Genomic DNA, 57,671 nt, shown 5'->3' on the forward strand with positions numbered 1-57,671 from the left:
TCCCGGCACCGGCTCTCCCGAGGCGGCCGCTCCCGCTGCCGACGCCCCCGCGGCGGCCGCCGAGCCCCCCGCCTCGTCCGGGGTCCGCATCAACTACCGCCGCCCTGTGGACGGTGACAGCGGGGATGCCGGTTCCGGCTCAGGTTCCGGCTCCGCTCCCGCCGCCGACACGGCGGCTGCCGGCACCTCCGGCTCGCAGGGCCGCATCGACTACCGGCGGCCCGGTGACAGCGGCGACTCCCACCCGGGTACGGCCGACCGCCCCGAGGACCGGCCGGCCGCGGCTGCCGGGTTCCCGGCCGAGGCTCCGGCGGGCGGAGCCGACGCTCCCGCCGCCCCGGGCTCCGGCTCCGGCTCCGGCTCCGGCTCCGGCTCCGGCTCCGGCTCCGGCGGCATCGACTTCAAGCGGCACGACGCGGTGCCCGCGCAGTCCTCGGGCGGCGGCAGTTGGGCCGGGAAGACGGTCAGCGACTCCGGTGAGGGTCAGTCGGTCCCGGTGCCCGAGACCGTGTTCGCCCCGCCGATCACCGACGCGGACCTGCCCGAGGAGAAGCCGGCGGGCGCGGAGGCCAGGACCGAGCTGCTGCCCGGCGGGAGTTCGCTGCCGCGCACCATGCTCGCCCCGCAGCAGGAACCGCCCGCGCCGGTCCGGCCGGGGGTTCCGCACACGATCGGCGGTTCCGCGTACCCACCGCCGGCCGGCCCGTCGGCGCCGCTGCCGCCTCCGTCCGGCGCGTCCGGCCCGGCCGCCCGCCCGGCGAGCCCCGGTGCCGCCGACATCGCGGACCTGGAGACGTCCCGGGCCACCCCGCCCGGAGCGCGCGCCGGCGGTCGACAGCCGGGCGCCGACCAGGCGCCCGGCCAGATCCCGGGCCAGGGCACACCGCCCCCGCCGCCCTACTCCGGCCCCCCGGCCCCCGGCGCAGGCACCCCGCCGCCCTACTCGGGTCCCCCGGCCCCCGGCACGGGAACCCCACCGCCGGCGGCCAACGACCCGCACTACGCGGCCACGATGCTCGCCGGCCCGGGGACGCCCCCGCCCGGCGTGGGCACCCCTCCGCCGCCTCCGCCCGGTGCGGGGACGCCTCCGCCCTACTCGGGTCCCCCGGCCCCCGGCGCGGGCACGCCGCCGCCGGCGGCCAACGACCCGCACTACGCGGCCACCATGCTCGCCGGCCCCACCCTGCCGCCGCCCGGCGCGGGCGCACCGCCTCCCCCGCCGCCCGGCGTGGGCGGACCGCCGCCCGGCATGGGCGCGGGCACCCCGCCCCCCGCGGGCAACGACCCGCACTACGCGGCCACGATGCTCGCCGGCCCCGGCGTGCCGCCGCCCGGCATGGGCACCCCGCCCCCGCCGCCGCCCGGCATGGGCGGACCGGCGATGGGCCCGCCCGCCCCGCCCGGATACGGCTATCCGCAGGGCGGCGCGGTGCCCACGGTCGGCCCCGGCTACATGGCGGTGCTGCGCTACCGCGGCCAGGACGGCAGCGAGCAGCAGCTCATCCGGCGCTCGGCGCCCGGCACCCCGCACCCGGAGTGGCAGATCCTGCACGAGCTGCGCTCGCTGGGCGTCCGCCCCGAGCAGGTGCTCGAACTCCACACCGAGCTGGAGTCCTGCGACCTGCCGGGCGGCTACTGCACCCGGATGATCCGGGAGACCTGGCCACAGGTGCGGATCAGCCACACCGCGCCGTACGGGCGGGACCACGCCGGCCGCCGCCAGGGGGTCCAGCACCTGCTCACCCACCAGGGCGAGCTGCACCAGGTGGCCGGCGCCCCGGCCCGCCCGCAGCCGCAGCGGGTGCCGATGCCCGACCCGCACAGCGTGCTGCGGGTGCCGCCGGTGGGCCTGGACGTGATCGGCCAGGAGGTGGCGGGCGCGTTCGGGCCGCAGGGCGTGTTCCGGTTCGACCAGCGCGCGGTCTCCCGGCAGGGCGTGCCGGACATCGTCGCGCAGACGCTGGTGTGGGCCGGGCTGCCGGTGGACTTCTCGCCGTTCTTCTGGGCGCAGGCCCAGCCGGGCCAGCCGGTGCCCACGCTCGCCGAACTCGCGGCGCAGCGCGGGGTGCAGCCGGCCGCGGACGCGGGGTCGTACCTGGTGATGGGCAACGACTTCGGGCGCCAGCTATGCGTGCAGTACGGCACGGCGCACATCGTCGCGGTGCCGCTGGAGGCGGGGCCGGGCGGGCAGCCGGCGCAGCCGCAGTTCGTCAACTCCAGCCTGCCGGAGTTCGCCCGCTGCCTCGCGCTGCTCGGGCGGATGTGGCGGCTGCGGATCGGGCTGACGCCGGAGCAGGCCGGGCGCTGGACGGTGGACTTCCAGGCCGAGTTGGCCGCGCAGGACCCGGCGGCGATCGCGTCGCCGGACAACTGGTGGTCGGTGCTGGTCGAGCAGATGTGGGACGGGCTGCTGTAAGGGGCCTTGGGCGAAGGGGTCCTTCGAGGACCTGTTCGCGGCTGTTTCGTGCGGGTCGGGTGGAAGCTGCGTCTTCCACCCGGCCCGTCCGTGTTTCCGGGGTAGAAGACCGCACGGGGTGGGAGACCGTCGGAGTGTCGAAGCCCGTACAATTCGGGCATAAGCGATAAATGGGAACACGGGAACGGCCCGACGTCGCGAGGGGCAGTGGCCATGAGCAGTGATACGTCCGCATCGACGCAGACTCCGGCGCGACCGCAGGCGCGGGAGGGGTTCACCCCCGCGCGCGGCCGCGGCTACCGGCCGGACCAGGTGGACCGGTTCCTCGACGAGCTGTCCGAGGACCGCGACGCGGCGTGGGAGCGGGCGGCCCGGCTGACCGTGCTCGCCAACGAGATGGAGGCCGAGTGCACCGCCCTGCGCCGGCAGCTCGAGGCGCTCGGCCCGACCGACTTCGCCCGGCTCGGCGCCGGGGCGCAGGAACTGCTCCAGATGGTCGAGGAGGAGGCCGCGGCGGTGCGCGAACGCGCCGAGGTCGAGGCGCAGTACGCCAGGGACGCCGCCGACACCGCCCGCCGCACCCTCCAGGACGAGGCCCGGGCGGCCGCGTCCGCGCGGCTGGCCGCGGCCGAGGACCAGGCCCAGCAGGTGCTGGACGAGGCGTGCGGGCGCGCCGCGGAGATCCTCGGCACCGCCCGCGCCGAGGCCGACGCCGTCCGGGGAGAGGCCGGCGCCGCGCTCGACGCGGTGCGGCAGCAGGCGGACCGGGACCGCGCCGCCGTCGACGCGGAACAGCGCGAGCGGACGGAGAGCCTGGAGCAGGAACTCGCCGAGCAGCAGGCCGTGGCCGACGGCCGGCTGTCCGGACTGCTCGCCGAGGCGGAGCGCCGGCTGGCACAGGCGCAGAAGGAGCGGGCCGACGCGGAGGTGGCGCTGCGCGAGCAGCAGGCCGAGGCGGACGCGCGGGCCGAGACGCTGATCGCGGAGGCACGCGGCCACGAGGAGCGGGTCCGCCTGGACGCGGAGCGGGTGCTGCGCGAGCACGAGACGCACCGGGACGAGGTGCGGGCGCACCTCGCGCACATCAAGGCCACCCTCGCGGATCTGACCGGGCGCTCCTGACCCTGCGGCCCGCCCCCGACCGCCGGAGCGCCGCGGCTCCACGCGGGTCCTCGGCCACACCGTCGTGGGCACCCCGCTCCCGCCCTCCGGGGCGGCCTGTCCCGGCGGCCCGGGGAGCAACCCGAGGACCAGCCGGGGACCGCCCGCAGGTGGCGGCCCGACCGCGACCGCCCCGCCCCGCGGCACCCCGCCGGCCCAGCGCGCACCGCGTCCCCCCGACCACGGACCGGCGGCCGCGGCCGGCTGAGGGCTGAGGGCTGAGGGCTGAGGGCTGAGCCTGTCATCCCCGGCGGATCAGCGTGCGGCGTCGGATGCGGTGGATCGCAAGGCGGAGGGCCGTCCTCATACCGGGCTGTATACGGACGAGTCCGGCAACGAAGCGAGGCGCCGTAGCTGTCGTCGCACGCCCGTCGGGTGATGCGGGACAGCCCTCAGGGGCCCAGCGCGCCGTTCCCCGCCCCCCTTCGGGGTCGCCCGGGGTCAGGTGGCCGTCGGCACCATCGCGGAGACGCGGAACCCGCCGTCGGGGGTGGGGCCGGCGGCGAAGCCCCCTCCGTGGGCCGTCACCCGCTCCCGCATGCCGGTGAGCCCGTGCCCGCCGCTCGGCAGCGCCGCGGCGACCGCCTCGGCCGGACCGTTGACGATGAGGACGGCCACCTCCGCCTCGCGGTAGGCCAGCCGCACCTGGGCCCTGGCCCCGACCGCGTGCTTGCGCACGTTCGTGAGCGCCTCCTGCACCACGCGGTACACGGTCGCCTCGATCCGCCGCCCGCACGGCCGCTGCTCGCCCTCGACGGCCAGCTCGACCCCCATCCCGGCCGCCCGCGACTCCTGCACGAGCTGCGCGAGTTCCGCCAGGCTCGGGCCCGTGTCGGCCTCGTGCCCGGGCGCGGGCCCGCCGCCCGAAGCGCCCACCGCGCCCGAGGCGCCCGTAGCGCCCGAGGCGGCCGGCCCCGGCAGGTCCACCGCGCCTCCGAGCACCGGCGCGGCCCGTGGCGGCGCCGTCCCCGGCCCGGACGCCGACCGCAGCACCCCGAGCATCTCCCGCAGCTCGGTGAGCGCCTGCCGCCCCATGTCCCCGAGCAGTTCCGCGCTCGCCGACGCCTTCTGCGGGTCCTTCAGCGCCACCGACTTCAGCGCGGCCGCGTGCACCACCATCAGGCTCACCCGGTGCGCGACCACGTCGTGCATCTCCCGGGCGATCCGGGCCCGCTCGGCGGCCCTGGCCCGCTCGGCCCGCTCGGCCGCCTTCTCCGCCAGCAGCTCCAGCTCACGCTCCAGGCCGTCGGCCCGGTCCCGCAGGGTCTCCACCAGCCGGCGGCGGGCGCGGACGTACAGCCCGAACAGCACCGGCGGCACCGTGAGGCCGACGGCGACCAGGATGGAGACGGCCAGCACCAGCGGCAGCCCGAGCCGGCTGCTGGAGTGGCGGACGCTGGACTCGATGCTCACGAAGGCGACGGCCATGGTGCCCACACCGCTCATCGCGGCGAACAGCACCGTCAGCCGGCGCGGCACCTCGGAGGCGGCCAGGGTGTAGAACCCGACCATCGACAGGATCAGGCCGGTCTGCGCGGGGGTGACCGCGATCGCCACCAGCACCACCGCGATCGGCCAGCGCCGGCGCAGCACCAGCATCGCGCCCACCAGCAGCCCGAGCAGCGCGCCCAGCCCGCTGGGGATGCCCACCTTCGTGGTGAACTCGGCGCCCTCGAAGGCCGACTCCAGCGCCGACGCCGCCGCCAGCGACACGTCCAGCGCCACACTGCGCCGTCTCGTCCACCACCACAGGCCGGACCAGGACCGTGCTCCCGCCTCGGCCTCCTCGCCCGGTACGCGCGCCCCCGTCGTACTCATGGCGTCCAGCGTAGGCGGTGCGCGGGCCGCGGGAGCCGGGCCTCCCGGTGTCCGCCTGCTGGGCCGGACGTCTCGCCGCGCGGGCCGCGACCTATCCTGGAGCGGTCGGACAGCGCGGTCCGCGAGTCCCCGTACCCGAATCCGTAGCCACTCGTCTCCCAAGCCGTCGCCCACCCCACTGCACAAGGAGCCGCACCTGTGAGCAGCGCCGACACCCCACCGGACAGCAGCACCGCCCTGCGCGCCGACATCCGACGCCTGGGCGAGCTGCTGGGCGGGACCCTGGTCAGGCAAGAGGGCCAGGAACTCCTCGACCTGGTCGAGAAGGTACGCGCACTGACCCGCAGCGACGGCGAGGCCGCCGCCGCCCTGCTGGGCGAGACCGACCTGGAGACCGCGGCGAAGCTGGTCCGCGCCTTCTCCACCTACTTCCACCTGGCCAACGTCACCGAGCAGGTGCACCGCGGCCGCGACCTGCGCTCCCGCCGGGCCAACGAGGGCAGCCTGCTCGCCCAGACCGCCGACCTGCTCAAGGACGGCGACCCGGAGCACGTGCGCGAGAGCGTGCGCAACCTCAACGTGCGGCCGGTCTTCACCGCGCACCCCACCGAGGCCGCCCGCCGGTCGGTGCTCAACAAGCTGCGCCGGATCGCCGAGCTGCTGGACGCGGCGCCCGTCTCCTCCGGCGACCGGCGGCGCGCGGACCTGCGGCTGGCCGAGAACATCGACCTGCTGTGGCAGACCGACGAGCTGCGGGTGGTCCGGCCGGAGCCGGCCGACGAGGCCCGCAACGCGATCTACTACCTCGACGAGCTGCACGCCGTCGCGGTCGGCGACGTCCTGGAGGACCTGGCGGCGGAGCTGGAGCGGGTCGGGGTGCCGCTGCCGCCGCAGACCCGCCCGCTGACCTTCGGCACCTGGATCGGCGGCGACCGGGACGGCAACCCGAACGTGACGCCCGAGGTGACGTGGGACGTGCTGATCCTCCAGCACGAGCACGGCATCACCGACGCGCTGGAACTGGTCGACTTCCTGCGCGGGGCGCTGTCCAACTCCATCCGCAACTCCGGCGCGAGCCAGGAGCTGCTGGACTCCCTGTCCAACGACCTGGTGGCGCTCCCGGAGATCAGCCCCCGCTACAAGCGGCTGAACGCCGAGGAGCCCTACCGGCTCAAGGCCACCTGCGTCCGGCAGAAGCTCGTCAACACCCGTGAGCGCCTGGCCGCCGGCACCCCGCACGTGCCCGGCCGGGACTACCTGGGCACCACCGAGCTGCTGACGGACCTGCAACTGATCCAGGACTCGCTGCGCGCCCACCGCGGCGGTCTGATCGCCGACGGCCGCACCGACCGTACGATCCGCACCCTCGCCGCGTTCGGCCTCCAGTTGGCCACCATGGACGTGCGCGAGCACGCCGAGGCGCACCACCACGCCCTCGGCCAGCTCTTCGACCGGCTCGGCGAGGAGTCCTGGCGGTACGCCGACATGCCGCGCGACTACCGCCGCAAGCTGCTCGCGAAGGAGCTGCGCTCGCGCCGCCCGCTGGCCCCGAGCCCGGCGCCGCTGGACGCGGCGGGCGCGAAGACCCTGGGCGTCTTCCACACCATCCGCCAGGCGTTCGAGCGGTTCGGGCCGGAGGTCGTGGAGTCGTACATCATCTCCATGTGCCTGGGCTCCGACGACGTCTTCGCCGCCGCGGTGCTGGCCCGCGAGGCCGGGCTGATCGACCTGCACGCCGGGGTCGCCAAGATCGGCATCGTGCCGCTGCTGGAGACCACCGACGAGCTGAAGATCGCCGACAAGCTGCTCGACGAGATGCTCTCCGACCCCTCCTACCGGCGGCTGGTGTCGCTGCGCGGCGACGTGCAGGAGGTCATGCTCGGGTACTCCGACTCCTCGAAGTTCGGCGGCATCACCACCTCGCAGTGGGAGATCCACCGCGCGCAGCGCCGCCTGCGCGACGTCGCGCACCGGCACGGGGTGCGGCTGCGGCTCTTCCACGGCCGCGGCGGCACCGTGGGCCGCGGCGGCGGCCCCTCGCACACCGCGATCCTCGCCCAGCCGTGGGGCACCCTGGAGGGCGAGATCAAGGTGACCGAGCAGGGCGAGGTGATCTCGGACAAGTACCTGATCCCCTCGCTCGCCCGGGAGAACCTCGAACTGACGGTCGCGGCCACCCTCCAGGCGTCGGCGCTGCACACCGCGCCGCGGCAGTCCGACGAGGCGCTGGCCCGCTGGGACTCGGCGATGGAGATCATCTCCGAGGCCGCGCACACCGCCTACCGCGAACTGGTCGAGGACCCGGACCTGCCGCCGTACTTCTTCGCCTCCACCCCGGTCGACCAGCTCGGCGAGCTGCACCTGGGCTCGCGCCCGTCCCGCCGGCCGGACTCCGGGGCGGGCCTGGACGGCCTGCGGGCGATCCCGTGGGTCTTCGGCTGGACCCAGTCCCGGCAGATCGTGCCCGGCTGGTTCGGCGTCGGCTCCGGCCTGAAGGCGGCGCGGGAGGCCGGCCTGGACTCGGTGATCGAGGAGGCCCACGGCCAGTGGCACTTCTTCCGCAACTTCCTGTCCAACGTCGAGATGACGCTGGCCAAGACGGACCTGCGGATCGCCCGCCACTACGTGGACACCCTCGTGCCCGACGAGCTGAAGCACGTCTTCGCCACGATCGAGGCGGAGCACGAGCTGACGGTGCGCGAGGTGCTGCGGATCACCGGCGAGTCCGAGCTGCTCGCCGCGAGCCCGGTGCTGGCGCAGACGTTCCACATCCGCGACCAGTACCTGGACCCGATCTCCTACCTCCAGGTCACCCTGCTCGCCCGCCAGCGCGAGGCGGCCGCCCGTGGTGAGGAGCCGGACCCGCTGCTGGCCCGCGCCCTGCTGCTGACGGTCAACGGCGTGGCCGCGGGGCTGCGCAACACCGGCTGACACGGCGGTGAGGCGGCCCCTGCCCGCGCCGGCCCGGACCGGCGGCGCGGGCATGGGCCGCACGCGTCCGCGGGGAGGGAGCCGCGGACTTCACGTACGGGAACGTCCGTGCGAACGCGCGCGGGACCCGCGGCCGCGGCCGCCGCCGATCGGGGGCGCGCGGGCCGCCGCGGCTCCGCCACCAGCGGCGGCGCCCCTTCCGCGGCGGGCGCCCGTCGGTAGAATCCACCGTGGGAACTTCGGCCAAGGCGGCTCCATTACCCGGCTGAGCCCCTACTCTTTTTCCACGACGCCGGTGGGGGCCGGCGTTCATCAGGGGGCGAGACGCACGGGGTCCGGCGCCCGGGCAGGACGGCGGTCCGAGCCCGGGTGCCGGGCTCCAAGCGAGTCGGACGCCCCGCCGCCACTGGGGGAGCGCCGTGAATCGGGAGTGGTGTCCGTGGGTCGTATCCGGGTCCTCGTCGTCGACGACCATCGCATCTTCGCCGAGTCGCTCGCGGCCGCGCTCGCGGCCGAGCCCGACGTCGACGTGTCCGCCGCCGGCAGCGGCGCCGCGGCGCAGCGCTGCCTGGACCGCGCGGCCGCCGACGGGCGCCGTTACGACGTGCTGCTGGTCGACGCGGACCTCGGCGCGGGGTCGCAGCCGACGGTGACGCTGGCGGCGGTGCCGCCGGCCGTGCCGTCGCAGCCGCGCCCGCTGGAACCGCGCGACCCGGTGCTCGACGGGCTCGCGCTGGTGGAGCGCGTCCGGTCCGCCTATCCGGGCACCCGCACCGTGGTGCTCGCCGAGCGGGACGACCCGGTGCGCGCCGCGCGGGCGCTCCAGGCCGGCGCGTCCGGCTGGGTGGCGAAGGACTGCTCGCTGTCGCGGCTGCTCGCCGTGGTGCGCGGGGTGCTGCGCGACGAGACGCACCTGCCGCCGGCGCTGCTGACCGGGGTGCTGCGGGAACTGACCGCGGCGCGCCGGCACCGTACCGAGAGCGAGCAGTTGGTGGAGTCGCTGACACCGCGCGAGCAGGAGGTGCTGCGCTGCATGGTGGCGGGGCTGGGCCGCAAGGCGGTCGCCGAGCGGCTGTTCCTGTCCCCGCACACCGTCCGCACCCACATGCAGAACGTGCTGGGCAAGCTCGGGGTGCACTCCACGCTCGCGGCGGTGGCGCTGGCCCGGCGGGCCGGGGTGGGGCCGGTGGAACTGCTGCCGTCAGCCGGGGACGTTGTCGAACGGCGCGGTTAGCTGCCGCAGCAGCGCGGCGAGTTCGGTCCGCTGCCGGTCGCTCAGGTCGCCCAGGATGGCGCGTTCCTGCGCGAGCAGCCCGGCCAGCGACTGGTCCGCGCGGTCCCGGCCCTGCGGGGTGAGCCGGACCAGCACGCCGCGCCGGTCGTTGGGGTCGGGCTGCCGCTCCACCAGCCGCTTCTTGGCGAGCCGGTCGATGCGGTTGGTCATGGTGCCGGAGGTGACGAGGGTCTGCGTCAGCAGTTGGCCGGGCGAGAGCTGGTACGGTTCCCCGGCGCGGCGCAGCGCGGTGAGCACGTCGAACTCCCACGGCTCCAGCCCGTGCTCGGCGAAGGCGATCCGCCGGGCCCGGTCCAGGTGCCGCGCGAGGCGGCTGACCCGGCTGAGCACCTCCAGCGGTTCCACGTCGAGGTCGGGGCGCTCTCGGCGCCATGCAGCGACCAGCCGGTCGACCTCGTCCTCCATGGGATCAGTGTAGTAGGTCTGTCGACATGAAGTCTCTTGACATCAAGATATCTCTGGTAGCAGGCTGAAGGTGGAGGGCAGAACCTCGCCCTCCGTCTTCGCCGACTCCGTACCACCCAGGGAGTACGAACGATGCCAGCAGCTCCGACGTGGGACCCGCACCAGTATCTCCGGCACTCCACCCACCGCACCCGCCCCTTCCTCGACCTCCTCCATCGGATCACCGATCTGCCCGGCGGCGACACGCCCCGGATCGCCGACATCGGCTGCGGGCCGGGCAACGTCACGGCGCTGCTCGCCGACCGGTGGCCCGGCGCGCACATCACCGGCTTCGACAGCTCGGCCGACATGCTCGCCACCGCGCGCGAGCACGCCGGACCGACCCGCGGTGGCGGCGAGCTGGACTTCCGGCGCGCCGACGCGGCGGTGTGGACCCCCGAGGAGACGTTCGACCTGATCGTCTCCAACGCCGCGCTCCAGTGGGTGCCCGGGCACGCCGACCGCTTCCCGGCCTGGCTGGAGCACATCGCCCCCGGCGGCGTCCTGGCCTTCCAGGTGCCCGGTAACTTCACCGCCCCCAGCCACGCGCTGCTCGCCGAGCTGTGCGACACGCCGCGCTGGCGCGCCCGGCTGGAGGGCCACGGCCGCCGCTACGTGCACATCCTGTCCCCCGCCGAGTACCTGGAGCGCCTGACCGAGCTGGGCTGCACCGACGTGGACGCCTGGGAGTCCACCTACGTCCAGTTGCTGCACGGCGAGGACCCGGTGCTGGACTGGACCAAGGGCACCGCGCTGCGCCCGGTGCTCACCGCGCTGGAGGGCGACCCGGCCGCCGCCCGGGAGTTCGTCGGGCAGTACCGCGACCTGCTGCGCAAGGCGTACCCGGTCGGGCCGCACGGCACGGTCTTCCCGTTCCGCCGGATCTTCGCGATCGCCCGCACCGCGGCCCTCCCGACGGGCGGCCCCGCATGATCACCGGCCTGGACCATGTGCAGCTCGCCGCGCCGCCGGGCAGTGAGCCGGAGCTGCGCGCCTTCTACACCGGCGTCCTCGGCATGACCGAACTGGCCAAGCCGCCGGTGCTCGCCGGGCGCGGCGGCTGCTGGTTCTCCGCCGGCGGGGCGGTGCTGCACCTGGGCATTGAGGAGGACTTCCGGCCGGCCCGCAAGGCGCACCCCGGCATCCGCGTGGACCGCATCCACGACGTCGCCAAGAGGCTCACGGCCCAGGGCGCGAAGGTCGTGTGGGACTACGACCTGCCCGGCCACCTGCGGTTCCACTCCGAGGACCCGGTCGGCAACCGGCTGGAGTTCCTGGAGCCGACCACCGTCTGACCCCGGTGCGGCCCGCGGCCGGCCGCCCTCAGCACCGACCGCGGCCCCGGCCCGGCCCCGCCGACGCGCGGCTGGGCCGGGCCGCGACCGGGCGCCCCTGGGGCTAGCCGTTGTAGCGGCTCTGCGCCCGTTCGAGCCCTTCGGTGACCAGTTCCTCGACCGCGTCGGCCGCCCGGTCCACGAACCACTCCAGTTCCTTGCGCTCGGTCGCGGAGAAGTCCTTCAGCACGAAGGCCGCCACGTCCATCCGCCCGGGCGGCCGGCCGATCCCGGCCCGCACCCGCAGGTAGTCCGCGCCGAGCGACTTCGTGATCGACTTCAGCCCGTTGTGGCCGTTGTCACCGCCGCCGAGCTTGAGCCGCAGGGTGGGGTAGTCGATGTCCAGTTCGTCGTGCACCGCGATGATGCGGTCGGTCGGCACCTTGTAGAACTCCTTGAGCGCCGTGACCGGCCCGCCGGACAGGTTCATGTACGACATGGGCTTGGCCAGCACCACCCGCGCGCTCGCCGGGCCGGGCGGCCCGATCCGGCCCTCGACGACCTGCGCCTGCGCCTTGTGGGCGCGCTTGAACTTCCCGCCCATCCGCTCGGCGAGCAGGTCGGCCACCATGAAGCCGATGTTGTGCCGGTTGCCGGCGTACTCCGGCCCGGGGTTGCCCAGGCCCACCACCATCCAGGGCCCTGTGCTGTCGCTCATCCGCGTCTCCGAAAACAGTCGCCGTACACCGTAGGAACCGTAAGGGGCGCGCACTCTGGCCGGCGGTCCTTACACACCCCGCGCACCCACCGCACACGCACCGCCGGGTACGACCGCCGCGCCGCGCAAACGGCCGCCGCCGTACCCGGAGGTACGACGGCGGCCGGCGCGATCTGGTTCAGCTCTCGTCCGCGGCGGGCGCCTCGGCGGCGGCCTCGCCCTCACCCTCGCCCTCGGCGGGCTCCTCGGCCTCGGCCTGCGCGGAGACGACCTGGATCACCACGGCGTCCTCCTCGGTGACCAGCGAGGTGCCCTTGGGCAGCGTGACGTCCTTCGCCAGGATGGACGCGCCCGCCTCCAGGCCCTCGACGGAGACCGTGAACGCCTCGGGGATGTGGGTCGCCTCGGCCTCGACCGACAGCGTGTTGAGCACGTGCTCCAGCAGGTTGCCGCCCGGGGCCAGCTCGCCCTCGGTGGCGACCGGCACCTCGACGGTGACCTTCTCGCCGCGCTTCACGGCCAGCAGGTCGACGTGCTCGATGAAGCCCTTCAGCGGGTCGCGCTGCACCGCCTTGGGGATGACCAGCTCGGACCCGCCGTCGATCTGCAGCGAGATCAGCACGTTCGGGGTGCGCAGCGCGAGCAGCAGCTCGTGGCCGGGAACCGTGACGTGCCGCGGGTCGGCGCCGTGGCCGTAGACGACCGCGGGGACCAGGTTGGCGCGGCGCACCCGGCGGGCGGCGCCCTTGCCGAACTCGGTACGCGCCTCGGCGGGGATCTTCACTTCAGCCATGGGAATCGGCTCCTCGTTAAGGGGGGCAGTACGGTCGCCCGGCCGCGACGGGCCGATCCTTCACGAGGAGCGCGCCGATAACGGCGAACGCCGCGGAAACCGGTCCGCCGCGCTCGCCCTCGCCGAGCAACCCCACCAGGGTAACCCGGCCCGGGGGCTGCTCCTCCCGGCGGGCGGCGCAGCCGCCCCGTCCCCGCCCCGCCCCCCCGCGGCCCCCGGCGGACACCGGCGCGGGCGGGACCCCCCGACCCCGGGGAATCCCGCCCGCGCCCGCGACGCCCGGCCGGCCGGCTGCCTAGTGGGAGTCCTCGAAGAGGCTGGTGACCGAGCCGTCCTCGAAGACCTCGCGCACCGCGTTCGCGATGGTCGGCGCCATCGACAGCACCGTGATCTTGTCGAGGTCGGTCTCGGCCGGCGTCGGCAGCGTGTCGGTGAAGACGAACTCGCTGACCTTGGAGTTCTTCAGCCGGTCCGCGGCGGGTCCGGACAGCACCCCGTGGGTGGCGGTGACGATGACGTCCTCCGCACCGTTGGCGAACAGCGCGTCCGCGGCGGCGCAGATGGTGCCGCCGGTGTCGATCATGTCGTCGACCAGCACGCACACCCGGCCCTTGACGTCGCCGACCACCTCGTGGACCTTGACCTGGTTGGCGACGTCGGGGTCCCGGCGCTTGTGCACGATCGCCAGCGGCGCGCCCAGCCGGTCGCACCAGCGGTCGGCGACCCGCACCCGGCCGGCGTCCGGGGAGACCACGGTGAGCTTGGCGCGGTCCACCTTCGCGCCGACGTAGTCCGCCAGCACCGGCAGCGCGACCATGTGGTCCACCGGGCCGTCGAAGAAGCCCTGGATCTGGTCGGTGTGCAGGTCGACGGTGAGGATGCGCTCGGCGCCCGCGGTCTTGAACAGGTCCGCCATCAGCCGGGCCGAGATCGGCTCGCGGCCGCGGTGCTTCTTGTCCTGGCGGGCGTACCCGTAGAACGGCACGATCACGGTGATGCTCCGCGCGGAGGCCCGCTTGAGAGCGTCGACCATGATGAGCTGTTCCATGATCCACTGGTTGATCGGGCTGGTGTGGCTCTGTATCAGGAAGCAGTCGGCGCCGCGGGCCGACTCCTCGAACCGCACGTAGATCTCGCCGTTGGCGAAGTCGAAAGCCCGGGTGGGCACGAGCTCGACACCCAGCTCGACTGCCACCGCCTCCGCCAGATCGGGGTGGGCGCGGCCGGAGAAGAGCATCAGCTTCTTCTCACCGGTCGTCTTGATCCCGGTCACTGCACCGTCTCCTTGGAGTTCGACTGGTGTTCGGCACAGCGCCGCCCGGAGTCGGGCGGGCTGGCGGAATTGTGTGCACCACACACGGTACGCCCCATCCGGCGCACCTGTGCACCTCACGTCCGGCCGATGAGACGACCCTCACTCACTCCTGCGCGCCGGGCCCGTCACCCTGCTGCTCTGCGCGTTCGGCCGCCTGCGCAGCGGCACTGCCAGGGCGCTTGCGGGCCACCCAGCCCTCGATGTTGCGCTGCTGCCCGCGGGCGACGGCCAGCGAACCGGAAGGCACGTCCTTGGTGATCACCGAGCCGGCGGCGGTGTAGACGCCGTCGCCGATCACCCGGGGGGCGACGAACATGTTGTCCGCGCCGGTCTTGCAGTAGCTGCCGATGACGGTGTGGTGCTTGTGCTCGCCGTCGTAGTTCACGAAGACGGTCGCGGCGCCGATGTTGGTGTGGTCGCCGATGGTCGCGTCGCCGACGTAGCTCAGGTGCGGCACCTTGGTGCCCTCGCCGATCGAGGCGTTCTTCATCTCGACGTACGTACCCGCCTTGGCCCGCGCGCCCAGCCGCGCGCCCGGCCGCAGGTAGGCGTACGGGCCCACCGACGCCTGCGCGCCGATCTCGGCCTGGTCGGCGACGGCGTGCGTGACCCTGGCGCCGGGCCCGACGGTGGTGTCGGTGAGGGTGCACTCCGGGCCGACCTCGGCGCCGGCGGCGACGCTCGTGGCGCCGAGCAGCTGCGTGTTGGGGTGCACCAGTGCGTCCGGCTCCAGGGTGACGGTGACGTCCACCCAGGTGGTGGCCGGGTCCACGATGGTGGCGCCGGCGAGCATGGCCCGCTCCAGCAGCCGGTCGTTGAGCGCGCGGCGGGCGCGGGCGAGCTGCACCCGGTCGTTGACCCCGGCGATCTCGTGGTGGTCGGCGGCGACGTACGCGCCGACCCGGTGGCCGGCGTCGCGCAGGATCGCCAGGGTGTCGGTGAGGTACTCTTCGCCCTGGGCGTTGTCGGTGGTGAGCTTGCCCAGCGCCTCCGCGAGCAGCCGCCCGTCGTAGGCGTACACGCCGGAGTTGATCTCCTTGACCGACCGCAGCGCGTCGCTGGCGTCCTTCTGCTCGACGATCGCGGTGACCTGGCCGTCCGAGCCGCGCACGATCCGCCCGTAGCCGGTCGGGTCGGGCACCTGGGCGGTCAGCACGGTGACCGCGTTGCCCTCGGCGCGGTGCGCGGCGGTGAAGGCGGCCAGCGTCTCGGCGGTCAGCAGCGGCACGTCGCCGTAGGTCACCACCACGGTGCCGTCCACGCCCGAGCCGCGCCGGGTCAGCTCGGCCAGGCCCACGCGCACCGCGTGGCCGGTGCCGAGCTGTTCCTCCTGCACGGCGGTGAGCGCCTGCGGGTCCTGTTCGGCCAGGTGCGCGGTGACCTGCTCGCGCCCGTGTCCGACGACGACCACGAGGTGCTCGGGGTCCAGCGCGCGGGCCGCGGCGACGGCGTGGCCGATCAGCGAGCGGCCGCAGATCGAGTGCAGGATCTTGGGGGTGGCCGACTTCATGCGGGTGCCCTCACCCGCGGCGAGGATGACGACGGCAGCCGGGCGGTTGGGGCTCACGCGGGAGACTCCTCGGCTTCGGGGCTTCGGGTGGCGGACAACCGCAGCTTACCGAGGGGGCGGGCGCTTCTCCCGATCCGCTCCGCCGCCAGGACTCGAACCCGGACTTAAGGCACCAAAAGCCCCAGTGCTGCCAATTACACCACGGCGGATCAACTCGACGTGACGGGCCCGCAGTCGGGGTCCGTCGGGTCGGACGCCACCATCATGCCGTACGACGCGGGGTGGACGCGACGCCGTTCCGGGGTGAGGATCCATTCGGACGACCGAAGGAAGGTAACCCTTACCCGACTGGTCCTGTCGTCCGCCGGACGGCGCTGCAATACTTACGGAGGCGTAGGTTGGGCGGCATACGGCCCCAGTGCCGTGCAAGCGACTTTCCGACGACCTTCCCCCCAACCCCCTTCCAGTCCCCCTCCTCTGCACAAGGGACGCACATGACCACACAGACGGACGTGATCACCGAGTCCCGGGAACCCGGGTCCTCAGGACAGGGATCGCCGCTGCCCAGTGCCACCCGCGGCGGCGAGAGCAAGCGCTCCATCGAGCAGATCACCCTGCTGCTCTTCATCTGCATCCCCTTCGTGGCGCTCGCCGCGGCGGTGCCCCTGGCCTGGGGACGGGGGATGAGCTGGCTGGACGTCGGGCTGATGGTCGGCATGTACTTCCTCGGCTGCCACGGCATCACCATCGGCTTCCACCGGCACTTCACCCACGGCTCGTTCAAGGCCAAGCGCCCGCTGAAGATCGCGCTCGCCATCGCCGGCTCGATGGCCGTCGAGGGCCCGGTCGTGCGCTGGGTCGCCGACCACCGCCGGCACCACAGGTTCAGCGACGCCGAGGGCGACCCGCACAGCCCGTGGCGCTACGGCGAGACCGTCCCCGCCCTGCTCAAGGGCCTGTGGTGGGCCCACATGGGCTGGCTGTTCGACGAGGAGCAGACCCCGCAGCAGAAGTACGCGCCCGACCTGATCAAGGACCCGGCGATCCGCCGCGTCTCCCGCGACTTCTGGCTGTGGACGGCGATCTCCCTGCTGCTGCCGCCGCTGGTCGGCGGTCTGGCCACCATGTCGTGGTACGGCGCGTTCACCGCGTTCTTCTGGGGATCACTCGTCCGGGTGGCTCTGCTGCACCACGTCACGTGGTCGATCAACTCCATCTGCCACGCCGTCGGCAAGCGCCCGTTCAAGTCCCGCGACCGCTCGGGCAACGTGTGGTGGCTGGCCGTGCTGTCCTGCGGCGAGTCGTGGCACAACCTGCACCACGCCGACCCCACCTCCGCCCGGCACGGCGTGCTGCGCGGCCAGATCGACTCCAGTGCCCGACTGATCCGCTGGTTCGAGCTCGCCGGCTGGGCCACCGACGTCCGCTGGCCGGACGCGGCCCGGATCGCCTCCCGCCGCCAGGAGCAGAACCGCCAGGACGTCGACGAAGCGGCGTGATCGGCGACCCGGCATGATGATCGGGTGAGCGACGGCGAGGACGGAAGAACGGCCCGGCACTCCCCCGCCCCCGCGGGGCCCGGTGCGCGGCGCGCCCGGCGGGTCCGGATGACCGGCGAGGAACGGCGCGAGCAACTCCTCGCCGTGGGCCGGGTGCTCTTCGCCGAGCGCGGCTACGAGGGCACGTCGGTGGAGGAGATCGCGCACCAGGCGGGGGTCTCCAAACCCGTCGTCTACGAGCACTTCGGCGGCAAGGAAGGGCTCTACGCGGTCGTCGTCGACCGCGAGATGCGGCGCCTGCTGGACATGGTGACCAGCGCGCTCACCGGCGGTCATCCCCGTGAACTGCTCGAACAGGCCGCGTTCGCCCTGCTCGACTACATCGAGCAGTACACCGACGGGTTCCGGGTCCTGGTGCGGGACTCCCCCGTCGCCCAGTCCACCGGCACCTTCGCGTCGCTGATCAGCGACATCGCCACGCAGGTCGAGGACATCCTCGGCCACGAGTTCGAGCAGCGCGGCTTCGACCCCAGCCTCGCCCCGCTGTACGCGCAGGCACTGGTCGGCATGGTCGCGCTGACCGGCCAGTGGTGGCTGGAGGCGCGCCGCCCTCCGAAGGCCGAGGTCGCCGCCCACCTGGTCAACCTCAGTTGGAACGGCCTGTCCGGCCTCGAACAACGCCCGCGCCTGATCGGCCACCGCAAGTACTGACCGCTTCTCCCGCGACGGGCCGCTGGCGCCGGGTCGCCGGCGCGGGGATGCGTACGGACATGGGGGCGGGCGGCGCCGGTCGGGGCCGGGGCCGCCCGCCCGCTCGCGCGGGTCCACGTGTCAGGGCGTGGCCCGCGTGCTGCGGACCCGCCGCTACCAGAGGCGGCGGGCCCCCGCCGAGGGGGAGATCGTGAAGTGCCGGGACTGCGGGAGCGCCGCGGCCACCGCGTCGGTGACCCGGTCCAGGTCGCCCGCTTCGAGCAGCACGATCGCCGAGCCGCCGAAGCCGCCGCCGGTCATCCGGGCGCCGAGCGCGCCCGCGGCCAGCGCGGTGTCCACCACGACATCCAGCTCGGGGCAGGACACCTGGAAGTCGTCCCGCAGCGAGACGTGCCCCGCGGTCAGCACGGGGCCGATCTCGCGGACCCGCCCGGCGTCGCACAGCGCGAGCACGTCCTCGACGCGCCGGTTCTCCGTGACCACGTGCCGGGTCAGCCGGCGCAGCCGGTCGTCGGGGAGCGCGGCGAGCGCGTCGGCCAGGCCGTCGAACGGCACGTCCCGCAGGGCGGGCAGGCCCAGCGCCGCGGCGGCGGCCTCGCACCCGGCCCGGCGCTCGCCGTAGGCACCGTCGGCGTGGGCGTGCTTGACCCGGGTGTCCACCGCCACCATCGCCAGCCCCGCCGCGTCGAGATCGAGCGGCACCTGCCGCTGGCCGAGGCCGCGCACGTCGAGGTACAGGGCGTGGCCGTCGGTGCAGCAGGCGGAGGCGGTCTGGTCCATCACGCCGACGGGCGCGCCGACGTAGGTGTTCTCCGAGGACTGGCACAGCAGCGCGAGGTCCTGGCGGGAGACGTCCCGCACGCCGTGCAGCTCGGTCAGCGCCAGGGCGGTGACGACCTGGAGCGCCGCGGAGGAGGACAGCCCGCCGCCGACCGGGACGGTGCTGTCGTAGAGCAGGTCGGCGCCGCCGATGTCGTGGCCCGCCTGCCGCAGGGACCACAGCACGGCCGCCGGGTAGCGGACCCAGCCGGGGGTGGTGCCGGGGGCGAGGTCGGCGACCGCGAGTTCGACGGTGCCGTCGTCCATGTCCGCCGAGTGCAGCCGCAGCAGGCCGTCGTCGCGGCGGGCGACGGCGGCACGGGTGACGTGCGGCAGCGCGAAGGGCATCGCGAGGCCGTCGTTGTAGTCGGTGTGCTCGCCGATCAGGTTGACCCGGCCGGGCGCCGCCCAGGCGCCCTCCGGCGCGCGCCCGAAGACGCCCTTGAACGCAGCTTCGAAGGCGGCGGCGTCGGTGGTTGCGGAGTCGGTCATCGTGTGTCGCCCTCCCCGAGCGATTGGGCGAAGTTCCATGCGTCGCGGACGATGCCGGCCAGGTCGGTGCGGCTGGGCCGCCAGCCCAACTGCTGCCGGGCCCGCTCGGCCGAGGCGACCAGCACCGCCGGGTCGCCCGGGCGGCGCGGCTGCGAGACGGCCGGGATCGGGTGGCCGGTGACCTGGCGGACGGTCTCGATGACCTCGCGGACGGAGAAGCCGTTGCCGTTGCCGAGGTTGCAGATCAGGTGCTCGCCGGCCGGGGCCTTGTCCAGGGCCAGCAGGTGGGCCTCGGCGAGGTCGGCGACGTGGATGTAGTCCCGCAGGCAGGTGCCGTCGGGCGTCGGGTAGTCCTCGCCGTAGACGGCGACCGACTCGCGGCGGCCCTGGGCGACCTGGAGCACCAGCGGGATGAGGTGCGACTCGGGGTCGTGGCGCTCGCCCTGCCGGCCGTAGGCGCCGGCCACGTTGAAGTACCGCAGCGAGACCGCGGACAGGCCGTGGGCCGCGCACTCCCCGGTGATCATGTGGTCGACGGCGAGCTTGGTCGCGCCGTAGGGGTTGGTCGGGGCCGTCGGCGCGTCCTCGGTGATCGGCACCGACACCGGCTCGCCGTAGGTGGCGGCGGTGGAGGAGAAGACCAGCCGGCCCACGCCCGCGGTGCGCATGGCGGCGAGCAGTTCGAGGGTGCCGGCCACGTTGTTGCGCCAGTACTTCTCCGGGTTCGCGACGGACTCGGCGACCTGGGAGGACGCGGCGAAGTGCAGCACCGCGTCGTAGGAGCCGTCGAGCACCTTGCCGGCGTCCTGGACGCGCCCCTCGACGAACTCCGCGCCCTGCGGCACGCCCTCGCGCACGCCGGTGGACAGGTCGTCCAGCACCGTCACCCGGTGCCCGGCGTCGAGCAGGTACGCCGCCACGACCCCGCCGACGTAGCCCGCGCCACCGGTGACCAGCAGCTTCTTGGAACCCGGGGTCCCGGTCGGTTCGGTCACTTCGTGGCCACCTCTCGCAGTCGCAGCGCCGCGGACTCCGGCGGCACGTCGTTGACGAACGCGCCCATGCCGGATTCGGAACCCGCGAGGAACTTCAGCTTGCCCGAAGTGCGGCGAATGGTGAAAAGCTCCAGGTGGAGGGCGAACTCACGGCGGTCGGCCGCGTTGAAGGGCGCCTGGTGCCAGCCGGAGATGTACGGGGTGGGCGGCTGGTCCGGGCCGAAGATCCGGTCGAAGCGGCGCAGCAGCTCCAGGTACACGTGCGGGAACTCCGCGCGCGCGTCCTCGTCGAGGCCGAGCAGGTCCGGCACCCGGCGGTTGGGGTACAGGTGCACTTCGTACGGCCAGTGCGCGGCGTACGGGACGAACGCCGTCCAGTGCTCGCCGGCCAGCACGACGCGGCGGCCGTCGGCCCGCTCGTCGGCGAGCACGTCGTCGAAGAGGTTGCGGCCGGTGCCGGCGCGGTGCTCGGCCAGCGAGCGCAGCATCAGCGAGGTGCGCGGGGTGACGAACGGGTAACCGTAGATCTGCCCGTGCGGGTGGCCGAGGGTGACGCCGATCTCCTCGCCGCGGTTCTCGAACGGGAAGACCTGTTCGACGCCGGGGAGCTGGGACAGGTCGCGGGTGCGGTCGGTCCACACGTCGAGCACCAGGCGGGCGCCCTCGGGGGTGAGGTCCGCGAAGGACGCGTCGTGGTCGGAGGTGAAGCACACCACCTCGCAGCGGCCCTTGTCGCCGGCGAGCGACGGGAAGCGGTTCTCGAAGACGGCGACCTCGTAGTCCGGCGCCGGGATCTCGGTGTGCCGCCCCTCACGCGAGGGGCACAGCGGGCACTGGTCGGCCGGCGGGTGGTACGTACGGCCCTGCCGGTGCGACGCGATGGCCACGGTGTCGCCGAGCAGCCGGTCGGACCGGGTCTCGGAGGTGGTGGCCACCGGGTCGAGCGGGCGGGGATCGACGGCGTCGCGTACCGCGGCGTCGGCCGAGTCGTAGTAGATCAGCTCACGGCCGTCCGCGAGCCGGGTCGGCGTCTTCTTCACCTACGGCACCTCTTGCCACGATCACTCAACGCTTCCAACAGAACCGCACACAATGAATCACAACACAACAGTCCAGTCAATGCCGGGGCACGACGAAGTCGCACAGGTTCGCGCCGACGACCGCGCGAGGGCAGGAGGGCGCACCGCAGGGCACAACCAAACAAAGCCGAACAGACCCCGACGCAACGGCGGGACACGACCGCCGCCCACCACCGTGGGACGCCGAGCGTGACTCCGCCGGGCCGCCGCGACCGCCGTGACCGCCGTGGCCGCCGGCGGTCAGGGGCGGTCAGGGGCGGTCCGCGCTCATCGCGCCGGGTCCTCGACCGCCCGCTCCAGCAGCCCGGTACGGGCCGCGAGCGCCGCCGCCTCCAGCCGGGACCCCACGCCCAGCTTCATCAGCACCCGCTGCACATGCGTGCGCGCGGTGCTCGGCGCGATCCGCATGCCCGCCGCGATCACCCGGGTGTCCTCGCCCTCGGCGACCCGCACCAGTACCTCGACCTCGCGCGGGGTGAGCATCTCCAGCAGCCGGGCGCCCTCGTCGTCGGGCTGGCGGGCGGGGTTGAGCAGTTCCGCGAAGGCGCCCTGGAGCAGTTGCTGGGCCACCGCGACCTCTCCGGTCCTGGCCTTGGCCATGGCCCGCTCGACGCCCTCGATCCGCTCGTCGTGGCGGACGTAGCCGGACGCGCCGGCGGCGAAGGCGGCGGCGATCCCGCGCGGGTCGGGCACCGGACCGAGCACCACCACGGCCACCGCGGGCCGCTCCCGCTTGATCCGCGCGACCGTGTCGAACGCGCCGGGCTCCGCCGGCGCCGCGGTGCCGAACAGACACACCTCGGGCGCCCTGTTGAGCACCAGGTCGGCCGCGCCCGCGGCGGGCGCCGCGGCGGCCAGCACGCGGTGCCCGCGCAGCCTGAGGGCCGAGGCCAGCGCCTCGGCGAGCAGCCGGTGGTCGTCGACCACGACGAGCCGTACACCCATCTCGGGTCTCCCCCATCCCTGCGGCCCCGACGGCCGCCGGTCCCGGTCCCCGGTCCATACCGCGACCGGACCGGTCCCAACCGCACCCCTGGTGCGGAAGTACGCACTCGCCGCGAAAATACCCGGTTCGGCGGGCCCGCGCGCCGCTACCGGTGGAAACGGGTCGCTACCGTGACCGGGCGGCCTGCGCGCGCCCGGGGCGAGCCGGGCGCGCGCGGCGGTCAGCCGTAGACCACCAGGTACTTCTGGCCGCTCTCGCCCGCGTACACGGTCTTCGAGGCGAGGTAGAGGACGCCGTCGTGCCACACCATGTAGCGGGCGTCGCCGAAGGCGTCCAGCCGCTTGTACGCGTCGCTGCCCAGCGTCGCGTAGGTGCTGATCGCGCCGCTGGCCGGATCGAGGGTGACGAGCTTGCCCGCCTTGTCGTACTCCGGCTCCTCGTACCCCACGACCTTGCCGTCCTGGAAGCCGATGCCGGTGATGTCGTAGTTGCCGGTCGGCTTCGCGACCCACTTCTGCTTGCCGTCCGACAGGTTGAAGGCCGCGATGCCGCTGAGCACGTTGCCGGAGCCGGCGGTGTCGCCGGCCAGCGTCAGGTAGACGGTGTCCTTGTCCACCAGGACGTTGTGCACGGACTGCACCTCGATGCCGTCCTCGTCGATGTCGTACTTCTTGGTGCCCAGCGACACCCGCGACTGGAGCCGGCCGTCGACGATCGAGGCGACGTCGGTGTAGATGGTGTCCTGGGTGCCGAGCAGCACCACCACCGGGTCGGTGGAGACGACCGCGCTCACCCGCAGGCCGTCCGGCGCGTTCCAGGTCCACTTCGGGGCACCGGACTTCGCCGGGTCGACCAACTGCACCTTGTACGCGGCGTCGTAGTCGCAGTCGAGCACCGCGACGAACTGGGCGCCGCCCGCGTATCCGGAGTCGCGGCAGTTGTCACCGCTGTCGCCGTCGCCGGCCTGCCACAGCTTCGTGTGGTCGCTGAGCTTGTAGCCGACGGAGCCCTCGCCCCAGGTGACGCCGACCGCGTCGCCGCTGACGGCCATCTCGGAGTAGTCGAAGTCCGGCGAGACGTCGCCGCCGGGCAGGTCGGCCGTCCACAGGGTCTTGCCCGTGGCCAGGTTGACCGCCATCACCTTGTCGCACTTGGCGCCGTACTGGAGGGCGGTCATGTCCTGGTAGGAGTCGCGCGCCGCGGTGCACTCCGAGCCGCCCGGCGCCGGGATCGACCACGCCTGCGCGCCCGTCGCGAGGTCGTACCCGACCACCTTGTCGATCTGGTTCTTCACGACGTACTTGTCGGTGAACCACACACCGAGCGCGTCCTTGAGGTTGTCCTTCTCCGCGACCGTGTCGGCGTCCTTGTCCCACTTGAAGTCCAGCTCGGACTTGTGCGCGGGGGTGGTCGGAGCGCCGCTCGTACCACCGGAACTGGCCTGCGGCTTGGGGTCGTCGCCCCCGCCGCCCTTGGTCGCGAAGTACACGCCGCCGCCGATCACCAGCACCGCGGCCACCACGGCCGCGACGATGACCACGAGCTTGTTCTTCGACCCGCCGCCCCCGGGCGCGCCCGCGTTGCCGTAGGGGGGCTGCCCGCCGTAGGGCGGCTGGCCGTACTGCGGGGGCGGGGCCTGCTGCGGGTAGCCGTACGGGCCCGCCGCGGGCGGCTGGCCGTATCCCGGTTGGCCGTAACCGGGTTGGCCGTATCCGGGCTGACCGTAGCCCTGGGCGGGCTGCGGCGGCTGCGGGCCCGGGTAGCCGTACCCCGGCGCGGGGGCGGATGCCGGCGGGGGCGGCGGCGGGGCCTGGGGCTGCGGCGGCTGCGGGGCCTGCTGCTGCGGGAAGGCGGGCTGGGTCGGCGCCGCGTACGGGTTCTGGCCCGGGGGCGGCGGCGAGGCGTAGGGGTTGTCCGGCTGCGAAGGGGGCGGCGGCACTGCTCCGCCGGAGCCCCCGAACTGGGGCGGGTTTCCGGGGGGCGGGGGCGGCTGCGACATCAGCAGGTCCTTCTTCGGGCCGGGCGAAATGGCGTACGGACGAATGGAGCGCGAAGCGCGGCCACCGATGTGTACGGCCCGCCGGACGCTGCGGCGTGGACCGCAACTCGTACGGGCGTACGAGGGACGAACGCGCTTCGGGCGAGCGGAGACTCTTTCTATCACCCGGTCGACTTGACGCCGCCGGCCGCCGCTGTTCCGTTACCGGCCCGCTACACGTCCCCCACCTGCGCGGCCTTCCCGCCGCCCGCGAGCCCGCCCGCCGCGCCCGTGCTCCGCCCGCCGCGCCCGCGGACCCGTCTCACGCGTCCTCGGCCAGCTCCAGCCAGCGCGTCTCCAGGTCCTCCCGCTCCTCGCGCAGCGCGCGCAGTTCGGCGTCGAGCGCGGCCACCTTCTCGAAGTCGGTGGCGTGTTCGGCGATCCGGGCGTGCAACTCGCTCTCGCGCACGCCGACCTTGTCCAACCGCCGCTCCACGCGCTGGAGCTCCTTCTTCGCCGCGCGGGCGTCCCGGGCGCCGCCGCCCGCGCCGGCCGCCGGGGCCGCCCCCGTACCGGACCCCGCGCCCGGACCCGAGCGCGAACCGGCGCCGTCCGGGGGCCGGTTCGCCTGCTTCTGGCCGGCTGCCGGCGCGGCGGCGGCCGCGAGCAGCGCCTGCCGGCGCTCCAGGTACTCGTCCACGCCGCGCGGCAGCATCCGCAGGGTCCGGTCGCCGAGCAGGGCGAACACCCGGTCCGTGGTGCGCTCCAGGAAGTACCGGTCGTGGCTGATCACCAGCATCGAGCCGGGCCAGCCGTCGAGCAGGTCCTCCAACTGGGTCAGCGTCTCGATGTCGAGGTCGTTGGTCGGCTCGTCGAGGAACAGCACGTTCGGCTCGTCCATCAGCAGCCGCAGGATCTGCAGCCTGCGCCGCTCGCCGCCGGACAGGTCGCCGACCGGCGTCCACTGCTTCTCCTTGCCGAAGCCGAACCTCTCGCAGAGCTGGCCCGCGGTCATCTCCCGGCCCTTGCCGAGGTCGACCCGCTGCCGCACCGACTCCACGGCCTGCAACACGCGCTGCGCGGGGTCGAGTTCGGCGACCTCCTGGGAGAGGTAGGCGAGTTTGACGGTCCGGCCCACCACGACCCGGCCGCGCTCCGGCTGCCGCTCGCCGTCGCTGGCGGCCGCCTCGGCCAGCGCGCGCAGCAGCGAGGTCTTTCCCGCGCCGTTCACCCCGACCAGGCCGATCCGGTCGCCCGGGCCGAGCTGCCAGGTGATGTGCTCCAGCAGCGTCTTGGGGCCCGCGGTGATCGTCGCGTCCTCCAGCTCGAAGACGGTCTTGCCGAGGCGGGAGTTGGCGAACCTCATCAGCTCGGCGCTGTCGCGCGGCGGCGGCACGTCCTCGATCAGCGCGTTGGCCGCCTCGATCCGGAAGCGCGGCTTGGAGGTGCGCGCGGGGGCGCCGCGGCGCAGCCAGGCCAGCTCCTTGCGCACCAGGTTCTGCCGCTTGGCCTCCTCGGTGGCGGCGATCCGCTCGCGCTCGGCGCGCGCGAACACGTAGTCGCTGTAGCCGCCCTCGTACTCGTAGACGTTGCCGCGCTGTACGTCCCACATCCGGGTGCAGACCTGGTCGAGGAACCAGCGGTCGTGGGTGACGCAGACCAGGGCGGCGCGGCGGGCGCGCAGGTGGCCGGCCAGCCACGCGATGCCCTCCACGTCCAGGTGGTTGGTGGGCTCGTCGAGCACGATCAGGTCCTGCTCGCCGATGAGCAGCTTCGCCAGCGCGATACGGCGCCGCTCGCCGCCGGACAGCGGGCCGATCACGGTGTCCAGGCCGCGGTCGAAGCCGGGCAGGTCCAGCGCGCCGAACAGCCCGGTCAGCACGTCCCTGATCCGCGCGTCCCCGGCCCAGTCGTGGTCCGGGCGGTCCCCGACGATCTCCTGGCGCACGGTCGCGGCCGGGTCCAGCGAGTCGTTCTGCGTGAGGACGCCCAGCCGCAGGCCGCCCTGCTGCGTCACGCGCCCGGCGTCCGGCTCCTCCAGCCGCGCCAGCATCCGCACCAGCGTGGTCTTCCCGTCGCCGTTGCGCCCGACGACCCCGATCCGGTCCCCCTCGGAGACCCCGAGCGAGACCCCTTCGAGCAGCATGCGGGTCCCGTAGGTCTTGCTGACGCTTTCGACATTGACGAGGTTGACGGCCACGGACGGCTCTCTCCTGGGGGGCGGGATGTCAAGGGTAGTTCGGCGCCGCTACGGCAGGACCGCGGCCCCGGCGGCGGGCGCCGGGGCGACGCGCGCGCGGCCGCCGAGCGCGCCGGCGATCTTGGCGGCGCCCTCCGCGTCGGCGGCGAGGAAGGCGACGGTGGGCCCGGACCCGGAGACGATCCCGGCCAGCGCCCCGGCCCCGAGGCCCGCGGCGACGGTGTCGGCCAGCGCGGGCCGCAGCGACAGCGCCGCCTCCTGGAGGTCGTTCGCCAGCACCCGGGCGAGGGCGTGCGCGTCACCGGCCGCCAGCGCGGCCACGAGTGCCGGGTCCGCCGCCGGCTCGGGCACCTCGCCCACCAGGTCGCCGGCCCCGCCCTCCCGGCGCAGCCGGTCGCACTCCCGGTAGACCTCGGGCGTGGACAGCCCGCCGTCGGCCAGCGCGAACACCCAGTGGAACGCCCCGCCGGCCTCCAGCGCGGTCAGCCGCTCCCCGCGGCCCACGCCGAGCGCGGCACCGCCCAGCAGCGGGAAGGGCACGTCGCTGCCCAGCTCACCCGCGATCCGCAGCAGTTCGTCCATCGGCGTGTGCAGCCCCCACAGCGCGTCGCAGGCGAGCAGGGCGCCCGCGCCGTCGGCGCTGCCGCCCGCCATCCCGCCGGCCACCGGGATGTCCTTGGCGATGTGCAGGTGGACGTCGGGCGCGATGCCGTGCCGCTCGGCGAGCGCGATCGCGGCCCGCGCGGCGAGGTTCGACGCGTCCAGCGGGATGCCCTCGACGTCCCGGCCCTCCGCCGTGACGGTCAGCCCGTCCGCGGAGGTGGCCGTCACATGGTCGTACAGGCCCACCGCGAGGAACACGTTGGCCAGGTCGTGGAACCCGTCCGGGCGCCGCCCGCCGACGGCGAGCTGCACATTGACCTTGGCGGGCACTCGGACGGTCACGGCGGTCACGATCAGATGCTCCTCGGTTCGTACGGCGTTCGGCGTTCGGTGTTCGGTGGTGCGGGCTGCGGTGCTGCGGTGCTGCGGGCTGGGGTGGCGCGGTGCTGCGGTGGCGCCGGCGAGGGCTGCGGCGCGGCGGCGACCCACCTCGGTGGCGGGTGACGCGGCGGCGCGGCGGCGGGTGCCGGCGGACCCGTCACCCCTGGCGGTGTTCGGCGATCGCCGCGAACTCCTCCACCGTCAGCGCCTCCCCGCGCGCCTGCGGCGAGACCCCCGCGGCGAGCAGCGCCGCCTCCGCGGCCGCCGCCGACCCGGCCCATCCGGACAGCGCGGCGCGCAGCGTCTTGCGGCGCTGCGCGAACGCCGCGTCCACGACGGCGAACACCTGCTCCCGGCTCGCGGTGGTCACCGGCGGGTCGCGCCGCACCAGCGACACCAGGCCGGAGTCCACGTTCGGCGCCGGCCAGAAGACGTTGCGCCCGATCGAGCCCGCGCGCCGCACCTGCGCGTACCAGTTCGCCTTCACCGACGGGACCCCGTACACCTTGCCGCCGGGCGTCGCGGCGAGCCGGTCGGCGACCTCGGCCTGCACCATCACCAGCGTCCGCTCGATGGTCGGGAAGGTCGCGAGCATGTGCAGCAGCACCGGCACGGCCACGTTGTAGGGGAGGTTCGCCACCAGGGCGGTCGGCGCCGGCCCGGGCAGGCCGGCCACCGCCATCGCGTCGCTGTGCACCAGCGTGAAGCGCTCGGCCCGCTCCGGCAGCCGCGCGGCGACCGTCGCGGGCAGCGCGGCGGCCAGCACGTCGTCGATCTCGATCGCGGTGACCCGGTCGGCGGTCTCCAGCAGTGCCAGCGTGAGCGACCCGAGCCCCGGCCCGACCTCCGCCACCACGTCGTCGGCGCGGACCTGCGCGGTGCGCACGATCCGCCGCACCGTGTTCGCGTCGATCACGAAGTTCTGGCCGCGCTGCTTGGTCGGCCGCACCCCCAGCGCGGCGGCCAGCGCGCGCACGTCGGCCGGTCCGAGCAGGGCGCCGGGCGCTTCGGGGTCTGTCGTACTCACACCCGCAAGGCTATCCGGCGCCGTCAGTACCCGAAGACACGCGCCGTGTTCCGGGCCACCGCCTCCGCGAGGACGTCCTCGTCCTCGCCCCTGGCCGCCGCCATCGCCCGCAGCGTCACCGGGATCAGGTAGGGCGCGTTGGGGCGCCCGCGGTGCGGCACCGGCGTGAGGAAGGGCGCGTCCGTCTCCACCAGCAGCCGGTCCAGCGGGGCGGCCGCCACCGCGTCCCGCAGGTTCTGCGCCGACTTGTAGCTGACGTTCCCGGCGAACGACATGTGGTAGCCGCGCTCGGCGCACAGCCGCGCCATGGCCGCGTCGCCGGAGAAGCAGTGGAAGAGCACCGTCTCGGGCGCGCCCTCCTCCTCCAGGATGCGCAGCACGTCCTCGTGGGCGTCCCGGTCGTGGATGACCAGCGCCTTGCCGTGCCGCTTGGCGATCGCGATGTGCCGGCGGAAGGAGTGCGCCTGCGCCTGGGCGCCGCCCGGGCCGGTGCGGAAGTAGTCCAGCCCGGTCTCCCCCACACCCCGCACCTGCGGCAGCGCGGCCAGGGCGTCGATCTCGTCGATCGCCGCCTCCAGCGCCGCCATCCCGCCCGGCTCCCTGTCCCCCTGGCGCGACCAGTGGTCGGGGTCGCCGTGCACGATCCTGGGCGCCTCGTTGGGGTGCAGCGCCACGGCCGCCCAGATCGCGTCGTGCTCCGCGGCGGTGCGCGCCGCCCAGCGCGAGCCCTTCAGGTCGCAGCCGACCTGGATCAGGGTGCGCACCCCCACCGCCGCCGCGGCCGCCAGCGCCTCCTCCACGGTGCCGGACTGCATGTCCAGGTGGGTGTGGGAGTCGGCGACCGGGACGCGCAGCGGTTCGGGGGCGGGCGCGGGCTCGGCGTTCTTCTTCGTCGGCATGGGTCCGATCCTAGGGACCGGACAGGACAGGCCCGGGTCGGACCGGATCGGACCCTCGTCGGCGGCGGCGCGCGGGCGCCCTCACCTGGGCACCCTCACCCGGGAGCCCTCACCTGGGCGGGCGGGCCGGGGCCTCCGGGCCGGGGTGCCCCGGGCGCCCGCGGTGCAGCAGCGCGCGCAGCGACCAGTGGCGGGGGCGCGGACCGCCCGAGAGGTCGCCGTGCGCGGCGCCGGACGGAGTGCCGGACGGGGTGCCGGACGGGGTGCCGGACGGGTGCGCGTGCCACCGCGACACCACCTCGTCGACCTGCCCGGAGCGCATGATGCGCACCAGGTGCCCGCCGCAGTTCCCGCAGGAGGGCCGGGTCAGCGGGGAGGGGACCGCGACACCGTCGGCCAGGTACCGGACGGAGGACCGGCCGGAGGTGTCGACGTGGTGCTCGATCTCGTACGCCTGCTCCCAGCCGTGGCCGCAGCGCATGCACGCGAAGGAGTACGCCTCCTGGACGTTGGCCGCGGCGGGACGGGTCGGGGCGGGGCCGGACGCGGTGGGGCCGGACGCGGTGGGGCCGGACGCGGTGGGGCGCAGCGGGGCGGTACGGGCCGCGCCGGAGCCCGGTGGCAGCGCGGACCCCGCCGCGCCCGCCTGACCACGTGCCGTACGTCCGTTTCCGACGGTGTCGCTCATGGCAACTCCTGGGCCCTACGGACACCCTGTCCGACCGGGACTTCCCACCTACCAGCGAACGCCCGGCCGGCCCGGCCCGCAGCACTCCGGGAAGAGACTTGGACCAGATTTGGGGTGTTTGTGGGACAGCGGAGGGGTCGCGGGCCGCGCCCGGCGGCCCACCAGGGGGCACCCGCTCACGGCTGCCCGTGCTTGGCCGCCACCACCGCGTCGAACACGTCCCGCTTCGGCACGCCCGCCTCCACGGCGACCGCCGCGATCGCCTCCTTGCGGCGCTCGCCCGCCTCCTCCCGCGCCGCGACCCGCCGCGCCAGTTCCTCAGGCGGCACGTCCCCGGGCACCGGCGCCGGGGCGCCCTCGACCACCACGGTGATCTCGCCCCGCACCCGGTCGGCCGCCCAGCGGGCCAGTTCCGCCAGCGGGCCGCGCCGCACCTCCTCGTACGTCTTGGTCAGCTCCCGGCACACCGCGGCCCGCCGCTCCCCGCCGAACACCTCCGCCATGGCCGCGAGGGTGTCGTCGATCCGGTGCGGCGCCTCGAAGTACACGAGCGTGCGGCGGTCGGCCGCCACCTCCCGCAGCCGGGCCAGCCGCTCCCCGGGCCTGCGCGGCAGGAACCCCTCGAAGCAGAACCGGTCCACCGGCAGGCCGGACACCGCCAGCGCGGTCAGCACCGCCGACGGCCCCGGCACGGCCGTCACCCGTACCCCGCGCTCCACCGCGGCGGCCACCAGCCGGTACCCGGGGTCGGAGACCGACGGCATGCCCGCGTCGGTCACCAGCACCACCCGGGCGCCGCCCTCCAGCGCGTCGGCCAGATCCCCGGTCCGGGCCGCCTCGTTCCCCTCGAAGTACGACACGACGCGCCCGGCCGGCTCCACGCCGAGCGCCTGCGTCAGCCGGCGCAGCCGCCGGGTGTCCTCGGCGGCCACGACGTCGGCCGCGGCGAGTTCGGCGGCCAGCCGGGGCGGCGCGTCGCCGACGTCGCCGATCGGCGTGCCCGCGAGCACCAGCAGGCCCCCGGCGGCGTCGGCGGGGGTGGGCTCGGGCGCGGGCGGCTCGGCGTTCTCGGACGGATCTTCGGATGAGCTGGTCACGGACGGAAGTCTAGGTGCGGCCCCGGGCGCGACCCGGCGTCGTCGTACGGGCGCGGCTGCGTCTGTACGGGCGCGGCTCCCTCTGTACCGACGCGGGGCCACCGCCCGGGGGGCGCCGCACGGAGGGTCGCCGTACGGAGGGTCGTCGTACGGGCGCGGCTTCGTCGTACGGTCCTCCGGCCGCCTCGCGGGTTGCGCCGCCGTGCTCGGATTACCGGACAAAGCCGTCCCGGGGTGTGTACAGCTCATCGCAATCTCAGACGCTTTCCCTACGATGGCCCGGTGACGAGTGAGACCGTGGCGCAGGACCGTGCGCAAGAGGGCGTCCGGGAAACGGCGGAGCCGAGCGCGTGGGCGCGGCGGTTGCGCGGGTTCGGGCACGTCGAGACGCCCCGGACCGACACCCGCGAGCGCCTGGTCCCCCCGTTCCCCGAACCGGGCACCAAGGTCTGGCGGATGCTCGGCCTCGGCCCGCGCCTCGCGCACGTGGCCGCGAAGTGGTCGGGCTGGGTCGGCCCGATCCTGGTCGCCGCGATCGCCGGCGGCCTGCGCTTCTGGCACCTGGGCAGCCCGCGCGAGGTCGTCTTCGACGAGACGTACTACGCCAAGGACGCCTGGTCGATGATCAAGTACGGCTACGAGGGCACGTGGCCGGACGGCAAGGTCTCCAACCCGCAGATCCTCGCGCACCCGCAGGTCATCCCGCTGTCGAAGGTCGGCAGCTACGTGGTGCACCCGCCCGCCGGGAAGTGGGTGATCGGCGTCGGCGAGTGGATGTTCGGGCTGAACCCGTTCGGCTGGCGCTTCATGGTGGCCCTGCTCGGCACCCTGGCGGTGCTCATGCTCTGCCGGATCGGCCGCCGGCTGTTCCGCTCCACCGCGCTGGGCTGCATCGCGGGCACCCTGATGGCGGTCGACGGCCTCGAGTTCGTGATGAGCCGGACCTCGCTGCTCGACCTGATCATCATGTTCTTCGCACTGGCCGCGTTCGGCTGCCTGCTGGTCGACCGCGACTGGTCGCGCGCGCGACTGGCGGCCGCGCTGCCGGTGGGCGAGGACGGTTTCGCGGGGCCGGACGACGAGGTGGGCTCCCGCCAGGGCATGGGCTGGCGGCCCTGGCGGGTGGCCGCGGCCGTCCTGCTGGGCCTCGCCGCTTCCAGCAAGTGGAACGGCATGTACTACCTCGCCTTCTTCATGATCCTCACGCTGCTGTGGGACGTCGGCTCACGGCGCGTCGCCGGCTCCCGCAGCCCGTACCTGGCCGTCCTGCGCAAGGACTTCGGCTGGTCGGTGCTCACGATGCTGCCGGGCGCCCTGGTGACGTACCTGCTCACCTGGACCGGCTGGTTCATGTCCAGCGACGGCTACGACCGGCACTGGGCGGACGGCCGCGGCGGCTTCTGGTCCTTCATCCCCGCGCCGCTGCGCAGCCTGTGGCACTACGAGCACGACGTCTACAAGTTCAACGTCGGCCTGCACACCTACCACCCGTACCAGTCCAACCCCTGGAGCTGGCTGGTCCTGGGGCGGCCGGTGTCGTACTACTTCGAGTCGCCGAAGACCGGGCAGGACGGCTGCACCGCCTCCGAGGGCTGCGCCCGCGAGATCCTCGCCCTGGGCACCCCGCTGCTGTGGTGGTCGGCCTGCTTCGCGCTGGTCTACCTGCTCTACCGCTGGATCGCCCGCCGCGACTGGCGGGCCGGCGCGATCCTCTGCGCGGCCGGCGCGGGCCTGCTCCCCTGGTTCCACTACCAGGACCGCACCATCTTCTACTTCTACGCGGTCGCCTTCGTGCCCTACCTGTGCCTGGCGGTCACCATGATGATCGGCGCCTTCCTCGGCCCCCGCGAGGCCCCGGAGAGCAGACGCATGTGGGGCGCGGTGGGAGCGGGCGTCCTCGTGCTCCTCATCATCTGGAACTTCATCTACTTCTTCCCGATCTACACGGGCATGACGATCCCCTACCACTCCTGGCAGGCCCGGATGTGGCTGGACTCCTGGATCTGACCGGTCCTACTCGTCCGCCAGGGCGTCCGTGAAACCCGGGTTGCTGGGCAGGATGCCGCCCTCCACGGGCAGGGTGATCCCGGTGATCCAGGACGCGTCGCGCGACGCCAGGAAGGCGACGGCCGCCGCGATGTCGGCCGGTTCGCCGACCCGGCCCAGCGGGTAGACCGCCGCGGCCCGCGCGAGCGTGGCCTCGCGGCCCTTCCACGCCGGGGTGCGGATCGTGCCGGGCGCCACGAGGTTGACCCGCACCCCGTCGCGCGCCGCGTGCACCGCGAGGGTGCGGGTCAGCGACACCAGTCCGGCCTTCGCCGCGCTGTAGGAGTGGTTGCCGAAGTACGACAAGCCGTTGACCGAACCGATGTTGACGATCGCCCCGCGCCGCCTCGGCGCGTTCTTCAGGTGGGGAAGGGCGGCCCGCGAGCACCTCATCGCACCGGTGAGGGTGACATCGAGGTCGTGCGCCCACTCCTCCTCGGTCTCCAGCGCGAAGTCCTCGTGGTGGTCGCCGCAGGAGTAGGCGTTGTTCACCAGCACGTCCAGGGTGCCGAACACGTCCACCGCACGGGTGACCGCCGCGTCCACCGAGGCCCGTTCCGCCACGTCGCAGCGCACCGCCTCCGCCCGGCCGCCGTCCGCGCGGATGGCGGCCGCCGTGCGCGAGGCCGCCACACCGTCCAGGTCGGCGATCAGCACCCCCGCGCCCTCGGCGGCGAACCTGCGCGCCGTCGCCTCGCCGATCCCGCGGGCCGACCCCGTCACCACCACGCCGTAGCCGTCGAAGCGTCCAGTCATCAGGTCAGCGTAGGCACTGGCGAACGGCCCTGACCAGAGCCTGCGCACGCGGGTCCGCGGTCACGTTGCGCTGCATCCCGTTCGTCACGTACGCGAAGCCGATCCCGCTGTCGGGGTCGGCGAACCCGAGCGATCCGCCCCGCCCCGGGTGCCCGAACGACCGCGCGCCCAGCATCGGCGAGGCCGGCCCGTGCAGCATGAAGCCCGGTCCGAAGCGGGTGTTGAGCAGCAGCACCTGATCCGGCCCGTCCGCCTCCACGGTGGACGCGGCCGCGAGGGTGCCGGGGTCGAACAGCCGCCGGCCGGAACCGGAGCCGGAACCGGGACGTGGACCGTCGTCGCTCGCACCGTCGGCCGTCACGTCACCGCCGGTCACGTCACCGAGCAGCGCGGCGTAGCAGCGGGCCAGCGAACGGGCGGTGGCGATCGTGCCCGAGCCCGCCAGCTCGCCGGCCCGGTAGGCGGGATCGTTCTCGTCCGGCGCCGGCGTGATCGCGGCGAACGCCCGGCTGGTGAGCGACGCGGGGTCGGCGTAGGCGTCCTTGACGGTGCGCTTGGGGCGGGCGCGCAGGCCGCCGGACGCGGGCGGCTCGGGGGTGACGACGGAGCCGATCCGGCCGACGCGGTGGTCCTGGTCCGCGGGCAGCCCCAGCCACAGGTCGAGGCCGAGCGGCCCGGCGACCTCCTCGGCGACGTACTGTCCGATGGTCCGACCGGTCACCCGCAGCACCAGCTCCCCGACCAGCCAGCTGAACGTCTGCGCGTGGTAGCCGTGCGCGCGGCCCGGCGCGAACGACGGCTCCTGCGCGGCCACCGCCCGCGGTCCCGAGACCCCGTCGAGCGCTTCGCGCGGGGTCAGCGGCGTGTCCAGCGCGGGCACCCCGGCCCGGTGCGCCAGCACGTCCCGCACCGTCACGCGGTCCTTGCCCGCCGCCTTGAACTCGGCCCAGTAGGTGTGCACGGGCGCGTCGAGGTCCAGTTGCCCGCGCTGGTGGAGCAGCAGCAGGCACACCGCCGCGACCCCCTTGCCGGCCGACCTGACGACCTGGGCGGTCCGCCGCTCCCACCGGCCGCCCCCGTCGAACCCCGTGCGCCCGGCCCACAGGTCGACGACCGCCCGTCCCTCGTGGTGCAGCGCCACGGCGGCGCCGACGTCCCCGCGCCGCGCGAAGTTCTCGGCGAAGGTGTCCCGCACCGGCTCCCAGCCGTCGGCGACCGTCCCGTGCACCGGGACGGCGCCGGGGCCTTCCTCCCGCACCGTCCCGCCCGCCGTCGCGCCGTCCGCGTCGTCGTACCCGCCGTACGCGCCCTCGCCGCTCATCCCGCCCGCCTCCCGAACACACCCCCGCCGCTCCTCGTACCCCCCGATCGTACGAATCGGGGGGGTACGGCGGCACGCCGCGGGCCCGTAGGCGGGGCCGTCCCCGGTCGTGGTGACCCGGGAGCGGCCCCGTCACGGGCCCGGTGGGGGATCCGCTGCCTTGGGTGCCTGGCTCACCTGCCGGGCACTACGACAGCGGCGGGTACGCGTTCTGCAGGAGCTGGTGGAACTGTGCGGAGAACCAGTGGCCCGCGAGCGGCGAGTTCGCCAGGGCGCCGGTCGGGTTGTTGCCGTTGCGCGCGTTGCCGCCGTAGGTCGGGTCGCACATCTGGTCGAAGCCCTTGCCCTCGTCGTTGGCGATGGCCTTGCTCGAACCGTCCGACTCACCGGGGGGCTTGACCCACACGTAGGCGTCCAGGCCCGCGGCCGGGGCAGCGGTCGGGCGCTCGCCTATCCCGGCACCCGACTGGTTGCACCAGTTGCCGGCGTGGATGCGCCGGTCGATCCGACCGCCGTCGACGTAGGTGTCCACGGTGCTGGTGGCACCCGGACCGGTGGGCCGGGCGGACCCGCCCCATCCGTTGCGCCCGGTGTCGATCAGCATCCCGATGGTGCTGTCGAAGCCGACGCTGACCATCTCGGTGCGCAGCGCGGTGGCGTAGGACTTCTCGTCGACGTAGTTGTTCCAGTCGACCCACTTGGACTGCCGCACGCTGGTGCCGTTGACGCTGTCGGTCACCTTGAAGTTGGGCTCCACGGTGGCGCTGTAGTTCGCCGTGTTGGTGATGAAGCCCTGCACGTCGTGGACGGTGGCGCCACTGGTGGTGGCGGCCTTCAGGAACTCCTGCGCGGCGGGGACGAAGTTGCTGTCCCAGCCGAGCCACGCGTGGTGGCCGGCGTCGATGTAGTTGTAGGTGTTCGACAGCGCGCCGAGCTTGGCGAGCGCGTAGCCGACGCCCTTCTCGTAGTTGCCGTTCTGCTTCATCGTGGCGCAGGCGGCGGTCGAGCCCGCCTCACCGCTGGCGTTGGTGACGATGTTGGGCAGCGAGTCCGGCTCGATGATGTTGACGATCCGCAGTTTCGCGTACGCCGGGTTCGCCATGATCGACGTGATCGGGTCGATGTACTGCGTCTCGTACGTCGACAGGTCGTTCGGACCCAGCTCGCCGTTGGAGGCGAGCGCGGCGCAGTCGCGGCCGGGCAGGTCGTAGATGACGAACTCCACGGTCAGGGGCTGGCCGTTGGCCTGGGCGACGGCCTCGTCGAGGTGGTCCTTGAGGCCCATCGCGCCGTCGGCGCCGTCGATCGCGGCGATCCGGTCCAGCCAGACCGCGGTCGACTCGTCGGCGATCGCCGCCCCGCCGTCTCCGGACGCCTCGGCCGACCACTCGGGGTTGACGTACCCCTTGGCGCCCACGTACGGGTTGTCCACCCGCTGGCCGTCGCCGCCGGTCGGCGGGGTGGTGGTGCCGCCCGAGTCGCCGCCGTCACCGCCGCCCGTGCCGCCGCCGGTGGTGGTACCGCCGTCACCTCCACTCGCCGCGCCGCACGCGACGCCGTTCAGGGTGAACGCCGTGGGGACCGCGTTGGTCCCGCTGTAGGAGCCGTTGAAGCCGAAGTTGACGTTGCCGCCGGTCGCCAGCGTGCCGTTGTACGACAGGCTGGACGCGGTGACGGCCGCGCCGGTCTGGCTGATGTCGGCGCTCCAGCCCTGCGTCACCTTCTGGTTGCCGGCGAACGACCAGCCGAGCTTCCAGCTCGTGGTCGCCGCGCCGTTGTTGGTGACCGTCACGGAAGCGGTGAAGCCGCTGTCCCACTGGGACGACACGGTGTAGGCCACCGAGCAGGCGCTGGACGCCGCTTCGGCGGTCGGGGTGCTCAACGCGGCCGCCACCGCGCCGGAGGTGACGACGAGCGCCCCCGCGGCCAGTGCGGCGGTTCTACGTCGGATCATCGGAACTGCCATGTGCGAACGACCTCCATTGGGGGGTGGACCCTCGAAGCTCCGTCGAAAGGTCATGGGAGGTGGTGCCGTTGGTGCGTGGTGCAGTTACACGCTCTTAACGTGGGAGCGCTCCCATAGTGAGGAGCCCCCCAGGTCCTGTCAATGCTTGAAACACGACGAGGACACAGGCTCCCCAAAGCCCCCAGCTCACGGGCTCGACGCGGTGGGGCACGGGCCGCGGCGGCATGGCGGCGACGGGGATCGGGCCGTTGACATGACGTCAAAGGATGTACAGAACCGCTTACTGATGCCGGCTCGGCTTCCGACCGGGCGCCCGGCCGTGGGCCGTCTGCGGCCGTACGGGTGAGGTCGCAAACGGTGACCCGCGGAGCGGGAAGTCACCCGGAGGGGTGAGGTCACAGGCACCTTGGGCACCTTGGGCGCGAGGTGGCACGCGCCCATGGGCGCGAGGGGTGCGGGGCGCGAGGGCGCGGGGGCGTCGCGCGCCCATGGGCGCGGAGGCGGCCGGAGCCGGCTGCCATGGCGGGCGGCTCAAAGCCGCCTCCCGAGGAGCCGGGGGCACCGGGTTCGTACGCAACCCCTTGTCGCGCGGGCACGGTCGCGTAACGTGCTCCCCTGAGGTTCTACCGGCGAGTAGGGATGACCGAGGGAGCGGGCCGATGGCGCTGGACGCGGACGTCGTGGTGGTGGGCGCGGGGTTGGCCGGGCTCGTGGCCACGGTGGAACTGGCCGAGGCGGGGCGCAAGGTGATCCTCCTCGACCAGGAGCCGGAGGCGTCCCTGGGCGGCCAGGCGTTCTGGTCGTTCGGCGGGCTGTTCTTCGTCGACTCCCCCGAGCAGCGCCGGATGCGGATCAAGGACAGCGCGGACCTCGCCTGGCAGGACTGGCTCGGCACCGCGGGCTTCGACCGCCCCGAGGACCACTGGCCGCGCCGCTGGGCGGAGGCGTACGTGCACTTCGCGGCGGGCGAGAAGCGCGCCTGGCTGCACGACCGCGGGCTGCGAGTCTTCCCGGTGGTCGGCTGGGCCGAACGCGGCGGCTTCCTGGCGACCGGCCCCGGCAACTCGGTGCCGCGCTTCCACATCACCTGGGGCACCGGACCGGGGGTCGTCGCGCCGTTCGAGCGGCGGGTGCGCGACGCGGTCGCCCGCGGCCGGGTGGAGTTGCGCTTCCGGCACCGGGTGACGGCCCTGACGACGAGCGGCGGCGCCGTGGACGGCGTGTCGGGCGAGGTGCTCGCGCCGAGCGGGGTGGCGCGCGGGGTGGCCAGTTCCCGCGAGGCCGTGGGCGGCTTCGAGCTGCGCGCGCAGGCCGTGGTGGTCACATCCGGAGGCATCGGCGGCAACCACGACCTGGTGCGCGCCGCGTGGCCCGAGCGCCTGGGCACCCCGCCGGCCAAGCTGCTGTCCGGGGTCCCCGCGCACGTGGACGGCCTGATGCTCGGCATCGCCGAGGCCGCCGGCGGCCGCCTGATCAACGGCGACCGCATGTGGCACTACACCGAGGGCATCGAGAACTGGAACCCGATCTGGGCCCGGCACGGCATCCGCATCCTGCCCGGCCCGTCCTCCCTGTGGCTCGACGCGACCGGCAAGCGGCTGCCGGTGCCGTACTTCCCCGGCTTCGACACCCTGGGCACCCTGGAACACATCATGGGCACCGGGCACGAGTACACGTGGTTCGTCCTCACCCAGAAGATCATCGAGAAGGAGTTCGCGCTCTCGGGCTCCGAGCAGAACCCCGACCTGACCGGCAAGAGCGTGCGCGAGGTGTTCAAGCGGGCGCTGCCCGGTGCTCCCGGACCGGTCGAGGCGTTCAAGCAGCACGGCGTCGACTTCGTGGTCGAACGCGACCTGGCCGCCCTGGTGCGCGGCATGAACGCGATCACGGGCGAGGGCCTCATCGACGAGACCGCGCTGCGCCGCGAGATCGAGGCGCGCGACCGGGAGATCGCCAACACCTACACCAAGGACCTCCAGGTCACCGCGATCCGCGGGGCCCGCAACTACATCGGCGACCGGCTGGTGCGCACCGCGGCTCCGCACCGCCTGCTCGACCCGAAGGCCGGCCCGCTGATCGCGGTGCGGCTCAACATCCTGACCCGCAAGTCGCTGGGCGGCCTGGAAACCGACCTGGACGGCCGCGTGCTGGCCGGAACCGCGCCGGGCGGCGCAGCGGGCGCGGGCAGCCGCGGCGAGCCCCTGGCGGGCCTGTACGCGGCCGGCGAGGCCGCCGGCTTCGGCGGCGGCGGGATGCACGGCTACCGCTCCCTGGAGGGCACGTTCCTCGGGGGCTGCCTGTTCTCGGGGCGCACCGCCGGGCGCGCGGCGGCCCGCGCGACGGCGTAGCCGGGGCGGGCGGGGCCCGCAGGTCCGCCGCCCCGGACGCTGCGGGCGCCGCCGGCGCGGAGGCGGACCAAGAGAGGACCGGCGGCGGACCGGCGCGGGGCGTACTGGTGCAGGGCGGGGGCGCGCGACGGCGTGAAAAGTTGCCCGCCCCGCAGGCGCCCCGAACCATGGGAGAGGTGAGCAACGGCGCGTACCTCCGGTTCCCCCACCTGCACGGCGACCTGCTCAGCTTCGCCGCGGAGGACGACATCTGGGTGGCCCCGCTCGGGCCGCCGGGCGCCTCACCCGGCCGCGCGTGGCGGGTGACCGCCGACCGCACCAGAGTGGGCGTGCCCCGCATCTCGCCCGACGGCACCGCCATCGCCTTCACCACCTGGCGCAGCCTGGACCCCGAGGTGTACCTCGTGCCCATGGACGGGGGCGTGCCCCGCCGCCTTACGTACTGGGGCAGCACCGACACCCGGGTGTGCTCCTGGACGCCGGACGGCGACATCCTTGCGGTCTCCTCGCACGGACAGCCGTTCGCCTACCACACCTGGGCACACAGCGTGCCGACCGAGCACGAGCCCGGTGCCCCGCTCCCCTGGGGGCCGGTCTCCGACATCGCCGTGCACGACTGCGACGACGGGGAGCGCCGTACCCTCCTGCTCACCGGCACCCCGCCGCACGAACCGCACGCCTGGAAGCGGTACCGCGGCGGCGCCACCGGCCGGCTGTGGCTGCACGGCGAGCGCCTGGTGCCCGACCTGGACGGCCACCTGGCGTCCCCGATGTTCGTCGCCGGCCGGATCGCGTTCCTCTCCGACCACGAGGGCGTCGGCAACCTGTACTCCTGCCTGCCCGACGGCACCGACCTGCGCCGCCACACCGACCACGCGGACTTCTACGCCCGTTCTGCCGCTACCGACGGCAGCCGCGTCGTCTACCAGTGCGCCGGCTCCCTGTGGCTGGTCGACGACCTGTCCGCCGACGCCGCGCCCCGCCGCCTGGACGTCCGCCTCGGCGGCCCGCGCAGCGGCCGCCGCCCCTACCAGGTGCCCGCCGCCTCCCACCTGGACGGCCTCGCCATGGACCGCACCGGGCGGGCCAGCGCCGTCTGCGTGCGCGGCAGCCTGTACTGGCTCACCCACCGCGACGGCCCCGCCCGCACCATCAGCGACGTCCCCGGCGCCCGGGTGCGCCTGCCGGAGATGCTGGGCGACACCGGTCTGGTCGCCTATGTCACCGACATCGAGGGCGAGGACGGCATCGAACTCGCCCACCTGCCGGGGCGCGCCTCCCGCGCCCTCACCCGCGGGCCCGAGGGCGCCGGCGACGTCCCGGGCGACTACTCCGCCGACCTCGCCCCCGTACCGCACCCAGGCGACGCGGGCGGGGCGGGCGACGCTGACGCCGACGTGCTGCCGGTCGGCGCGCCGGTCGCCACCGGGCCGGTCCGCTGGACCAGCGACCTCACCCGTACGAGTGGGTCCGCAGGCGCACAGTTGACGTCCGGCGAGGTCACCCGCGCGGGTGAGGCGAGCCCCCAGGCGTACGCCCCCGGCAGCGAGGGCGGCGACAGCGGCGACCGGGGTGCCGGGCGGGGCCGTGACGGAGGAGGCGCCACCGGTCCGAGCCCCTTCGGCGACGCGCCCGACACCCCGCACGCCCGCCTGGCTGTCGGGCGCCTGGGGCGCGTGACCGAACTGGTCTCCTCCCCCGACGGCGCCGTCCTCGCCGTGGCCGCCCACGACGGCCGGCTGCTGCTGGTGGAGACCGGTGAGGGCGACACCGACGACGAGTACGGGCCGCCCCGGCCGCCCGTGGCGACGGGCACCGTGGACGAACTCGTCCGCTCCACCAACGGCCCGGTCCGCGACCTCGCCTTCTCGCCCGACTCGGCCTGGCTGACCTGGTCGCATCCTGGCGTCGGACGCTCGCTGCGCTCCATCAAGATCGCCCGGCTCGCCGACCACACGATCATCGATGTCACCAACGGCCGCTTCGAGGACGAGCAGCCGGTCTTCACCCGCGACGGCCGCTACCTGGCCTTCCTGTCCTGGCGCGGCTTCGACCCGGTGTACGACGTGCACACCGGCGACCTGTCCTTCCCCCTGGGCTGCCGGCCCTACCTGGTGCCGCTGAACTCCGCGACGCCGTCGCCGTTCGCGCTGCGGGTCGACGGCAGTCCCGTCGGCAGCGGCCTGGACCCGGGCGAGGGCGGCAGCGACGGACCGGTCGTGGTGGAGGCCGAGGGGCTTCCCAGCCGGGTGACGCCCTTCCCCGTCCCCGCGTCGAAGTACAGCGCCCTGGAGCCCGTCCAGGGCGGTCTGGTGTGGCTCAGGTGGCCGATCTCGGGCGCGCTCGGCGAGACGTTCGTCAACCCGACCGACCCGTCGGCCCGCCCTACCCTGGAGTACTTCAACCTCGCCAAGTCCAAGCGCGCCGAACTCGTCCGCCACATGGACTGGTACGCCGTCAGCGGTGACGGCCAGCGCCTGGCCGTCTTCGACGAGGGCGAACTCGCGGTGCTGCCCGCGAACGAACGCGGCGACGACGACTCCACCGTCTACGTCGACATGCGGCGCATCCTGCACGAGGTCGAGCCGACCGCCGAATGGCGCCAGTCCTACGCGGAGGCGGGCCGCCTCATCCGCGACTACTTCTGGGCACCGGACATGTGCGGCGTGGACTGGCCCGCGGTCCTCGACCAGTACCGGCCGCTGGTCGAACGCGTCGCCACCCCGGACGAGTTCGCCGACCTGCTGCGCGAGGTCCTGGGCGAACTGGGCACCTCGCACGCCTACGTGCAGCCCGCCCGCCGCAACGAGGGCCCGCCGCACTACCAGCGGCCCATCGGCCTGCTGGGCGCCGACTTCCAGCGCACCAAGGACGGCGACTGGGCGGTCGCGCGCATCCTGCCCGGCGAGTCGTCGGACTCCAAGGCGCGCTCGCCGCTGGCCGGCACGGGCATCCGCGAGGGCGCGATCCTCACCCACGTCGACGGCCGCCGCGTGGACCCGCAGGCGGGCCCGTACCCGCTGCTGTCGGGCGCGGGAGGCACCAGCGTGGAACTCACCTTCTCCCCGCCCGGCGGCCGCGGCGCGCCCCGACGGATCGCCGTGGTGCCGCTGGTCGACGAGCGGCCGCTGCGCTACCAGCACTGGGTGGCCAAGCGGCGCAGCGTCGTCCGGCACCTGAGCGGCGGGCGCTGCGGCTACCTGCACATCCCCGACATGGGCGGCTCGGGCTGGGCGCAGTTCAACCGCGACCTGCGCAAGGAAGTCGCCTACGACGCGCTGCTGGTGGACGTACGCGGCAACGCCGGCGGCAACATCAGCGAGCTGGTCATCGAGAAGCTCACCCGTACGGTGCTCGGCTGGGACGTCACCCGCAACGCCCAACCGGTCTCCTACGCGGGCAACGCTCCGCGCGGTCCGGTCGTCGCGGTGGCCGACGAGGCCACGTCCTCCGACGGCGACATGATCACCGCCGCCTTCAAGCTGCTGAGGCTCGGCCCGGTGGTCGGCCTGCGCACCTGGGGCGGTGTGGTCGGCATGACGGGACGTCACCGACTGGGTGACAACACCGTCATCACCGTCCCGATGAACGCCGCGTGGTTCGACGCCTACGGCTGGTCCATCGAGAACCACGGCGTCGCGCCCGACATCGAGTGCCTGCGCACCCCGCTGGACTGGGCGGAGGGCAGGCACGGCCAACTCGCCGTCGCCGTCCGCGAGGCGCTGTCACTGCTCGGTGAGCACCCGGCGGCGGTGCCGCCCGACCTGTCGTCCCGCCCGGACCGCGCCCGCCCGCCGCTGCCTCCGCGCCCCTGAGAACGCGGAAAGACCGCGTCCGCGGTGCCGACTGGTGGTCGGCCGGCGCCAGGGACGCCGACGGCCAACTGGCACCAGGGACGCGAGGAGGACGCGAGGTCCGCGCCCATGGAGGCCGTCTGAAGGCAGCGCAGAAGGGGCGCCCGCCCGGGGCGCCCCTTCCGTGTCACGGTGTTCCCGGCGCCGTCGCGATGCGCGGCGCCGGTATCAGCTCAAGCGGACGTCAGGCCCGGTCGTCCTGGCTGTCGTCCTCGGAACCGCGGCCCATGCGACGCGACACCTGGTCCTCGATGTCGGAACGGCGCTCCTGCCCCTCCTGCCGCATGCCGCGCTCGGCCTGCTCGGGGTTCCGGGCGTCGCCTGCCTTGTTCCGGCGGTCGCCCTGCGCACCCTTGGCCTTCTCGGCGTACTCCTCGGCCTTGTCCTTGAACTGATCGAAAGCACCCATGGCTACTCCTCCTGGAGTGTGGTGGGGATGGGGCCTCGACAAGAGTTGCATGGCAGGACACCCCCCGCATCCTGGGGAAACAACCCCAGGTCAGAGGGCGGTTACGCTTACGGAGCGTAGTGCGTGGAGGCCCGCGCGGACTCGTCCGCGGCGCCTCCCCTGCCGACCAGGCCACGCCGCGCCCCGGTCGCCAGCGTCGCACCGGCCCGACGCAACTCCCGCTGCGCCAGCGCGCCGCCGATGACCGACGGCAGGTAGCCGCGCACCGGTTGCATGCCGCGCAGCCACCACTGCGCGTACACGTGCGGGGAGCGCCGTACGATCCCGGCGGCGATCCGCTCGACCGCCGGCTCCAGCGGGTAGGTCCGGTTCGTCGGCCAGGGAAGGCGGGCGCGCATGGTGCGCAGTGCCTCGTCCTCGTCGGCGCCGCGCACCATGTCGGTGTCGGTCCAGCTCAGGTAGCCGACACCGACCTTGACACCCTTGGTGCCCATCTCTGCGCGCAGGCTGTGTGCGAACGCCTCGACGCCCGACTTGCTGGCGCAGTACGCCGCCATCAAGGGCGCGGGGGTGATCGCCGCGAGCGATGCGATCTGCAGGTAATAGCCGCGCGAGTCAACGAGCGCCGGCAGGAACGCCCGTGCGGTGGAGACGCTGCCCAGCAGGTTGACCTGGATCACCCGGTCGAAGGCGTCGGGGTCCGACTCCAGGAACGGGCCGCCGGTGGCGACACCCGCGTTGGCGACGGCGACATCGATCCGTCCGAAGCGCTCCCGGATGTCCGCCGCCGCCTCGGCCATCGCCTGCCGGTCGGTGACGTCGGCGGTCCAACTGGCCGCCCCGCCCCCGAGGGACGCGGCGACGCTCTTCAACTCGTCGGGCTCCAGGCCGACCAGCGCGAGCCGGGCTCCGCGCGCCGCGAGCTTGCGGGCGAGCAGCTCCCCGACACCACGCGCGGCGCCGGTGACCACCACGACCTGGCCGTTCAACGACGTTCCGCTCATGCGCTCTTCTCCTGTACGGCAGCCGCGACGTCACCGTCGGCCATGCCTTCGGCCGCCGTTCCTTCGCCCGTCAGATGATCGGACGCCATGGTGCGGATCGCCGCCTCGACGGCGGTCGCGTCCTCCAGCGGCGTCATGTGGCCGCGGCCGGGCAGTTCGGTCACCCCGACGCAGTCCGGCAGCGCGGCGGCGATGCGGTAGGTGTGCACCTTGGGCGTCAGTTTGTCGACGGTTCCGACCACGATCGCGGTCGGCGCGGACAGTTGGGGCACCTTGGCGTCCAGGTCGAGCGCGGCCAGCACCTTGCCCCACTCCGCGCGCTGCCGCGGCCGGCAGGCGTGCACCATCCGAGCGCAGGACGCCACCTGTTCGGGTGACGAACCAGGGCCCATCACCCCGTACTTCAGCGCCGCCTTGGCGACCGGCGTCACCGGGCCCAGCGGCAGTCTCGACACGAGGATCTGGCGGTGGAGCACGTCGCGCAGCCAGCGGGCGCTCAGTCGCGGCGGCAGCACCTGGGTCGTGCGGACCAGCCGGCTGCCCCCGGTGCTCACCAGCAGCACCGCGGCGGTGCGTTCGCGCACGGACAGGCGGTCGGCGGCCGCCATGATCGTCATCCCGCCCATGGAGTGGCCGACCAGCAGGGCGCGTTCGCCGTCGTGGAGCACCGTCTCGAGGACGGCGTCCAGGTCGTCGGCCAGCATGCTCGTGGCGTAACCCGCGCGGACGGCGGACGACCCGCTGAGGCCGTGGCCGCGCTGGTCGTACGCGATCAGGCGGTAGTCCGACGCCAGGGCGCGCACGATCGGCGCCCACAGCAGCGTCGAGCACGTCCACCCGTGGGACAGCACGATCGTCGGGGCGTCGGCGCGGCCGTACTCCTCGACGTTCAGACGGGTCCCGTCCGCCGATACCGCCGTCAGGGTCCTGCGCGGCTGTACCGCCTCGTACGACGTCGTCATGACGCCACCTCCACAGCTCGCCCGGACGCGGAGGCGGCCGCCGGCCGTCCCGCGGGTGCCAGTAGGTTGTACTCGGAAAGCTTCACCTGCTTGGTGGCCCGCCGGAACTCGGCCGTGGTGCCGGGCCAGGCGGTCGTGTTGCGGCCGTTGGCGTCCAGGTACCAGCTCTTGCAGCCGCCGGTGTTCCAGACGGTGCGCGCGGCACGGCGCTGCATCTCCTCGTTCCACGCGGCGACCGCGGCCGGCTTGGCGTCCAGGGCCGCGGCGCCCGAACGCTCCAGCGTGCGCATGTAGTCCGCGACGTAGTTCAGGGACGACTCGATCATCAGGATCATCGAGCTGTTCCCGAGGCCGGTGTTGGGCCCGATGATGAACAGGAAGTTCGGGAAGCCGTCCACGGTGCAGCCGCGCAGCGCGGCCATGCCGTCCTTCCAGTGCTCCTTGAGGCTGCGGCCGTCCGCTCCGACGACCCGGTCACCGATCGGCATGTCGGTGACGTGGAAGCCGGTGCCGAAGACGATCGCGTCGACCTCGCGCTCCGTGCCGTCGGCCGTCACCACCGACGACCCGCGCACCTCGCTGAGCGCCGAGGTGACGACCTCCGTGTTGGGCTGCGAGAGCGCCGGGTAGTAGGCGTTGGACAGCAGGATGCGCTTGCATCCGATGGTGTAGTCGGGCGTGAGCCGGGCCCGCAGTCCCGGGTCCTTGACGGACCTCCTGAGGTGCCCGCGCGCTATGCGCTCGGCCGCCTTCATCAGCTTCGGCTGCTTGACGAACGCGCCGACCTGGAACTCCCGGATCAGCCACAGGACCGCGCGCCGCATCTTCGCGGTGCCGGGCACCGTGCCGTGCAGCCACCTCTCGGCCGCGCCGATGGGCCGGTCCACCCGCGGCATCACCCACGGCGGGGTGCGCTGGATGACCGTCAGCTTCCCGACCTCCGGCTGGATCGAGGGCACGATCTGGATCGCCGAGGCGCCGGTGCCGACCATGGCGACGCGCTTGCCCTTGAGGTCGAAGTCGTGGTCCCAGCGCGAGGAGTGGAACACCTTCCCGGGGAAGTTCTCGATGCCGGGCACGTCGGGGATCTTCGGGTCGGACAGCGGTCCGGTCGCGGAGACCACGACGTCGGCGGTGAGTTCGCCGCGCGCCGTCGCCAGGTGCCAGTGCCGCGCCTCGGCGTTCCAGCGCGCCTGCTGCACCTCGGCACCGAAGCGCAGGTGCGGCCGCAGCCCGAAGGTGTCGGTGACCCGTTCGAGGTAGGCGCGGATGTGCTTCTGGCCGGAGAAGGCGCGCGGCCAGTCGGGGTTGGGGGCGAAGGAGAACGAGTAGAGGTGGGACGGCACGTCGCAGGCGCACCCGGGGTAGCTGTTGTCGCGCCAGGTGCCCCCCACCGCGTCCGCGCGTTCGAGGATCACGAAGTCGGTGATCCCCTCCCGCCGCAACCTCACGGCGACCCCCAGGCCGCCGAAGCCGGACCCGATCACCGCCACCCGCACGTGTTCGATGTCGTCGCCCATGGCACCCGCCCTCCCAATTGCCCGTCCAATCGCGCCAGCAATCACTGGCACAATTGGACTGTAGGGCACGGGAGGTTACCTCCGGTAGGGGTAGGTCCGGATTTCACCCGCCCGTGTCGACACCGCCTCCGCGCCCACCGGGCCCGCGGCGCACCCTCCCGGGCCCGGTGGGCGAACGGAAGGCCCACTCCGGACAAATCCGTCCGGAACGGGGCTCCGGCGCGGCAGAGGGCCTCCTGGAGCGTTTTCGCCCACCCCCTAGGCTGGTCGCGTGGACGACAACGCGACCGGACCGCGCGAGTACCGCGTCGAGGAACTGGCCGAAGCAGCCGGCATCCCCGTCAGGACGCTGCGGTTCTACCGCGAGCGGCGCCTGCTCCCGCCCCCGCGCCGCGAGGGAAGGATCGCCTGGTACTCCGAGGACCACCTCGCACGCCTGCGCACCATTTCCGCCCTCCTGGAACGCGGCCACACCCTCGGCGGCATCGCCGACCTGATCGCCGCCTGGGAGCACGGCCGCACGCTGGACGGCGTCGCCGAGCGCCTCGGGCTCGAAGGCGCCCTCAGTGTCCCGTGGTCGGAGGAGACGCCGGTCCGTCTCAGCCCCCAGGAACTCGCCGATTACTTCGGCGAGGACATCAGCCCCGAGAACCTGACCAACTCCCTGGAGATCGGCTACATCGCGGTCGACGGCGAGCACGTCGTGCACGTCAGCCGGCGGCTGCTGGACGCGTCGGCAGCGCTCGTCCGCGAGGGCGTACCGCTGTCCGCCGTCCTGGCCGCCGGCCGCGAGGTGCGCACGCACGTCGACGCGATGGCGGACCTGTTCACACAGGTGATCAAGACCCACGTCACCGGCGACCTGGCCGCCCTGTCCCCGGACGACGCCCAGCGCATCACCGAGTCCCTGCACCGCCTGCGTCCCTTGGCCAAGAACATCGTCGACGCGGAGATGTCGCTCGCCATGGACCGCAGGGTGCGCGCGGAGATCGACGCCTGGATGCGGTCCTACGCGGAGCCGCCCTTCGAGACCGACGACGCCGTGGACACCGATGACGCCGGCACCCTCGGCGCGGGGCCGGACGGGGACAGCGGTCCGGGAACGGAGCCCGGGGGCCGCGACCGTACGGAGCGGCAACCGGCCACCCGGGAACCGTGACCGGACCCACCCCGGAAACCGTCACCCGGGGGCCCCGCGCGCGACGCGCCGCACGACCTGAGACAGTGGATACGGCCCATCAACCGGGAGGTGCCCCGTGCAACAACCACACGACGCCGACGCCGAGCAGGCCATCCTGGGCCGCATCAGCAAAATGGTCTCCGACGAGAAGGCGCTTCGAGACCTGCTCGCGGGAGGCGGTGACGAAGGCGGGGACCAGCGCGATCGCCTCGCCGCCCTGGAGCGCGAACTCGACCAGTGCTGGGACCTGCTGCGCCAGCGCCGCGCCCTGACCGAGGCGGGCGAGGACCCCGGTGACGCCCGCGTACGCCCCTCCTCGACCGTGGAGGGCTACCGCTCGTGAGTCCCAGCGCCGCAGACGGCGACCTGACCGTCACCGACGTCCCGTCCGCACACCGCTACGAAGCCCGTACGGCCGACAGCCTCGCCGGCTTCGCCTCCTACCTGCGGGGGGACTCGGTGATCGCCTTCGTCCACACCGAGGTGCAGGACGGCTACGAGGGCCGCGGTGTGGGCTCCGCCCTGGCCCGCGCCGCCCTCGACGACGCGCGCGCCCGCGGGCTCGGCGTCCTGGCGATCTGCCCGTTCGTCGACGGCTGGATCAGCAAGCACCCCGAGTACGAGGATCTGCGCTACACGCCTGAGAGCAAGGTGGCGGACTAGCAGTCCGAACACCGAGGTCCGCCCGTCGGCCAGGGGTTCAGAGGTAGGACGTCCGGCACCCTTGTGGCCAAGGTGGCACAGGCTGCCAGGCGACACAGGACGGCCGTCCCGCCCGGACACCTGGGGCCCCTGCCCTCCGGCGCTTCCCGCCCCCGCTTGCGCATCGACCATGATGTCCGTGTCGGATTTCCGCCAGACCGATGCCGTGACGAGGGGCGACACTGGTCGTGTGCATACGGACTTCGACGCCTGCGTCCGCGCCGTGCAGTCGAAGGACTCCCGTTTCGACGGGTGGTTCTTCACCGCGGTGCTGACCACACGCATCTACTGCCGGCCGAGTTGCCCCGCCATGTCGCCGAAGGCCGAGAACATGACCTTCTACCCGAGCGCGGCGGCCGCTCAGCAAGCCGGGTTCCGCGCCTGCAAGCGGTGCCGCCCGGACGCCAGCCCCGGCTCGCCCCAGTGGAACGAGCGGGCCGACCTCGTCGCCCGCGCCATGCGGCTGATCGGCGACGGCGTCGTCGACCGGGAAGGCGTGCCGGGCCTCGCGTCCCGCCTCGGCTACAGCCCGCGCCAGGTGGAGCGCCAACTGCTCGCGGAGCTGGGGGCGGGCCCCTTGGCGCTGGCCAGGGCCCAGCGGGCACAGACCGCACGGCTGCTCATCGAGACCACGGCCATGCCGATGAGCGAGGTGGCCTTCGCAGCCGGCTTCGCCAGCATCCGCACCTTCAACGAAACCGTCCGGGAGGTGTTCGCGCTGGCTCCCGGCGAGCTGCGCGCGAGGGTCGCCAAGGGCCGTCCGGCGGCCACCGCCGGCTCGATCGCGCTGAGGCTGCCCTTCCGTCGACCGCTGACTCCGGACAACCTCTTCGGCCACCTGGCGGCGACCGCCGTCCCGGGCGTCGAGGAGTGGCGGGACGGCGCGTACCGGCGCACCCTGCGACTGCCGCACGGCCCCGGCACGGTCTCGCTGCGGCCACTGCCCGACCACATCGCCTGCCTGCTGTCGCTCACCGACTGGCGGGACCTGGGACAGGCGATCAGCCGCTGCCGTCGCCTGCTCGACCTGGACGCCGACCCGCTCGCCGTCGACGCGCTCCTGTCCTGCGACCCGCTGCTCGCCCCCCTGGTCGCCAAGGCGCCGGGACGCAGGGTGCCGCGCGTCGCCGACGGACCGGAGTTCGCCGTGCGCGCGGTACTCGGGCAGCAGATCTCGACATCGGCCGCGCGTACCCACGCGGGGCGCCTGGTGGCCGCGTACGGGGAGCCCGTCGCCGACCCCGGCGGCGGCCTGACCCACCTGTTCCCGGCGCCCGAGACGCTCATCGAGCACGCACCCGCGTCACTGGCTATGCCGCAGACCCGCAAGGACACCCTCGCGGCGCTGCTACGGGCCCTCGTGAGCGGCGAACTCGACCTGGACGTCGGCAGCGACTGGCAGCACGCCAGAGCCCTCCTCGCGGCCCTTCCCGGCTTCGGGCCGTGGACCGTGGAGACCATCGCCATGCGCGCGCTCGGCGACCCGGACGCGTTCCTCCCCACCGACCTCGGGGTCAGGTACGCGGCCCGCGACCTGGGCCTGCCGACCACTCCCGCCGCGCTGACCCGTCATGCCGCCGCCTGGCAGCCATGGCGCGCATACGCGACGCAGTACCTGTGGGCCACGGGCGACCACCCGATCAACGCCCTTCCCCAGGACGAACGAACGACCATGACACTCCCCGCCGACCCATCCGCCAGTCACCTCGTCCCAGCCACGGAAGGCACCGCACCATGAGCACCGCGACCACGACCCCGACGGCGCCCGCCGTCCACACGGTGGTGGACAGTCCCTGCGGTCCGCTGACGCTCGTCGCCCGGGAGGGTGAACTCAGCGGCCTGTACATGACCGACCACCGGCACATCCCTCCCTCGGAGGCCTTCGGCCCGCGCGCCGCCCTGCCCGCCTTCGACCGCGTCCGGGAACAGCTCGCCGCCTACTTCGACGGCGACCTCACCGTCTTCGACCTCCCCCTGCACATGGCAGGCACTCCCTTCCAGAAGCGCGTCTGGGCGGCGCTGTGCGACATCCCGTACGGCGAGACCGCCACCTACGGCGAACTCGCCGCCGCCCTGGGCAGCCCCACCGCCTCCCGCGCCGTCGGCCTGGCCAACGGCAGGAACCCGGTCAGCATCATCGTCCCCTGCCACCGCGTGGTCGGAGCCAACGGCAGCCTCACCGGTTACGGCGGCGGCCTCGCCCGCAAGCAGCTGCTGCTCGAACTCGAACGCGGCACTCAGCAACCGACCCTGATGTGATGTCACCCGTGCGGGTGACATGACGCCGCGCGTCACCCGAGCACGCGCAGGCCCGGCCGGTCATCCACGACCGGCCGGGCCCACACGGGACTTCCCGCGGCGGGAGGACCGTCAGACGCGCACGCCCTCCAGATCCTCGTCGTCCGAGGAGGCGACGCGAGTCGGGCGCTCGGCAAGGCTCTTGCGCAACTGCTCCCCCTCCACATCGACGTTGGGCAGTGCACGCTCCAGCCAGCCCGGCAGCCACCATGCCCACCGGCCGAGCAGAGCGAGCACCGCGGGCACGATCGTCATCCTCACGACGAACGCGTCGAACGCCACCGCGATCGCGAGCCCGAAGCCCATCATCTTGATCATCGATTCCGACGATCCGATGAATCCGGCGAACACACTGATCATGATGACCGCGGCCGCCGACACCACCCGCGCACCATGGGTGAACCCGGTGACGACCGCTTGGCGCGGCGACTCACCGTGCACGTACGCCTCGCGCATCCGGGTGACCAGGAACACCTCGTAGTCCATGGCCAGTCCGAAGACCACGCCGACCATGAAGATCGGCATCATGCTCATGATCGGACCGGTCTGCTGGACACCGATGAGGCCGGACAGCCAACCCCACTGGAAGACGGCCACCACGGCGCCGAGCGCGGCGAGCACCGACAACAGGAAGCCGAGCGCCGCCTTCAACGGCACCAGCACCGACCGGAACACCACCATCAGCAGCAGGAACGCCAATCCCACGACGAGTGCCAGGTAGGGCACCAGGGCGTCGTTCAGCCGCTGCGAGACGTCGATGTTCATCGCGGTGGTGCCGGTGACGAGCACCTTCGCGCCCGTGGAGGCGGTGAAGTCACCCGCATGGCCGCGGATGGTGTGCACCAGGTCCTCGGTCTGCGTGCTGCTCGGCTTGGACGCGGGCACCACGGTGAGCGTCGCCGTGTCCCCCTTCGGGTTGAACGCTGGCGCCGTGACCGTCTTGACGTCGGCGAAGCCCGCGATGGTCTGCTTGATCTCCTGGGCGGCGGACTTGGGCTGCTTGCTTTGCGCCGCATCGACGACCACCGTCAGCGGTCCGTTGAAGCCCGGCCCGAAGCCGTCCGACAGCATGTCGTACGCCCTGCGCTGGGTGGTGCTCACCGGCTGCGAACCGTCGTCCGGCAGCCCCAGCTCCATCCGGCTCATCGGGATGGCCGCGAGGCCCAGCGCCACCACCGCGGCGACCAGGAACGGCACCCGCCTCCGTACGACCAGCCGCGCCCAGCGCGTGCCCATGTTCGGCTTGTCCGACGAACCGGCCCGCCCCTTGCGCACCTTGCGGGTGAGCACCTTGGTGCCGGCGAAACCGAGCAGGGCGGGGATGAGGGTGAGCGCGATCAACACCGCGAGCGCCACCGTCGCGGCCGCCGCCAGACCCATCTTGGTGAGCATCGGGATGTTGACCACCGCCAGGCCCGCCAGCGCGATCAGCACAGTGAGACCGGCGAACACCACGGCGGAACCAGCCGTGCCGACCGCCCGGCCGGCCGCGTCCTCTCCGTCCCGCCCCTCCATGAGCTCATGCCGGTGGCGCGAGACGATGAACAGCGCGTAGTCGATTCCGACCGCCAGCCCGATCATCGACGCGAGCGTGGACGAGGTGCTCGACAGGCCGAGGGTGGTCGCCAGGGCTGTGATGGACGCGATGCCGACCCCGACACCCATGATCGCCGTCAGAAGCGGCAGCCCTGCGGCGACCAGTGAACTGAACGTGATCAGAAGCACGACCGCCGCTATGCCGATGCCTATGACCTCGCTGTTGCCCGTCTCCGGTGACGCCTCGAGCGCGGTGCCGCCGGTCTCGACGGTCAGCCCGGCATCGCGGCCGTGCTGCGCCGCGTCCTTGATCGCCGTGTGGGTGGCATCGGTGATTGCTGTCGACTTGGCGACATAACTGACAGACGCGTACGCGGTGGTGCCGTCCTTGCTGACAGCGCCCGCGGTGAACGGGTCCGCGACCGTCGCCTTCTGCGGGCTCTGCCTCAGATCCGCGACGACCTTCTCGACAGCCGCCTTGTTCGGCCCCGCGGTGATCTTCTGGCCGTTGGGTGCCTGGAAGACCATCCGCGCGGACGCGCCGTCGGCGTTGGTGCCGGGAAAGCGCTCGTGGAGCAGGTCGAACGCCTGCTGCGCCTCGGTACCCGGGACGGTGAAGTTGTCGGCCGGCGCCGACCGCGCGGTCGCGGCGCCGACGCCCGCGAGTGCGAGCAGCGCCACCCACAACAGGACGACGTAGCGCCGCTGCCGGAAGGAGAACCGGCCCAGCTTGTAGAGGAATGTGGCCATGGAGGCATGGGCTCCCGTCAGGAGGGGGCGGACATGGGCGTGAGGAACCAGCCCGACGACGAGAGCGGCGTGTCAGGTGGAGCGTGATGGGGAGATGTGACGGTACGAGTGAGGTTCAGACGTACTGGTTCGGTCGGATCAGGGTTCGGACGAACAGCACTGGTCGGCCGAACCGGTCATCGTGTCGCGGGGCTCAGGACAGGCCGAGCGCGGGGACGACCACCGCGTCGATGTATCTGTGGCTGTACTCCGGGTCGGGGTCGACGCCTTCGATGATCGGGCGCGTCAGCGCTCCCCCGAACAGCATGTGCGGCACGAAGTCGCGGGCCGGGTTGTTCTCGTCCAGCTCGCCGCGGTCGACCGCGCGCTGCACCAGTTCGGCGAAGCTGGCCAGTTCCGGTTCGATGAGCAGCTCGCGCAGGGCGCGGAACAGCTCGATGTTCTGGAACGCCGCGTGCGACAGCCCGCGCATCAGTTCCTGGTCGCGCTTGACTTCCCCCTCGTCGTGCAGCCGCACGAGTTCGTGGAGGTCACCCGCGAGGGAACCCGTGTCGATGTCCGCGAGGGACACCGGCTTGCACTGCCGAAGCGCCGTGGCGACCAGTTCGGGTTTGCCCTTCCACTGGCGGTAGAGGGTGGCTTTGCTGGAACGGGTCCGGGCCGCGACGGCGTCCATGGTCAGCGCCTCGTAACCGACCTCGCGCAGCAGGTCGACCACGGCCTGGTACAGCTCCTGCTCACGTTCGGGAGTCAAGCGGCTGCGCCGCGTAGAGGTGCCGGCTTCCGGCGACATGCCCTCTCCTCCCTGCCCGACCGGTCGCGCCGGTCCCACGGACCGCCGCACCGAGCGAACGTGCTTCGAAACGATGTCGTACACCTAAGAGGGTAGACGCCCCGCGATCGAAACGCCACCGTTTCGATGGTGGGGCGTATCACGTCGCCCCCAGGCAACCGTCAAGCCCCCTATCAGGTCGTTTTGCCCCGGCGCCGAGGCATCCGGACTCCCGCGCTCCCGTTTCGCCCGTTCACGCCCCGTCGAGGTCCGGCGGCTTACCGTCACGCCGGCAGAGCGATCGTGTGCCCCGTGTGCTCGACCTTGGCCCGCAGGTAGCTGACGTTGGACTCCGACACATGTGCCGCGGTCGGCATCCGCTCGACGATCTCGACGCCCAGGGCGGCGAGCTGCCGCGCCTTGTCGGGGTTGTTGCTCAGCAACCTGACACTTCCGGCGCCGAGGGCTGCCAGCATCTGGGCGGCGGCAGTGTAGTCGCGCTCGTCCTCCGCGCGGCCGAGGGCGAGGTTCGCCTCATAGGTGTCGAGGCCGTCGTCCTGGAGAGCGTAGGCGTCCAGCTTCGCGTACAGCCCGATGCCTCGCCCTTCCTGCCGCAGGTAGAGCAGGTAGCCGCCGGTGGCGGCGATCCGTTCCACGGACTCCCTCAACTGCGGTCCGCAGTCGCACCGCTCGGAACCGAACACGTCCCCCGTCATGCACTCCGAGTGCGGACGCACCACCGGCACGCCGCCACCGCGGTAGTCGCCCAGCCCCAGCGCGAGGTGTTCCTTGCCGTCCACCAGACCGGTGAACGTGAACACGTCGGCGACCGTCCGCCATCCGTCGGAGAACCGGAGCGGAACACGCACCTTCGTACGGATCGCGGCGGCGGCCGCCCCCGCACCAGCGTCAACCGTCATCGCCACTCCCTCACAAGATCTTGAACTCTCAAGCTCTCCCGGGCCGGGGATTATTTCCCCCTGTCGCGTGGTGCGGGCCACACCGCCGGCGCGACCCTGGGCACGGCCGACCGCGTCACCTCGGCCGGTACACCGCCAGTGCGAAGGACGCGGTGGTCTCGACCGTGCTGCCCATGGCGGCGATGCGTCGCACCAGATCTTCAGGGTCCACGTGGCGGGCGGAAGGCCCCATGGAGACGAGGTCGTTCGCCTCATGGGGTGTCAGTCGCAGGCCATACTCCAGTTCCCGAGCGCCGGCGTCCTCGACCTCGAAGTGGGCGTCCAGCGTGCGCGCGAGTCGCTCCTCCTTCGCCGCATCGACCGCCAGGAGGCCGGCGGCACCACGCAGCTCGCCCAGGTGCCGAGGCGTCGGGGTGACGACCACGAGTGCACCGCCCGGCCGCAGGACGCGCCGGAACTCGGGGCCGTTGCGCGGCGCGAAGACGTTCAGCAGGACGTCCGTCGATGCCGACCGCACCGGTAGGTCGCGCCACACGTCCCACACCGCGGCGGCGGCCCGCGGATGCGCACGCGCCGCCCGCCGCAGCGCGAACTTGGAGGCGTCCAGACCGAGCCCGACTGCATCAGGCGCAGCATCAAGGACGGAGGCGAGGTAGTAGCCGGTACCGGCCCCCGCGTCCAGGACGGTGCCACCCGCCCCGCACCGCCGAGCGGCGGCTTCGGCCACCGCGCGGGCCAGCGGTGCGTAGTGGCCGGCACCGAGGAAGGCGTCTCGGGCACCAACCATGGGCCCGGTGTCCGCGCTCCCGGCACGCATGTCGCCTGTCAGGAGGCTGACGTAACCCTGGCGGGCGATGTCGAAGGTGTGCCGCCGACCGCACCGAAGCGCGCCTGCCGACGCCTGGAGCCCGTCGCCGCACAGCGGGCAGCGCAGGACGTCCAGGAGCCTGCGGCGCGGGTCGCCGTACTCGAACACGGTCGGGGGCATGCTCTGTTCCTCGGCATCACTCGGCAACGGGCGTAAGCGGTCGCAGTTCCCGGAACGAGCTCCGCGCACCGCGTGGCGACGAAGCGATGTCACACGGAGCAACCCGAAACCGCTGGTTCGGCCCCTGCGAGCCCCATCAGTCCCGGTGAAGGATTTCCCCGCTCGGGAAACTGCTGGGCCGCCAGGCGGCCGCTCACGGGCCTCATGAGGCCAAGGAAGACGATCTTCCCGGTCCGGATGCGCCGCGCGCCAAGCGCAAACGCACCGTCACCGCCCGTACGTCGACAGGGCTCTCCGAGCAGGCGCAGCGCCATGCCGCCCCTGGGACGCGTGCTCCGTCGCTCCACCACACGCCCACGAGGCTACAGGCCGACAGGACGGGCACGATGCGCCCTACTTGGGCTGGGGGCGCTGACGGTGGAACACGTCGATGCCCTCCACGAGGCCCTTGGTCACGATGGCCGGCTTCTCGGACAGCCACTGCAGGGCCGTCTCGTTGGTGGGCGACTCCTGGACCATGCCGTAGACCCGCAGGTAACCGCCGAGGCGGTTCAGGAGCTCGCTCGCCTTGACGTCCGCCGGACGCCCGTAGGCAAGCAGGGGCGAGTGGCCCGCGTGCACGTAGCTGTCCATACTGTGGAACTCAAGGGCGAGGTGTTTGCGTTCGGAGGAGAGTCGGCTCCCCTCGATGTCGCCGACCAGCTTCGACAGCTTGGCGGAGCCCCTGGGGTAGCTGTCCCCCATGGCGAGCTTGAGCGCCGCGGCCGCCTCCATGCCGAATGCCCTCAGCTCCGAGCAGATCCACCGCTCCTTCATCGTCAGCTTGGGTGTCTGGGACTTGAACCCGCCGGTGATCGAGTCGAGGGCGTGCTGCATCTCGTGGGCCACGGTCGCGGCGAACTCCCGCAGCTTGGCCGGCCCCTCGCCGTCGGCAGGCGGCCTGATCCGCAGCACACCGCCCTGCGCAGTCTGGTCGTCGATGACGAACTGCGCACGCGCGCCGTTGAAGTTCGTCTCGTCGTCGATCTCGACGGCGATGGACGACTCCTCCAGCGCCTTGAACAGGCTGCGGTAGGGGACGACGAACTGGACGCCTTCCTGCTCGCCGGACGCCTTGGCGAGCAGTTCGGCGAAACGGTCGGGATGGAGGTTGTCCCGCGACCACTTGCCCTTGGCGTAGCCGACGGCCCGCTGCACGGCCGGCGCTCCCACATGGACCGACGCCGCCGTGTCGGTCGCGCGCTGCACAGG

At 73.5% G+C, this 57,671-nt stretch carries 45 protein-coding genes and 1 tRNA gene (2 of these 46 running past the window's edge); 16 read left to right on the forward strand and 30 right to left on the reverse strand.

From position 1 onward, the window contains the following. Together RVR_RS13105 and RVR_RS13110 are read left to right on the forward strand one after the other, a co-directional pair. Positions 1-2,416: the 3' portion of an SUKH-4 family immunity protein gene (locus RVR_RS13105; protein ID WP_202234024.1), read on the forward strand. It extends 446 nt beyond the left edge of the window; the window shows 2,416 of its 2,862 coding nt (coding positions 447-2,862); the start codon falls outside the window, past its left edge; it ends in the stop codon at positions 2,414-2,416. A gap of 213 nt (positions 2,417-2,629) precedes the next feature. Continuing rightward, a complete protein-coding gene (locus tag RVR_RS13110; protein ID WP_202234025.1) occupies positions 2,630-3,538 on the forward strand; it encodes a DivIVA domain-containing protein in 909 nt (302 codons plus the stop codon). Positions 3,539-4,018: 480 nt separating this feature from the next. On the opposite strand, the gene RVR_RS13115 is transcribed toward RVR_RS13110, so the two are convergent. Next, entirely contained in the window at positions 4,019-5,395 is a 1,377-nt protein-coding gene (locus tag RVR_RS13115) for a sensor histidine kinase (protein WP_202234026.1), read from the reverse strand. A 198-nt stretch (positions 5,396-5,593) separates the two neighbouring features. On the opposite strand from RVR_RS13115, the gene ppc reads away from it, so the two are divergent. Beyond that, positions 5,594-8,326, forward strand: coding sequence for a phosphoenolpyruvate carboxylase (ppc, locus tag RVR_RS13120; RefSeq protein WP_202234027.1), 2,733 nt, complete (start codon positions 5,594-5,596; stop codon positions 8,324-8,326). 439 nt (positions 8,327-8,765) lie between these two features. Continuing rightward, positions 8,766-9,560: a response regulator transcription factor gene (locus RVR_RS13125; RefSeq protein WP_202234028.1), complete on the forward strand. Its 795-nt coding sequence runs from the start codon at positions 8,766-8,768 to the stop codon at positions 9,558-9,560. Here the strand turns inward: RVR_RS13125 and RVR_RS13130 are convergent. Then, complete coding sequence (locus RVR_RS13130; RefSeq protein ID WP_202234029.1) at positions 9,528-10,025, reverse strand: MarR family winged helix-turn-helix transcriptional regulator; 498 nt, start codon at positions 10,023-10,025, stop codon at positions 9,528-9,530. The genes RVR_RS13125 and RVR_RS13130 overlap by 33 nt on opposite strands. A gap of 132 nt (positions 10,026-10,157) precedes the next feature. Between RVR_RS13130 and RVR_RS13135 the strand changes: the two genes are divergently transcribed. Continuing rightward, the gene (locus tag RVR_RS13135; protein WP_202234030.1) at positions 10,158-10,997 is read left to right on the forward strand and encodes a trans-aconitate 2-methyltransferase; all 840 of its coding nucleotides are present in this window, start codon (positions 10,158-10,160) and stop codon (positions 10,995-10,997) included. Further along, positions 10,994-11,359, forward strand: coding sequence for a VOC family protein (locus tag RVR_RS13140; RefSeq protein ID WP_202234031.1), 366 nt, complete (start codon positions 10,994-10,996; stop codon positions 11,357-11,359). Before RVR_RS13135 ends, RVR_RS13140 begins: the two co-directional genes overlap by 4 nt. Positions 11,360-11,462: 103 nt before the next feature. On the opposite strand, the gene pth is transcribed toward RVR_RS13140, so the two are convergent. The 5 genes from pth to RVR_RS13165 form a co-directional block, all read right to left on the reverse strand. After that, positions 11,463-12,056 (reverse strand): aminoacyl-tRNA hydrolase, encoded by a 594-nt coding sequence (pth, locus tag RVR_RS13145; protein WP_202234032.1) that lies wholly within the window; start codon positions 12,054-12,056, stop codon positions 11,463-11,465. Between the two features lie 178 nt (positions 12,057-12,234). After that, a complete protein-coding gene (locus RVR_RS13150) occupies positions 12,235-12,849 on the reverse strand; it encodes a 50S ribosomal protein L25/general stress protein Ctc (protein ID WP_202234033.1) in 615 nt (204 codons plus the stop codon). Between the two features lie 295 nt (positions 12,850-13,144). Continuing rightward, positions 13,145-14,122 carry a ribose-phosphate diphosphokinase gene (locus RVR_RS13155; RefSeq protein WP_202234034.1) on the reverse strand — a complete coding sequence of 326 codons (978 nt, stop codon included), beginning with the start codon at positions 14,120-14,122 and terminating at the stop codon, positions 13,145-13,147. Between the two features lie 145 nt (positions 14,123-14,267). After that, complete coding sequence (gene glmU, locus RVR_RS13160) at positions 14,268-15,731, reverse strand: bifunctional UDP-N-acetylglucosamine diphosphorylase/glucosamine-1-phosphate N-acetyltransferase GlmU (protein ID WP_202234035.1); 1,464 nt, start codon at positions 15,729-15,731, stop codon at positions 14,268-14,270. Between the two features lie 80 nt (positions 15,732-15,811). Further along, positions 15,812-15,883 (reverse strand) — tRNA-Gln (locus tag RVR_RS13165). Between the two features lie 285 nt (positions 15,884-16,168). Between RVR_RS13165 and RVR_RS13170 the strand changes: the two genes are divergently transcribed. Continuing rightward, positions 16,169-17,173, forward strand: coding sequence for an acyl-CoA desaturase (locus tag RVR_RS13170; RefSeq protein WP_202234036.1), 1,005 nt, complete (start codon positions 16,169-16,171; stop codon positions 17,171-17,173). A gap of 108 nt (positions 17,174-17,281) precedes the next feature. Continuing rightward, positions 17,282-17,884 (forward strand): TetR/AcrR family transcriptional regulator, encoded by a 603-nt coding sequence (locus tag RVR_RS13175; protein WP_202238578.1) that lies wholly within the window; start codon positions 17,282-17,284, stop codon positions 17,882-17,884. 153 nt (positions 17,885-18,037) lie between these two features. On the opposite strand, the gene galK is transcribed toward RVR_RS13175, so the two are convergent. The 11 genes from galK to rsmI all read right to left on the reverse strand — a co-directional run bounded on the left by galK (position 18,038) and on the right by rsmI (position 31,007). Beyond that, entirely contained in the window at positions 18,038-19,195 is a 1,158-nt protein-coding gene (galK, locus tag RVR_RS13180) for a galactokinase (protein WP_202234037.1), read from the reverse strand. Beyond that, positions 19,192-20,190: a UDP-glucose 4-epimerase GalE gene (gene galE, locus RVR_RS13185; protein WP_202234038.1), complete on the reverse strand. Its 999-nt coding sequence runs from the start codon at positions 20,188-20,190 to the stop codon at positions 19,192-19,194. The genes galK and galE overlap by 4 nt, the downstream gene beginning before the upstream one ends. Beyond that, positions 20,187-21,230, reverse strand: a complete 1,044-nt coding sequence (galT, locus tag RVR_RS13190) for a galactose-1-phosphate uridylyltransferase (RefSeq protein ID WP_202234039.1) — start codon at positions 21,228-21,230, stop codon at positions 20,187-20,189. Before galT ends, galE begins: the two co-directional genes overlap by 4 nt. A gap of 306 nt (positions 21,231-21,536) precedes the next feature. After that, positions 21,537-22,214 carry a helix-turn-helix transcriptional regulator gene (locus RVR_RS13195; RefSeq protein WP_202234040.1) on the reverse strand — a complete coding sequence of 226 codons (678 nt, stop codon included), beginning with the start codon at positions 22,212-22,214 and terminating at the stop codon, positions 21,537-21,539. A 221-nt stretch (positions 22,215-22,435) separates the two neighbouring features. Next, positions 22,436-24,214 carry a PQQ-binding-like beta-propeller repeat protein gene (locus tag RVR_RS13200; protein WP_202234041.1) on the reverse strand — a complete coding sequence of 593 codons (1,779 nt, stop codon included), beginning with the start codon at positions 24,212-24,214 and terminating at the stop codon, positions 22,436-22,438. 301 nt (positions 24,215-24,515) lie between these two features. Continuing rightward, positions 24,516-26,393 (reverse strand): ABC-F family ATP-binding cassette domain-containing protein, encoded by a 1,878-nt coding sequence (locus RVR_RS13205; protein ID WP_202234042.1) that lies wholly within the window; start codon positions 26,391-26,393, stop codon positions 24,516-24,518. Between the two features lie 48 nt (positions 26,394-26,441). Then, positions 26,442-27,350 carry a 4-(cytidine 5'-diphospho)-2-C-methyl-D-erythritol kinase gene (locus RVR_RS13210; protein ID WP_202238579.1) on the reverse strand — a complete coding sequence of 303 codons (909 nt, stop codon included), beginning with the start codon at positions 27,348-27,350 and terminating at the stop codon, positions 26,442-26,444. A gap of 184 nt (positions 27,351-27,534) precedes the next feature. Next, on the reverse strand, positions 27,535-28,404 hold the full coding sequence (gene rsmA, locus RVR_RS13215; protein WP_202234043.1) for a 16S rRNA (adenine(1518)-N(6)/adenine(1519)-N(6))-dimethyltransferase RsmA: 870 nt from the start codon (positions 28,402-28,404) through the stop codon (positions 27,535-27,537). Positions 28,405-28,427: 23 nt separating this feature from the next. Continuing rightward, entirely contained in the window at positions 28,428-29,303 is an 876-nt protein-coding gene (locus RVR_RS13220; RefSeq protein ID WP_202234044.1) for a TatD family hydrolase, read from the reverse strand. A 109-nt stretch (positions 29,304-29,412) separates the two neighbouring features. Then, positions 29,413-29,991: a hypothetical protein gene (locus RVR_RS38890; protein WP_346731450.1), complete on the reverse strand. Its 579-nt coding sequence runs from the start codon at positions 29,989-29,991 to the stop codon at positions 29,413-29,415. A gap of 176 nt (positions 29,992-30,167) precedes the next feature. Then, complete coding sequence (rsmI, locus tag RVR_RS13230; protein WP_202238581.1) at positions 30,168-31,007, reverse strand: 16S rRNA (cytidine(1402)-2'-O)-methyltransferase; 840 nt, start codon at positions 31,005-31,007, stop codon at positions 30,168-30,170. A 363-nt stretch (positions 31,008-31,370) separates the two neighbouring features. Between rsmI and RVR_RS13235 the strand changes: the two genes are divergently transcribed. Beyond that, positions 31,371-33,095: a dolichyl-phosphate-mannose--protein mannosyltransferase gene (locus RVR_RS13235; RefSeq protein WP_202234045.1), complete on the forward strand. Its 1,725-nt coding sequence runs from the start codon at positions 31,371-31,373 to the stop codon at positions 33,093-33,095. Positions 33,096-33,101: 6 nt separating this feature from the next. Here the strand turns inward: RVR_RS13235 and RVR_RS13240 are convergent, their stop codons facing one another. From RVR_RS13240 to RVR_RS13250, 3 genes are all read right to left on the reverse strand, one after another. Continuing rightward, a complete protein-coding gene (locus RVR_RS13240) occupies positions 33,102-33,890 on the reverse strand; it encodes an SDR family NAD(P)-dependent oxidoreductase (RefSeq protein WP_202234046.1) in 789 nt (262 codons plus the stop codon). Between the two features lie 4 nt (positions 33,891-33,894). After that, the gene (locus RVR_RS13245) at positions 33,895-35,211 is read right to left on the reverse strand and encodes a serine hydrolase domain-containing protein (RefSeq protein WP_202234047.1); all 1,317 of its coding nucleotides are present in this window, start codon (positions 35,209-35,211) and stop codon (positions 33,895-33,897) included. Positions 35,212-35,398: 187 nt separating this feature from the next. Then, complete coding sequence (locus RVR_RS13250) at positions 35,399-37,165, reverse strand: glycoside hydrolase family 6 protein (protein ID WP_202238582.1); 1,767 nt, start codon at positions 37,163-37,165, stop codon at positions 35,399-35,401. A 671-nt stretch (positions 37,166-37,836) separates the two neighbouring features. Between RVR_RS13250 and RVR_RS13255 the strand changes: the two genes are divergently transcribed. Together RVR_RS13255 and RVR_RS13260 are read left to right on the forward strand one after the other, a co-directional pair. Next, positions 37,837-39,525: an FAD-binding dehydrogenase gene (locus tag RVR_RS13255; RefSeq protein ID WP_202234048.1), complete on the forward strand. Its 1,689-nt coding sequence runs from the start codon at positions 37,837-37,839 to the stop codon at positions 39,523-39,525. Between the two features lie 167 nt (positions 39,526-39,692). Then, on the forward strand, positions 39,693-43,340 hold the full coding sequence (locus RVR_RS13260; protein ID WP_202234049.1) for a S41 family peptidase: 3,648 nt from the start codon (positions 39,693-39,695) through the stop codon (positions 43,338-43,340). A 223-nt stretch (positions 43,341-43,563) separates the two neighbouring features. Here RVR_RS13260 and RVR_RS13265 read toward each other — a convergent pair whose 3' ends face one another. From RVR_RS13265 to RVR_RS13280, 4 genes are all read right to left on the reverse strand, one after another. Next, on the reverse strand, positions 43,564-43,788 hold the full coding sequence (locus RVR_RS13265) for a hypothetical protein (RefSeq protein WP_202234050.1): 225 nt from the start codon (positions 43,786-43,788) through the stop codon (positions 43,564-43,566). Between the two features lie 107 nt (positions 43,789-43,895). Beyond that, the gene (locus tag RVR_RS13270; RefSeq protein WP_202234051.1) at positions 43,896-44,792 is read right to left on the reverse strand and encodes an SDR family oxidoreductase; all 897 of its coding nucleotides are present in this window, start codon (positions 44,790-44,792) and stop codon (positions 43,896-43,898) included. Next, the gene (locus RVR_RS13275; protein WP_202234052.1) at positions 44,789-45,754 is read right to left on the reverse strand and encodes an alpha/beta fold hydrolase; all 966 of its coding nucleotides are present in this window, start codon (positions 45,752-45,754) and stop codon (positions 44,789-44,791) included. Before RVR_RS13275 ends, RVR_RS13270 begins: the two co-directional genes overlap by 4 nt. Next, the gene (locus RVR_RS13280; RefSeq protein WP_202234053.1) at positions 45,751-47,274 is read right to left on the reverse strand and encodes a flavin-containing monooxygenase; all 1,524 of its coding nucleotides are present in this window, start codon (positions 47,272-47,274) and stop codon (positions 45,751-45,753) included. Before RVR_RS13280 ends, RVR_RS13275 begins: the two co-directional genes overlap by 4 nt. 271 nt (positions 47,275-47,545) lie before the next feature. Here RVR_RS13280 and RVR_RS13285 point away from each other — a divergent pair, with 271 nt between their 5' ends. The 5 genes from RVR_RS13285 to RVR_RS13305 all read left to right on the forward strand — a co-directional run bounded on the left by RVR_RS13285 (position 47,546) and on the right by RVR_RS13305 (position 51,415). Beyond that, positions 47,546-48,433, forward strand: coding sequence for a MerR family transcriptional regulator (locus RVR_RS13285; protein ID WP_202234054.1), 888 nt, complete (start codon positions 47,546-47,548; stop codon positions 48,431-48,433). A gap of 97 nt (positions 48,434-48,530) precedes the next feature. Beyond that, complete coding sequence (locus RVR_RS13290; protein WP_272933077.1) at positions 48,531-48,797, forward strand: DUF2630 family protein; 267 nt, start codon at positions 48,531-48,533, stop codon at positions 48,795-48,797. Beyond that, positions 48,794-49,117: a GNAT family N-acetyltransferase gene (locus tag RVR_RS13295; RefSeq protein ID WP_237404714.1), complete on the forward strand. Its 324-nt coding sequence runs from the start codon at positions 48,794-48,796 to the stop codon at positions 49,115-49,117. Before RVR_RS13290 ends, RVR_RS13295 begins: the two co-directional genes overlap by 4 nt. Before the next feature lie 229 nt (positions 49,118-49,346). Further along, on the forward strand, positions 49,347-50,894 hold the full coding sequence (locus RVR_RS13300; protein WP_202234055.1) for a DNA-3-methyladenine glycosylase 2 family protein: 1,548 nt from the start codon (positions 49,347-49,349) through the stop codon (positions 50,892-50,894). Then, positions 50,891-51,415, forward strand: coding sequence for a methylated-DNA--[protein]-cysteine S-methyltransferase (locus RVR_RS13305; RefSeq protein WP_202234056.1), 525 nt, complete (start codon positions 50,891-50,893; stop codon positions 51,413-51,415). Before RVR_RS13300 ends, RVR_RS13305 begins: the two co-directional genes overlap by 4 nt. A gap of 111 nt (positions 51,416-51,526) precedes the next feature. Here the strand turns inward: RVR_RS13305 and RVR_RS13310 are convergent, their stop codons facing one another. The 5 genes from RVR_RS13310 to RVR_RS13330 form a co-directional block, all read right to left on the reverse strand. Next, complete coding sequence (locus tag RVR_RS13310; RefSeq protein ID WP_202234057.1) at positions 51,527-53,740, reverse strand: MMPL family transporter; 2,214 nt, start codon at positions 53,738-53,740, stop codon at positions 51,527-51,529. Between the two features lie 193 nt (positions 53,741-53,933). Next, the gene (locus RVR_RS13315) at positions 53,934-54,533 is read right to left on the reverse strand and encodes a TetR/AcrR family transcriptional regulator (protein ID WP_202234058.1); all 600 of its coding nucleotides are present in this window, start codon (positions 54,531-54,533) and stop codon (positions 53,934-53,936) included. Positions 54,534-54,796: 263 nt separating this feature from the next. Next, positions 54,797-55,432: a GTP cyclohydrolase II gene (locus RVR_RS13320; RefSeq protein WP_202234059.1), complete on the reverse strand. Its 636-nt coding sequence runs from the start codon at positions 55,430-55,432 to the stop codon at positions 54,797-54,799. Positions 55,433-55,547: 115 nt separating this feature from the next. Beyond that, on the reverse strand, positions 55,548-56,420 hold the full coding sequence (locus RVR_RS13325; RefSeq protein ID WP_202234060.1) for a putative RNA methyltransferase: 873 nt from the start codon (positions 56,418-56,420) through the stop codon (positions 55,548-55,550). A gap of 393 nt (positions 56,421-56,813) precedes the next feature. Then, positions 56,814-57,671: the 3' portion of an eCIS core domain-containing protein gene (locus tag RVR_RS13330; RefSeq protein ID WP_202234061.1), read on the reverse strand. 603 nt of this gene lie beyond the right edge of the window; the window shows 858 of its 1,461 coding nt (coding positions 604-1,461); its start codon lies beyond the right edge, outside the window — the gene reads right to left on this strand; its stop codon occupies positions 56,814-56,816.

Origin of the sequence: Streptomyces sp. SN-593 (assembly GCF_016756395.1) — a bacterium.
Taxonomy (GTDB): domain Bacteria; phylum Actinomycetota; class Actinomycetes; order Streptomycetales; family Streptomycetaceae; genus Actinacidiphila; species Actinacidiphila reveromycinica.

Bases quoted from the DNA above. Each gene is read 5' to 3' on its own strand.
- RVR_RS38890 (WP_346731450.1), bottom strand. From the start codon at position 29,991: ATGAGCGACACCGTCGGAAACGGACGTACGGCACGTGGTCAGGCGGGC.
- RVR_RS13115 (WP_202234026.1), bottom strand. From the start codon at position 5,395: ATGAGTACGACGGGGGCGCGCGTACCGGGCGAGGAGGCCGAGGCGGGA.
- RVR_RS13260 (WP_202234049.1), top strand. From the start codon at position 39,693: ATGGGAGAGGTGAGCAACGGCGCGTACCTCCGGTTCCCCCACCTGCAC.
- galK (WP_202234037.1), bottom strand. From the start codon at position 19,195: ATGACCGACTCCGCAACCACCGACGCCGCCGCCTTCGAAGCTGCGTTC.
- RVR_RS13140 (WP_202234031.1), top strand. From the start codon at position 10,994: ATGATCACCGGCCTGGACCATGTGCAGCTCGCCGCGCCGCCGGGCAGT.
- RVR_RS13315 (WP_202234058.1), bottom strand. From the start codon at position 54,533: ATGTCGCCGGAAGCCGGCACCTCTACGCGGCGCAGCCGCTTGACTCCC.
- RVR_RS13245 (WP_202234047.1), bottom strand. From the start codon at position 35,211: ATGAGCGGCGAGGGCGCGTACGGCGGGTACGACGACGCGGACGGCGCG.
- RVR_RS13270 (WP_202234051.1), bottom strand. From the start codon at position 44,792: ATGAGCGGAACGTCGTTGAACGGCCAGGTCGTGGTGGTCACCGGCGCC.
- RVR_RS13170 (WP_202234036.1), top strand. From the start codon at position 16,169: ATGACCACACAGACGGACGTGATCACCGAGTCCCGGGAACCCGGGTCC.
- RVR_RS13175 (WP_202238578.1), top strand. From the start codon at position 17,282: ATGACCGGCGAGGAACGGCGCGAGCAACTCCTCGCCGTGGGCCGGGTG.
- RVR_RS13240 (WP_202234046.1), bottom strand. From the start codon at position 33,890: ATGACTGGACGCTTCGACGGCTACGGCGTGGTGGTGACGGGGTCGGCC.
- RVR_RS13275 (WP_202234052.1), bottom strand. From the start codon at position 45,754: ATGACGACGTCGTACGAGGCGGTACAGCCGCGCAGGACCCTGACGGCG.
- RVR_RS13195 (WP_202234040.1), bottom strand. From the start codon at position 22,214: ATGGGTGTACGGCTCGTCGTGGTCGACGACCACCGGCTGCTCGCCGAG.
- RVR_RS13255 (WP_202234048.1), top strand. From the start codon at position 37,837: ATGGCGCTGGACGCGGACGTCGTGGTGGTGGGCGCGGGGTTGGCCGGG.
- RVR_RS13280 (WP_202234053.1), bottom strand. From the start codon at position 47,274: ATGGGCGACGACATCGAACACGTGCGGGTGGCGGTGATCGGGTCCGGC.
- RVR_RS13135 (WP_202234030.1), top strand. From the start codon at position 10,158: ATGCCAGCAGCTCCGACGTGGGACCCGCACCAGTATCTCCGGCACTCC.
- RVR_RS13130 (WP_202234029.1), bottom strand. From the start codon at position 10,025: ATGGAGGACGAGGTCGACCGGCTGGTCGCTGCATGGCGCCGAGAGCGC.
- RVR_RS13310 (WP_202234057.1), bottom strand. From the start codon at position 53,740: ATGGCCACATTCCTCTACAAGCTGGGCCGGTTCTCCTTCCGGCAGCGG.
- RVR_RS13220 (WP_202234044.1), bottom strand. From the start codon at position 29,303: ATGCCGACGAAGAAGAACGCCGAGCCCGCGCCCGCCCCCGAACCGCTG.
- RVR_RS13320 (WP_202234059.1), bottom strand. From the start codon at position 55,432: ATGACGGTTGACGCTGGTGCGGGGGCGGCCGCCGCCGCGATCCGTACG.
- RVR_RS13325 (WP_202234060.1), bottom strand. From the start codon at position 56,420: ATGCCCCCGACCGTGTTCGAGTACGGCGACCCGCGCCGCAGGCTCCTG.
- RVR_RS13200 (WP_202234041.1), bottom strand. From the start codon at position 24,214: ATGTCGCAGCCGCCCCCGCCCCCCGGAAACCCGCCCCAGTTCGGGGGC.
- RVR_RS13110 (WP_202234025.1), top strand. From the start codon at position 2,630: ATGAGCAGTGATACGTCCGCATCGACGCAGACTCCGGCGCGACCGCAG.
- RVR_RS13265 (WP_202234050.1), bottom strand. From the start codon at position 43,788: ATGGGTGCTTTCGATCAGTTCAAGGACAAGGCCGAGGAGTACGCCGAG.
- RVR_RS13250 (WP_202238582.1), bottom strand. From the start codon at position 37,165: ATGATCCGACGTAGAACCGCCGCACTGGCCGCGGGGGCGCTCGTCGTC.
- RVR_RS13150 (WP_202234033.1), bottom strand. From the start codon at position 12,849: ATGGCTGAAGTGAAGATCCCCGCCGAGGCGCGTACCGAGTTCGGCAAG.
- RVR_RS13305 (WP_202234056.1), top strand. From the start codon at position 50,891: ATGAGCACCGCGACCACGACCCCGACGGCGCCCGCCGTCCACACGGTG.
- pth (WP_202234032.1), bottom strand. From the start codon at position 12,056: ATGAGCGACAGCACAGGGCCCTGGATGGTGGTGGGCCTGGGCAACCCC.